The sequence below is a fragment of the Mycobacterium angelicum genome, assembly GCF_002086155.1.
Taxonomy (GTDB): Bacteria; Actinomycetota; Actinomycetes; order Mycobacteriales; family Mycobacteriaceae; genus Mycobacterium; species Mycobacterium angelicum.
This window is the reverse complement of sequence record NZ_MVHE01000001.1, coordinates 1-56,922: the sequence shown is the minus strand read 5'-3', so window position 1 is coordinate 56,922 and position 56,922 is coordinate 1. Positions and strand designations below refer to the sequence as shown.

Here is a 56,922-nt window from a genome sequence, read left to right as displayed (position 1 = left end):
CAAACCATCCCGGTATCTGGCACCGCGCTCGGGGACGTCTTCGTGAGCAGCACTCCGCATCGGATCGAGGAGTTCGAGCTGGACGGCCTGGACAACCTCGGCGCGGCGTTACTGCTGCCGCTGCGGGCCACCGACACCGTCGCGGGCGTGGTCGTCGTGCTGCGCCAGGGCGGTCCGGGAGCATTCACCGACGAACAGCTCAAGATGATGGCCGCGTTTGCCGATCAAGCCGCGCTCGCCTGGCAGCTGGCCACCTCGCAGCACCGGATGCGGGAACTCGACGTGCTGACTGACCGCGACCGCATCGCGCGTGATCTGCACGACCACGTGATCCAGCGGCTGTTCGCCGTTGGTCTGGCGTTACAGGGCACCGTAGCGCGGTCCCGGGATAACCGAGTGCAGCAACGGCTTTCCGAAGCCATCGACGAGCTGCAGGGCGTCATTCAGGAAATCCGGACCACCATCTTCGATTTGCACGGAGCGTCTCAGGGCATCACTCGGCTTCGGCAGCGAATCGACACGGCCGTAGCCCAATTCGCCGGTTCGGGGTTGCGCACCAGCGTCCAATTCGCCGGTCCCCTGTCGGTGGTCGACGGCACGCTGGCCGACCACGCCGAGGCGGTGGTCCGCGAAGCCGTCAGCAACGCGGTCCGTCATGCCGAGGCCAGCACGGTGACGGTGCGAGTCTCGGTCGACGACGACCTGCGCATCGAGGTGACCGACGACGGTCGGGGAATGCCGGAGGAGTTCACCGGCAGCGGACTGACGAATCTGCGCCGGCGCGCCGAAGAGGCCGGCGGTGAATTCATGGTCGGCACGGTGCCGGACACGGGTGGGACACGACTGCGCTGGTCAGCGCCCTTATTGCAGTAGCGGTTATGTCCACTCGACCAGCCGGACGAGTCTGCGCCGCGGTGTCGATGGCAGCGGATCGGCGTTGATCGGAGCCCAGCCGACCCGCAGCAGCATCTGCGGGTAGCCACTGGTGCCGAAGACGTCGGCGCGCACCGCGTCGCGAGTTTCGGGTATCTCCAAGGGTTCGGTGATCGGGCAACAGGCCAGACCCATCGCCGTCGCCGTCAGCAGGACGACGCTGGTGGCCTCACCCGCGCGCAACCGGGCCAACCGATCGTCGTCCTCGGTGCCAAGCGCCAGTATCGCGGCACTGTCGTCGGCAGCCGAGACACCTGACGGCTGAGCCAGGTTCGGCCCGGCGAGAAAGCGCCCGGGAATCGGGGCGCTGGGTTGCGACGGTGGCGTGTTGCGGGCCGGGACACCGGCGACCGAGCCGTAGCGTCCGGTCCATGCGGTGAGCTCGCGCATGTACTCCTCATTGCCGATGTGATCGCGAACGGCTTGCGTCACAATACGTTTCATCTGTGCCACCGAGTCGACCTGACGTAGCATGACCCCGCAGCGGGCCGCCCGGGCGGCCATCATGGCGATGTCGCCGCCCGGCACCGGCCAGGAGCTGTAGGCCCGGCGGTCGGTCCGCCGCCGCGGTATCGCCGCCGCCAGCGCGATGTCGGCCTGTTCGGGGCGGTGCGGCTGGACCTCGATGGTCGCCAGGTGGTTCGGGTCTTCGGGATCGGGCAGTCGATTCACCTTGGCCTGCCAGCCCATTGCCGCCAATGCGACGACGCAGTGATTCAACGCGACACCGCAGCTGACGATCAACTCCCGCCCGTCCGGATCGGTGTTGTGCAGCTGCAGATCGGGTTCGCCGAACAGGTCCAAACTCGTAGGGCCGACCCGCCACCGCCAGGGTTGCGTGTTGTGGATGGAGGGGGCGCGAGTCGCGAGAGTGAAGACCGTTCGCAGGGTGCCCTCGTCCGGGAATTGGGCGTTCATGACTGCCTTTCCGGTCGCGCAAGCACCCCTGTCTATCACTTTGGTCACGTTTCAAGGATTGTCCGAGGTCACCCGCGGCGGCAGGGCACGAAGCCCTTGGCAGCGAGGGACCTTTGGCCCTGCCGCGCCCCGTCCCGGTGACGGATAGTGGTACTACGAGTTGCAGATACTTGGGAGGGTCGCACACCATGAACCACCTGACGACGCTGGATGCCGGGTTCCTCAAGGCAGAAGATGCCGATCAGCGGGTGAGCTTGGCGATCGGTGGCCTGGCGGTTATCGACGGCCGTGCGCCTGACCAGGAATCCCTGGTGTCGACATTCGCGCAACGTATCCGCGGCTGTCCCCGGTTCGGGCAGCGGTTGCGGCTGCGCCCGTTCGACCTGGGTGCTCCCGAATGGGTGGACGATCCGGACTTCGACATCGACCGGCATGTGCGCCGCGTCGCGCTGCCGCAACCAGGCGACGACCGCGAGCTGTACCGGTTGATCGCCGACGTGATGGCCCGGCGGCTGGACCGGGACCTGCCGCTGTGGGAGATCTGGGTCATCGAGGGCCTCAGTGACGACCGCTGGGCCATGCTGATCAAGCTTCATCACTGCATGGCCGATGGGATCGCGGCCAGCCACATCCTCGCCGGGCTGTGCGATGACGGACTTCGGGGCAGCTCCACGCACCACCGCGGCGCTACGCCGCCGGCGCCGGCGGCCAGTCAGGTGAGCCTGCTGGGCGGCTTGTGGAATGCCTCGACGGCCGTCGTGGCCAGTGCGGCGCGTGCCGCCCAGGGCGCCGCCGAGATCGCGATCGGTCTGATGCGCCCGCCCACGTCGCCGCTCAACGGGCCCCTCGGGGGGCAGCGTCGCTACGGCGGGGCGCGGGTCACGCTGGCCGACATCGATCAGGTGTGCCAGACGTTCGGCGTCACCGTCAATGACGTTGCGTTGTCGGCTATTACCGAAAGCTACCGCAATGCCCTGATCAAGCGCGGCGCCCGGCCGGCACCCGATTCGCTGCGCACCCTGGTGCCGGTCTCGACGCGCTCCGCCGACGCGTTCGCCGAGTCCGACAACCGGGTTTCGCTGATGCTCCCATACCTGCCGGTGGATGAGGAAAACCCGGTCCAGCGGTTGCGGAGCGTGCACGAGCGGTTGGACCGGGCGAAATCGGGTGGACAGCGTGAGGCCGGCAACGCCTTTGTCGCCCTTGCCAATCGGGTTCCGTTCGCATTCACCGCGTGGGCGCTGGGGCTGCTCGCCCGGTTGCCCCAGCGTGGCATTGTGACCGTCGCAACCAACGTGCCCGGTCCGCGGCGGCCGCTGCGGGTGATGGGCCGCCGGGTGCTCGGCGTATATCCGGTCCCGCCGCTTGCCATGCATCTGCGCACCGGTGTGGCGATGCTCAGCTACGCCGACGATCTGTTCTTCGGGATCCTCACCGACTACGACGCGCTGACCGATGCCGACGAACTGGCCCGCGGGATCGAGATCGCGGTCGCACGGCTGGTGGCGGTCAGCAAGCGGCGCAAGGCTTCTCGTACGCGTGGGCCGCTGACGCTGGTGGTCTGATGGTGGTCTGATGAGTAGAGCTACGAAGCGTCAGGCGAAGCTCTCGGTGCGGTCCGGCTCAGGACCGAACCTGAAGTGGCGGCCGGTGATGTCCGTCGGCATCACCCGGACGTAGTGGAACTTCAAGGTCGGGGTCCACGGCATCACTTGTGCGCGTTCGGCTTCGGTGATCTCGGCATCGGTACGAAGTAGCTTTGCGCGGCCTCTGACGATCACACTCCAGCCTTCGGCGACGGTGTGGTCGTCGGCCTCGAACAAGACGGTGTGGTGCGAGACGGCAGAAAACAACTTCGTGCCCTCCGCGGTACGGAACAGCACGCTGCGGTTCTGCACGACATAGTTGACCGGAAAAATCTCGGGCTCACCGGCGAAGGTGGTAACCAGCCTGCCCAGCGCCACGGTGGCCAACCGGGTCCAACTTTCGTCTTCGGACAAGACTGTGATCGGGTCATCGGTCATGGGCTCAACCTTCCTAGGTCGTCTCACGAATCTCAAGGACGCTCGCCAGCGCCCGCCGCGGTGTCGGGGCGGGGGTGTCTTCGATGGGCGGAATTATGCCGACGCGGACCAACACCTGCGGCTCGCCACGCCCGCCGATGAGCTCGCGAACTATCGCGCGGCTCGCGGGCGATTCGATCAGATGGGTCAGCGTGCAGGTCGCCATTCCGGCCATGGTGCACTCCAACAGGACCGTCGACAGCACTTCGCCGCAGCGCAGCACATCGGCCCGAGTGTCCTCAGGTGTCGACAGCACAAGGATTTTCGAGCAGTCGGCATTCATTTCCGCACGCCGATCCTGATGGGTGCGGACCGGGAACTCGCGGGCGACGTCAACCCGGCGGCGTTCGATATCAGATGCCAGAGTCTCTGGTGGCACGCCTTCGGCCAACGCGAACGGCGAAGTCCACCATGCGAGTTCGGCGTGGTAGGTGGCGTCGTCGCGCCGAAGGGCCTCGCTGAGCTGTGACGCCTCCACCAGTCGTGGCCGCTGCTCATCGGAGAGGACATCGAGCGTGGCGACATCATCGCCGATCTGGCTGCGCAGCACGGGTTCGAACAGGTGCCAAAAGGTGGGCTGGTAAAACGGCAGCCGATCGGTCCGGCGCTCCAGTATCGCCTCGGCACGGCTGCGCTGGACCGGGGTGACAAAGCCGGCCGGGCTGAATTCGATCGTCGCCAGGTGGTCGGGATTGTTCGGATTGGGGAAGCGGCTGATGTTCGCGTGCCACCCGGCGGCCCACACGGCGATGCGGAAATGGTCAAGCACCGCACCACAACTCGCGAGTGTTTCGCGGCCGGAAGGATCCGTGGCGGGTACGGCGCGGTGCCGGTCGACGAAGAGCTGAAGACGGTCGCCTTCAGCGACCCAGCGCCACGGCTGGCTGTTATGCACCGAGGGTGCCCGGCAGGCCAGCAGGACTGCGTTCTCGAGCACCTTAAGGTCCACGCTGCTAACCGTATAGAGGCATTCGGCGGACGAGTAGAGTCGTTGGTCCTCTCGACCAAATCACCTGTGGGGTGGCGGTTTCGGCCGATTCTCGTCGGAGCGTCGCCACCGCCGCGCTAGCCCGGGCGGCGAGCGGCCGTGGGTAGCGCAACGTCGTCGGCCACCGGCCACCTCCCCGGGTGCGGTCCCAACTCCGACAATTGCTCCAATTGCCTACGGCACCAAGGAGATATCGGCGTGATCACGCCGGCGTTGACGTCGGAAACGAACTCTTCCCAGCCAATCCAGCGGACCGCGCCCACCTCGTCGGAATTCGGTCGCGGTTCATGGTCGACCTGGACTCGGTAGACCGGGCATATCTCGTTTTCCACCGTGCCGTCGGCCATGGTGGCCCGGTAGCGGAACCCGGGCAGGATCAGATCGACCGAATTCGCTGTCAGGCCGAGTTCGCCGGCCAGCCGTCGGCTGATGGCGTCGGGGAGGGATTCGCCAGGCAACGGGTGCCCGCAGCAGCTGTTGGTCCATACTCCGGGCCAGGTCAGCTTCGTATCGGCGCGCTGCGTGATGAGCACCCGATCAGCGGCGTCGAACACGTAGCTGGAGAAGGCGAGATGCAGTGGGGTGTCGCAAGTGTGCACGGTGGCCTTGTCGGCGATGCCTATTGGGCTGCCGCATTCGTCGACGAGAACCACCTGCTCGACGGAGTTCAGCATGACGGTGCGCGGGTCGCTTGGCGTTTGCGGTTGGCCATCATTTCGTGGAGTACCGACATAAATTCGTCGGCGCCGTCGAGGTCGTCATGCATCCGCGCAGCCAGGCGTTCGGCGGCGCGCTGAACGGGCGCGGTTCTGACCAGTTCGATGGCGTCGGCGATAACGCCCGCGCTTAACGCCGGTCGTGGCACCAGCTCACCGACACCCAGGCGACGAAGTGTCAACCCCCAGAAATACTGATCGAATCCGTGGCTACACACCACAGACGGCTTGCCGCTTGCGGCGGCAGTCGCGACGGTTCCCGCGCCGCCGTGGTGCACCAGCGCAGTGCAGTACGGGAACAGAGCGGCGTGATCGACCTCTGGCTCGAGCCAGATCCGATTCGATTGCGCTGCAATCGGGTTCGCCGCCGACCAACCGGTCGCTACCACCGCTCGGTAGCCGCGCACGGCGCAGATCCCGTCGAATTCGGCTATCAGCCGGCCGAGTTCGGGCACGGGCATGCTGCCGAATCCGAGATAGATCAACGGCTTGTCATCCTCGCCGATCCAGCGTGCCAGGTCGGCGGAAAGGGCAGACACGTGCTGGGCCGCAGGACGGATAAAGCCGATCCGCCGGCAGGCGGGGTCGGCGCGCTTGTTGAGCGGAACTAACGCGGTACCGAACGTCTCGACGATGAGGTGATCACTGCGGCGAAACGCAGTCGACGGGCGCAGCATCCGATGCGGGTACCCGATTCGTCGTGCCAAGCTACGCATGTTCGGCAAAGTGCTGACATCCACACCCAAATCCAGCAGGTAATAGGTGAGCTTGGAAAGCGGATACCGAAGCCGCTGCGGACCCGGACCGACAAGTGGGTTCGCCACCGCCGCATCCGGCGAACACGGGAAGGTGTGCACCGAAACGACGGGTGTGCCGGTGCCGGCGGTGATGATGGCCACCTTCTCCTGCAGCACTCGCCCGACGATCACGCAGTCGGCACCGCGACAGAGTGCGATCAAGCCGGAGTCGACGTCTGCGCTGAATCGGTCATAAAGGCCGCCCAAGGTCCGCAACTGAGCGACGGTGCCGCCTTCGAAGAAGGATCGGCGGCCCTCTTCGGAGCTGAGGAACTCCTTGATGTCCAGCGACGTGTAGACGATCGGATCGAATCCGCAGCGCTGCACCACCGACGCCACATCCGGATTGCACCCGAAAGCCACCTCGTGGCCCGCGTCCCGCAGTCGCCGCGCGATCTCGACGAGCGGCAAGGCGTCCCCGCGTGAGCCGAGGCAAGCGATTGCGACCCGCACTTCGCTCCTGTCCTCGACTCGGCCAAACTGCGGAAAGCATAAGCCAATGGCCGAGCCGGTCTGGCATTCTGAACGAATGGCAGGCAAGGAAATTGATCGGGTCCGGGCGGCGAGTGCGCTCGAGGTGATCAAGCAGCACCCACTGCTGGTGCTGTTCGCGCTCTCGCCGGCGATCGCGGCATTCGGTGTCATCTGGTGGCTCGCCGGTGCCGGCTGGGCTATCGCGGCGGCATTGGTGTTGCTGGTCGCCGGTGGAGCCCTCGTCGTTCTCAAACGCTGACACCCTGACATGCGTTCGTGGTGGGGTTGGGGCACAGTCGAAGACGCGCTTTCCGAACAGGAGACGCGAGACCTGGAGTCACGCCTGGCCGCGATGTTGCCCGGCCACGACCTGACCGACCATCGGCCTCCCAACCCGAAAGACCTCGGACTCTCGTCCCCGCGGATCACCGCGCCGCCGTCGCTGGCGGCGATCTGCTCGGCCGACCCGGTGGACCGGGCCGGGCATGCGCGCGGCAAGGCGTTTCGTGACGTCGCACGCAACCTGCAGGGCCGCCTCGAGCACGTGCCCGATCTGATCCTGCGGCCGCGTCGCGAACAGGACGTGGTGGACGTGCTCGATTGGTGCACCCGCCGAGAAATTCCGGCGATTCCCTACGGCGGCGGCAGCTCGGTGGTCGGCGGCGTCGAGCCGCGCTTCGACGGCCCGGCGGTCACGGTGGATGTCTCGGTGATGAGCGCCGTGCTCGAAATCGACGAGATCAGCCGCGCCGCGCGCATCCAGGCCGGCGCGCTGGGGCCCTGGATCGAACAGCAGTTGCGCCCGCACGGCCTGACCCTGCGGCACTTCCCGCAATCCTTCGGGTTCTCCAGTCTCGGCGGCTGGCTGGCCACCCGCGCCGGCGGCCACTTCGCCACCCTCTACACCCACATCGACGACCTGACCGAATCGCTGCGAGTGGTCACCCCGGCCGGGGTCAGCGAGTCGCGGCGGCTGCCCGGATCCGGCGCCGGGCCGTCCTCGGACCGGCTGTTCCTGGGTTCCGAGGGCGCGCTCGGCATCATCACCGAGGCGTGGATGCGGTTGCAGGACCGGCCGCGGTGGCAGGTGACCGCGTCGGTGGCATTCGACGACTGGGCCCAAGCCGTCGCCGCGACCCGAACCGTCGCGCAGGCCGGCCTCTACCCGGCGAACTGCCGGCTGCTGGACCCGGCCGAGGCGTTCCTCAACGCCGGCACGGCGGTCAGCGGCGGCCTGCTGGTGCTGGCTTTCGAATCGGCTGACCACGCCATCGATCCGTGGCTGGACCGGGCGGTGCAGATCGCCGGCGAGCACGGCGGCTCCGTGATCGCACGCCGCAGCCGCGAAACCGGAAGCGACACAACAGAAGACGATGCCCCGGATGCGTCCAAGACCTGGCGGTCGGCCTTCCTTCGAATGCCTTATCAGCGAGACGCGTTGGCGCGCCGCTCGATCATCGCCGAGACCTTTGAAACCGCTTGCACTTGGGACGGATTCGACACGCTGCACGCCGCGGTCACCGACGCCGCCCGGCAGGCGATCGAGCGGGTGTGTGGAACCGGGGTGGTCACCTGCCGCTTCACCCACGTCTATCCCGACGGTCCCGCCCCCTACTACGGCATCTACGCCGGCGGTCGCTGGGGTTCGCTCGACGCGCAGTGGGATGAGATCAAGGGCGCCGTCTCCGAAGCGATCAGCACGACCGGGGGCACCATCACCCACCACCACGCGGTCGGTCGCGACCACCGTCCCTGGTACGACCGGCAGCGTCCGGACCCCTTCGCGGCCGCGCTGCGCGCCACGAAGTCCGCACTGGACCCAGCCGGGATCCTCAACCCCGGGGTGCTGATCGACCCCTGATCGACTGGCCAGATCCGTCGCGACCGCTGAGTCAGCTGTGCCCGACGCGTAACAGTTCGGTCAGGTTCGGCAGCTTCACGCGGGGGCGCCCGTGTGGCTCGCCGGCCGCACGCTCGAACTGGTCGATCGCCTTCCAGTGCGCCGACGTGACCACCTTCGGCTGACGTGAGGTCAGCCATTCGGCCAGCTTGTCGGTGTGGTCGTCGGGGAAGTCCGCCAAGTCGGCGCCGGCCAGGTCGTTGATCAGGGTGTCGACGGTGTCCTGCGAGTCCTTCTTGTTGGTGCCGATCACTCCCGTCGGTCCACGTTTGATCCATCCGACGACGTACTCGTTGCGGCTGCCTTCGATCCGGCCGTCGGTGTTGGGGATGGTGCCGCGCTTCTCGTCGAACGGCAGTCCGGGGGTGGGCACACCGCGGTAGCCGACCGAGCGTACGACCAGCTGAACCGGCAGCTCTTCGCGGTCGCCGGTGTCCTTGGCCGACACCCACCCGCTGTCGTCGGTGACCAGTTCGTTGCGGCCCAGCACGATGTGCTCGACTTTCTCGTCGCCCCTGATCTCGATCGGAGAAGTCAAGAACCGGAACACGATTCGGCGATGCCCTGGACGCGGAGCGCGGTCGGCGTACCCGCGCAATACCTTGACGTTGGTCTTGGTCGTCTTGCCTGCCGCCTCGGCGTCTTCGTCGGTGATGCCCTCGAACTGCGCGGGGTCGACGATCACGTCGACTCCTTCGAGCTCGCCGAGCTCACGCAACTCCAGGGTCGTGAACGCCGTCTGCAGCGGTCCGCGCCGGCCGATGATCACCACTTCTTCCACACCGCACGGACGCAAGCTGTCCAGCGCGTGATCGGCGATGTCGGTCTGGGCCAGCACGTCGGGGTCGGTGACCAGAATGCGTGCGACGTCGATGGCGACATTGCCGTTGCCGACAACGACCGCGCGGGCGCCCGACAGATTCGGTGTCTTGTCTTCGAAGTGTGGGTGCGCGTTGTACCAGCCCACGAAATCGACCGCGGAGATACTTCCGGGCAGGTCTTCACCGGCAATGTTCAGCGCCTTGTCCGACTGCGCTCCGACGGCGTAGATCACCGCGTCGTAGTGTTCGGCGAGTTCGGCCGCCTCGACGTGTTCGCCCACCACCACGTTGCCGTAGAACCGGAAGCGGGGATCGTCGGCGGTCTTCTCGAATTGTTTGCTGATCGATTTGATCTTGGGGTGGTCGGGCGCCACCCCCGAGCGCACCAACCCCCACGGCGTCGGCAGCATCTCCAGCATGTCGACGGCCACGTCGATCTCGTCGGAAGTGTCGGCGGCCTTCAGCAAAGACGCGGCGGCGAAGAATCCGGAGGGTCCGGAGCCGACGATCGCAACGTGATATGGGCGCATGGGCGAGCCTTCTGTTCGTGTCCGGCTGCGCCGCTAGTGGGCCCGCTGGTGGGCTGGTGGGCTGAGCGTCGCAGTCGCGCGGTGCACTGATGGTGATCTGATGCTAATCGCTGATCACGGTAACGTGGGCGCCTGTGGAACCTGACCGTCAAGCCGACATCGCCGCCCTTGACTCCACGCTGACCACGGTGGAGCGGGTGCTCGACGTCGAGGGTCTCAAGGGCCGCATCGAAAAGCTCGAGCACGAGGCGTCCGACCCCAAACTGTGGGACGACCAGACCCGCGCGCAGCGGGTGACCAGTGAGTTGTCCCATACACAGGGGGAGTTGCGGCGCATCGAGGAGTTGCGCCGCCGCCTCGACGACCTGCCGGTGCTCTACGAACTCGCCGCCGAGGAGCAGGGCGCCGCGGCCGCCGAAGCCCTCGCCGAGGCCGACGCCGAGCTCAAGGCGCTGCGCGCCGACATCGAAGCAACCGAGGTGCGCACGCTGCTGTCCGGCGAATACGACGAGCGTGAGGCATTGGTCACAATCCGGTCCGGCGCGGGTGGCGTCGACGCCGCCGACTGGGCCGAGATGCTGATGCGGATGTATATCCGCTGGGCCGAGCAGCACAAGTACGGGGTCGAGGTGTTCGACACCTCCTACGCCGAAGAAGCGGGTATCAAGAGCGCCACCTTTGCCGTGCACGCGCCGTTCGCATACGGCACGTTGTCGGTGGAACAGGGCACTCACCGGCTGGTGCGAATCAGCCCGTTCGACAACCAGAGCCGGCGTCAGACGTCCTTTGCCGAAGTCGAGGTGCTTCCTGTGGTGGAGACCACGGATCACATCGACATCCCGGAGGGCGATATCCGGGTTGACGTCTACCGTTCCAGCGGGCCGGGCGGTCAATCCGTCAACACCACCGACTCCGCGGTTCGTTTAACCCACATCCCGACGGGTATTGTCGTGACTTGTCAGAATGAGAAGTCGCAACTGCAGAACAAAGTGGCGGCGATGCGGGTGCTTCAGGCAAAGTTGTTGGAGCGCAAGCGTTTAGAAGAACGCGCCGAGCTTGATGCCTTGAAAGGTGACGGCGGCAGTTCTTGGGGTAACCAGATGCGGTCCTACGTATTGCACCCCTATCAGATGGTCAAGGATCTGCGCACCGAATACGAGGTGGGCAATCCGGCGGCCGTTTTGGACGGAGACATCGACGGGTTCCTAGAAGCGGGAATCCGGTGGCGCAACCGAAAAGATGACGACTAACACCACGGTTCTAGCGGTATCTGCGATGCGGCGCTGGCATGACTTCTGGCGCGGCGAAATCGGTGAGTGGATCATCACCAGGGGTCTGCGAATCGTCATGCTGCTGATCGCAGCGGTGCTGGCTGCCCGCCTGGTCAACTGGGTGGCACAACGGATTACAAAACAGCTCGACGAGGGCTTCGCCGAGAGCGACGCCTTGGTGCGCTCGGAGGCAACGAAGCACCGCCAGGCCGTCGCGTCGGTGATCTCCTGGGTGTCGATCGTGCTCATCGCCATCGTGGTGGCGATGCAGATCGCCAGCGTTCTGCAACTTTCGGTGGGTGGCCTGATCGCGCCGGCGACGGTGGTCGGCGCGGCGCTGGGCTTCGGCGCTCAGCAGCTGGTCAAAGACCTGCTCGCCGGCTTCTTCATCATCGCCGAGCGCCAGTACGGCTTCGGTGACCTGGTCCGGCTCACCATCGTGGGGTCGCCGACGGATGCGAGCGGCACCGTCGAGAACGTGACGTTGCGAGTGACCAGGCTGCGTTCTGCCGACGGCGAGGTGTTCACCGTTCCCAACGGCCAAATCGTCAAATCGGTCAATCTCTCCAAGGACTGGGCACGCGCGGTCGTCGACATCCCGGTGTCGACCAGCGCCGACCTCAACCGTGTCAACGACGTCTTGCACCAGGAGTGTGAGCGCGCGCTCGACGACGCGGTGCTGGGGGAGTTGCTGTTGGATTCGCCCACCGTGATGGGTGTGGAGAGCATCGAAATCGACACGGTCACCCTGCGGCTGGTAGCTCGCACGCTGCCGGGTAAGCAATTCGAGGCGGGCCGGCAGTTACGGGTGCTCGTCATCCGGGCGCTCGCCCGCGCCGGAATCGTGACCGCCGCCGACGCGACCGTCGGTGTCGTCGACGCCGCCGCCGTCCCTCAGGGTGAGGCGGGCGAGGAGAAAACCCCGGATACGGTGAAGCAGCAGTGAATCTGATGAGCCTCATCAGGGGGCGCCCCGAAGATGGGGAACGCCGCTGGCCTAGCCACGTCTTCGGCGGCCGGGTCCGCACTTCGACGCTGGTGCTGATCCTGGCGTTCCTGGCCGTGTGGTGGACCTACGACACGTACAAGCCGCATGAACCGGCGCGTCCGGGCACGCCGCCTCAGGTGGTACCGCCCGGTTTCGTCCCCGACCCGAACTACACCTGGGTGCCGCGCACCCGGGTGGAGCAGCCGGCGCCTCCGGTCACCAGAATTCCGACGCCCACGCCCACCACCACGGTGACCACACCCAGCCCGACGACCACCACGACCACGGCGCCCCCGGGACCGCCGTGTCTGTTGCCGCCGCCGTTCTGCCCGCCATCGACCACCCCGGCGCCGACCCCCTCGCCCGCTCAGCCGCCGCTGCCCGGGCCGGGCCCATCGCCCACTCCGACGCCCCCGGCCAGCTGAATTTCGCTGGACCCCGAAACTCACCGCTAAACTGGCGCTCCGTGATGATCACCCTGGACCATGTCACCAAGCAGTACAAATCGTCGGCACGTCCGGCGCTGGATGACGTCAACGTCAAGATCGACAAGGGTGAGTTCGTCTTTTTGATCGGCCCGTCCGGTTCGGGCAAGTCGACGTTCATGCGGCTGCTGCTGGCCGCGGAAACCCCGACCACCGGCGAAATCCGGGTCTCGAAGTTTCATGTCAACAAGCTGCGTAGCCGCAACGTGCCGAAGCTGCGCCAGGTGATCGGCTGCGTTTTCCAGGACTTCCGGCTACTGCAGCAAAAGACGGTGTACGACAATGTGGCCTTCGCGCTCGAGGTCATCGGCAAACGCACCGAAGCGATCAATCGCGTGGTGCCCGAAGTGCTCGAGACGGTCGGTCTGTCCGGCAAGGCCAACCGGTTGCCCAACGAGCTGTCCGGCGGCGAGCAGCAGCGCGTCGCGATCGCCCGCGCCTTTGTCAACCGGCCGCTGGTACTGCTGGCCGACGAGCCCACCGGCAACCTCGACCCAGATACCAGTAAGGACATCATGGATTTGTTGGAGCGGATCAACCGCACCGGAACGACGGTGTTGATGGCCACACACGACCACCACATCGTCGACTCGATGCGGCAGCGAGTGGTCGAACTCTCCCTGGGCAGGCTGGTTCGCGACGAACAGCGCGGCGTCTACGGGATGGATCGCTAAGTGCGCTTCGGATTCCTGCTCAACGAGGTCCTCACCGGCTTTCGTCGCAATGTCACCATGACGATCGCGATGATTCTGACCACTGCGATCTCGATCGGCCTGTTCGGGGGCGGCCTGCTGGTGGTGCTGTTGGCCGACCACTCCCGCGCCATCTACCTCGACCGCGTCGAGACGCAGGTGTTCCTCACCGACGACGTGTCGGCCAACGACCCGTCCTGCGACACCAACCCGTGCAAGGCGCTACGGGAGAAGATCGAGAAGCGAACCGACGTCAAATCGGTGCGGTTCCTCAACCGTCAACAGGCCTATGACGACGCCATCCGCAAATTCCCGCAATATAAAGACGTCGCCGGCAAAGATTCCTTTCCCGCGTCGTTCATCGTCAAGCTGGACAACCCCGAACAGCACAAGGATTTCGACTCGGCCATGCAGGGCCAGCCGGGTGTCCTTTCGGTGCTCAATCAGAAGGATCTGATCGACCGGCTGTTCGCCGTGCTGGACGGGTTGAGCAAAGCCGCGTTCGCCGTCGCGCTGGTCCAGGCCATCGGGGCCATTCTGTTGATCGCGAACATGGTCCAGGTGGCCGCTTATACGCGGCGCACCGAGATAGGCATCATGCGTCTGGTCGGAGCCAGCCGCTGGTATACGCAATTGCCGTTCCTGGTGGAGGCGACGCTGGCGGCCACGATCGGCGTCGCCATCGCCATCGGCGGCTTGGCATTGGTGCGCGCGCTGTTCCTGGACAACGCGCTGAACCAGTTCTATCAAGCCAATCTGATCGCCCGCGTCGACTATGCCGACATCCTGTACATCTCGCCGTTCCTGCTGTTGGTGGGTGTGGCGATGGCCGGGGTGACCGCATACGTGACGTTGCGCCTCTACGTGCGGCGGTAGCGGTGGCCAAGAAGGCGCTCGGTGGCCGGCAGGTCGTCGCCAGCAATCGCAAAGCCCGGCACAACTACTCGATCATCGAGGTGTACGAGGCCGGTGTCGCGCTGCAGGGCACCGAGGTGAAAAGCCTGCGGGAGGGGCACGCCTCCCTCGTCGACGCATTCGCCACGGTCGATGACGGCGAAATATGGCTGCGCAACCTGCACATCCCGGAGTACCAGCACGGCAGTTGGACCAACCACGAACCGCGGCGCAACCGCAAGTTGCTGTTGCACCGCCGTCAGATCGACACCCTGATCGGCAAGATCCGCGAGGGCAACTTCGCGCTGGTGCCGTTGTCGCTGTATTTCACCGAGGGCAAGGTCAAGGTCGAACTCGCGTTGGCGCGCGGTAAGCAAGCCCACGACAAGCGCCAGGACATGGCCCGCCGCGACGCGCAGCGCGAAGTGCTGCGCGAGCTGGGCCGTCGCGCGAAGGGCATGTGACGCGGGCCTACTATTTCGACCATGGCCGAGCGTCCCGTCACCAAACTCGACAAATCCGACGTGCTCGATGGGCTTTTCGCCGTGTGGGATTCACTGGATGAGTTGTTGGACGGTCTGCCAGAGGCGGACTGGCAGGCGGCGAGTGCGCTGCCCGGCTGGGACGTCAAGGCGGTGGTGTCGCACATGATCGGGACCGAGTCGTTCCTGGCCGGCATCGCGCCCCCGCAACCGGACATTGACGTCAAGACGCTCGAGCACGTGCGCAACGATATCGGAGCGATGAACGAGTGCTGGGTCCGTCATCTCAGTGGCGAATCGGGCGCCGACGTGCTGCAGCGGTTCCGCGACGTGACGAGTAGCCGCCGAGAGGTACTGCGGGCCCTGTCCGACGACGAATGGAACGCCGTGACGCCCACGCCCGCGGGCCCGGACAGCTACGGCCGGTTCATGCGGGTGCGCGCCTTCGATTGTTGGATGCACGAGCAGGACATCAGGGTGGGGCTGGGGCGGCCGTCGTCTGATGCGCAACTCGAAGGCGCCGCATCGAGGCTGGCCCTTGATGAGGTCGCGTCCACCATCGGCTTCGTCGTCGGTAAGCGGGCCGGAGCGCCCGAGGGTTCGCGCGTGCTGTTCTCCCTGACCGGCCCGTTGGCCCGCGATATCCGCGTTTCGGTACACGGTCGTGCGCAGCTGGTCGACGACTTCGGCGCGCTGGGGCCGACGGCGACGATCCGGGTGGACGCTTTGCAGTTCAGCAGGCTTGCCGGCGGGCGGCCGTTATGCCCCGCACGCGGCCAGTCTGTCGAGCTGGAGGGCGACAAGGACCTTGCTGGTCAGATCGTCGAACGGCTCAACTTCGTTATCTAAGTAACTATTTCGGTCCGGGCCGGCCGACCGGGGGGAGATGGGTCACCCTCAACCCGGCGATGTTGATTTTCCGGCGGCTATGGGTAGCCGTGATGTCATGGGGCGCGCCTCGCGCCGAATCACCACCGACTGCAAGGAGGTCAACTAGTTATGACCGCACCCGATGTGACCAGGTTGCTTGCGCAACTGCGGACTCTGCTCGACCTGACCAATACCGAAATCCAGATCGCGGAAACCCGCATCGTTCAAGCCCGCACTGAGGCGGTGCGCCGCGAACTTTCACAAAATGCGAAGAACGGCCGCGAGCGCGCGGAAGCCATCGAGGGCGCGATCCGCGATCTGGGTGGCTATCCCGACGTGATCGGCCCGTTCCTGGGCCGCGCCGCCGCGGCGGTTAAGGCGCTGACCGAACAGGCCGAGCCGTTCGACGAGGCGCTGCTCGGTGACCTGGCCCTCGAAGACCAGTTGCTGGACCGAGCGCGCTACGCCAAGGCGCTGGCCGTGGCGGCGAAGCAGACGGACATCGTGAACCTGGCGGATCGCCTGATCACGGCGCACGCGGCAACCGTGGACTGGTTGACGACCGTGCTCGCCGAGGATGCGCTCGGCGGCCCGGCGGCGCTGCGACGCACCCCGCTGCAGATGGCGGCCGGCACTGCCGTGAAATTGGTCAACCTGCCGGTCTCATGGTCGGTTCGCGGGCTTGACCGCGCCGTGGAAACGCTGCGGTCCACCGGCCCGGCGTTTAACGACCTGGTGCAACGCGGCGGCAATGCCACCGAGATTGCCGCGAAGGCGCTTGCTGCTTCACGCGATGCGGCCCTCGAGGCGGCGGAGAAAGTCACCCGCAGCGAGGGGGCCGACCGGACCGCCAATGTGTTGCACTCCGGTCGAGCCGCTGCCGGCGTGCTGGACGCGTCGGAACTGCCCATCGAGGGATACGACGAGCTCAACGTGGCCGACGCGGTGGCTGCCGTCAAGGACCTCAGTGCTCCTGAGGATTTGCGGACGGTCATCGCTTACGAAGAGGCGCACAAGGCCCGGCAGCGCATCATTTCGGCGGCACAAACGCGCGTCGCCGCGATCGCCCAAGAGGTGGTCGGCATCGGCTAGTAACCAGCCGAGCCCCGTGACACGGGGTACCCCTGACGTCGCAAGATCGGGGGTATCCGGTGTCTTGGTCGCCGCGGGTGGGGAAGTTAATTGCGTTGCCGGTTGTTGATAGCGGCGTACGATGGGTTGTCCTGCCGAGATTCGGCGGGGGGATGCGCAATATTGCAGACAAGGGGCTGAACGGTTTCGACTTCGCGCATCGAATCAAGGGAAGCGTGCCGGTGCAGGCAAGAGACCACCGTAAGCGTCGTTGCAACCAATTAAGCGCCGAGAACACTCAGCGCGACTTCGCTCTCGCTGCCTAAGCGACAGCAGGTCCGTCAGACCGGGAAAGCCCTCGACCCGGACCCTGGCGTCATCTAGAGGGATCCACCGATGAGTTCGGTCGCGGGACTCATCGGGACACCAACAGCGACTGGGATCGTCATCCTGGCTAGTTCGCGTGACCAGGAGATCCGAGTAGAGACATAGCGAACTGCGCACGGAGAAGCCTTGAGGGAATGCCGTAGGACCCGGGTTCGATTCCCGGCAGCTCCACTGAGAAAGATGCGGGTAAAGGCGGTCAATCGGTTATCGAGTTGTCAGACCCGCATTCCTCTGCCACGCGAATCCTCGTCGACCCTGTTTAGCGTGAACCACGCTCGAGCGCCAGAGTCGGCGGTCGAGGATGGCCCTCTACGCCTGTCTTGAGACCACCCGTCGGCAAGACGACCGGTGACCATCTGCCAATGTGGTGAGCATGACTGCAAAGCCCGAGATCGATTTCCCCGGCGGAGAGCCGCCCACCGACCTGGTCATCACTGACGTCATCGAGGGCGACGGCGCGGAGGCTACCGCCGGTAACACGGTGGTCGTGCACTACGTCGGCGTGGCCCATTCCACCGGCGAGGAGTTCGACGCTTCCTATAACCGCGGTGACCCGTTGACGTTCCAACTCGGCGTCGGCCAGGTCATCCAGGGCTGGGACCAGGGCGTGCAGGGCATGAAGGTCGGCGGTCGCCGGCAGCTGCTCATCCCCGCCCACCTCGCCTACGGCGAGCGTGGCGCCGGTGGCGTCATCAAGCCCGGCGAGTCGCTGATCTTCGTGGTGGACCTGCTCGACGTCAGGTAGCCACGACCAGGCCTATGAGCTAGGTGGCGTCGGAAACGACGCGAGGTACGCGATCCGCTCGGTCAGTGGCCACCGGGCCTGCGGCTGACTAGACCGTCATCGAGCATCTGTTGGAAGTGCTCGATAACAGTCTCCTCGACCGGCCGATACGTCAGTCCGAGCTCGTCTCGGCTGCGGCGGTTGTCGAATGCCAGCGGGTGACCCACGTTGCGGTCGACGAACTTTCGCGTCAGCCCCACAACGGGTGCGATGGCCTTCACTATCACCTTGGGTATCGTCGTCCTCGGGAACGGATAGAGCGGGCCGTACCGGCGGCGCAGCATCTTGCCGATCTCTAGCAGAGTGAGCGAATCCGCGTTGACGATGTAGCGGCCGTGGGCCTCGGGGGTCAACCCGGCACGCAGGTGAGCATCGGCGACATCACGCACGTCCACCACGCCCATGCTCAATGCTGGAGCTCCGGTGAGCAGGGTGCCGTCGGTGAACTGCTTCATTGTGCTCAGGCTGGCCGAGTCGCTGGCGCTGGTCAGGGCAGGGCCGAGGACCAGGCCGGGGTGGATGGTGACCATCTCCCAGCGCTGCTGCGCCTTCTGGTAACTCCAGGCCTCCTGCTCGGCCACCGTCTTGGAGTACGGATACGGCTGGTGGTCAACGCTGCTGGTGGTGTTCCAGTGCTCGTCGGTGAAGATGCCGCCGGGGACGTCGCGAGACTCACGGGCGTCGCCGTAGATCGCCACCACGCTGCTGGTCAGCACCACGCGCTTGACGGATTGCGTGCGGTTGACCGAGTCCAGAACGTTGCGGGTGCCCTCCAGCGCCGGGCGCACCAGCGCTTCCTGCGCGTCCTTGAACCCGGTGAGCAGAAATGGCGATGCGGTGTGCATGACGAGTTCGCATCCGTCCATGGCCTCGTCGAAGCTGGCGGGTTCGAGCAGGTCGGCCTTGAACAGTCGGAGCCGACCTGGGTGATCGTCTGAAAGCTTGTGCAGATGTTCCAGACCGGAAGTCTTCTGCGGGTTGCGTACCGTGCCGTGCACCGTGCGTCCTGCTTCGAGGAGTACTCGGACGATCCAGCTGCCGATGTAGCCGCTGGCGCCCGTGACAAGCACCGGCGCTTCCGGGTCGATCGCCGTCGATGATGTGTTCATCTGGGCGCTCCTCTCTGGTGGTCCTTGCCGCCATAGCGTATTGCCTGCGCGATCTCCCGAGCTGCACGGATACCGGACGCGTGAGTTGCAGCCCTGCTCCGGGACAGGGCACTGCAGCGATAGATCGCTACTCGTGGGCGAGAATGTGAGTTCGCGTCAGACCGCTCGACTGGCGGGGACGACTACCAGCTCTACCAGGTAGGCCTCATCGACGACGCCGCCCGGAAATATGTCCAGCAACGACGTTCGTTCGTTGGCAATGAGCCGGCTCAAGATGTCCGATGGAAGCGCCGCGAGATTGGAACCACTGGTCAGACAGGCTATATGAGCCTCAATAGGCACCGACCGGCTCCAGTGAATGCGACGTACGGCCGGGAGCGTATTGGGAAGGCAACGCCGCACGACATCGACGACAGTGACGCCCGGGCGAACATAACCGGGGTGCGCTCCGGGAAACGTCGGAATCGGGGCATAGCGCAGTAGGCGCCGTTCCTGCTCGGCGACCCACTCGATCTCACGGTCGGGGAGGTTCCAGAACAACACCAATGCACCGCCCGGGCGCAATACCCGCATTGCCTCGGCTGTCGAGCGCGTTGGGTCCGTCCAGTGCCAGGATTGGGCGTAGGTGACGATGTCGGCGCTAGCGGCTTTCAGGGGTAAAGCTTCGCCGATTGCTCGTATCAACGGCACCTCGGGCAACAACCGCCGAAGTTGGGTAGCCATGGCCGCGCCTGGTTCTACCGCGACCACCCGGGCGCACCGCTCTTTGAGGAGTCCGGTCGCGATCCCTGTTCCGGCGCCCACGTCGATCACTTCGGCGGCACGGAGCGGGCGGGCAGTCATTTCCTCGATCGATTCGAACAGAGTCGGTGGGTAGCCCGGTCGGTACGCGGCATAAATGTCGGCGATCGATTCGAATGCCGCTATCCCGTCTTGATCAACAACCATGACCTCCAGTGTCTCGAATAGGCCCCGCCGAGTATGCTGCCAGATCAGCAAGAATCCACCATAAAGGAAAGAAAAGCATAAGGCCGCCATGCCGTCCGTGCTGACCGTCACCGCCTGCTTGGTAACCGCGGGACTGCTGGTTCGAATGGTCATTGCCGGGTTTATCACTCGCAATGGAATCTTTTCTTGGCCGATGTTTACGGATCCTTCTTACTGCTTTTGGGAGTTGGTTGCTGAAACGCCGACTGGTCCAGAAAAAGTCAACTTTTGGGATTACACGGTCACCGTTGCCGAAATCGATCTGACCCGGGATAGGGGACAGCAGTTCCTGGATTTTCTGCGCGAAGTGAAATCGATGCATGTCCATGGGCGGCTGGTCATCCTCGACGCTGAGGGATTGCACGAGATGAGAGTGGTCGATGGGTATTTGGTGGATTGATGCTGTCCGAGCGGCGTTCGATATGCGGGTGCCGGCTTTGCCGAGCAATCTTTTCCGTGTCGGTATCGCGATCGCGGTTCTGTGGAAATTCACTTCCGATCAAATTTGCGGCGCATGGCACTTCCTCGACGAGGGTAGCTTTGCGCGGTATCGCTACCTGAGCGCTCATCCGCATGGGCTATTTCGCACTGTCGCGGTATATCGGGCGGCCTACCTGGCGAAATGGGTCGCCGCCGCAGGCCTTATCCTCGACATCGGGCCACAGATCTGCGCACTGGTGCTGGCGGGTTGGTTCGCCTTGGAGGCCGGCTATGACCGGAGATTCCACATCATCTTTTTAATGCTGGCTTGCATTATTGTCAGTGTCGATTCGGGTTGCGGCAACATTTTGCGACCTGACCAGATATCGTGCCTGGTCAACGCCGACTGTCGACATAATCTGGTCAACACCGCCACCACCTGGGTGTGGCCGAAATGGATAACCTTGCTGCTCGTGATCCAGGTTTACTGGGCCAGCGCCTATGCAAAGGTGCGTTCGTTGCAGTTCCGGTCGAGCGATGTACTGGTCGCAACGAGTCGGTTCCTCTATATGAACCGGCCGTATTTGCGGCACTGGGAATTTTACTACCCGAAGATTATGGTGAAATACCTCATCGAGGCGCCAGCCGACGTGTGCCGACGCCGATGGGCGCCGGCGACGTGGGGAACCATTGTCGCCGAGGCATTACTGCCGTTCGGACTGGCGACCCCTGTTCCCGCAATCTTCTGGGCCGCTTTCATTGTCGGTGTCATCATGCACGTGGGGTTCACCACGTTGCTTCCCCGCAGACTGGTGCCTTTCACCGTCGCGTGCTTTGCCGCGTACCTGATGATTATCCCGATCTGGGTATGACAGAAATCCGTCGCGACCAAAATGATTGCTTGTAATGCCTTTGTCGCCGTTCGCGGAATTGGCTAAAACCTGCAGTTGGGGTCACATGCTGTGTGCAGGCCCCGCCCGCCTAGCTTATCTACCGAGGTAGACAAGCTGTTTTCATTCGACCACGAGTACATTGGCCGAATACGATGTCTCCTCATCGAGGAATAACACATCGTAGGACACTTGCTCACCTCCTTCCTGTTCCGTCCTGGATTTGAACCCATGCCGGTATAGGGCAAAGCATTTATGTCTAGCGGTGGCCAATAGATGCTAAAGCCGATACTTCAACGCTGTCCAGCTAGATCGTGTCTAAAGTTTCTCGCCATCGAGCCCTACGAGCAGAAGTCGCATGAATCCTCTTTCACCGGAGGCGGATTGTCTCCGTCCCACACATCGCTTGGTAGCTGGCCCTGGTAGGGCACGTTGCCGGCCGAGTGCTGTACCCAGTACCACGTGTGGCAGACATTCATGTCCCATTGGTAGGCGACCCCCGGTCCGGACGACATGTCGTAGCGCGAGTACACCATTTAATTGCCCGGGCACCACGTATGCGGTGGTAGGGGTCGGGCTTGTGCAGGAGCCGCCAGGCCCAACCCACAGCTAGCCAACACAGCGGATACCAGTGCTGCGATTCGGTTGTTCATGTTCTGATCTTTCTGTCGGTTGGTAACCACAGCGTGCGCCTGATCGCTTGGACAACTCTTGCGTCGGCCGGTCATCCGGTCCCGGCGCGATAGATTGCCACTCGTGAGTGAAGACAGAGTCCGGGTGCGGATCGCCGACAATGGCGTGGCAACGGCAACCATGGTGCGCGCCGACAAGCACAATGCGCTCGATCAAGCAATGTTCGACGGCTTGGTGGCTGCCGCAGAGCAGCTGGCAGGTGATACATCGGTCCGCGCGGTCGTTCTGCACGGTGAGGGCAAGAGCTTCTGCTCTGGTTTGGACGTGGCAAGTTTCATGGGCGACGAGCGTGGCACGGGCGTTCTGTTGTCCCGAGATGAGGACCGGACGGCGAACCTCGCGCAGCGCGTGAGCTACGACTGGTCGTTGGTACCGGCGCCAGTCATTGCCGCGATCCATGGCAACTGCTTTGGCGGCGGTCTGCAGATTGCACTCGGCGCAGACATCCGGATCGCCGCGCCGGACGCGAAGCTGAGCATCATGGAGATCAAGTGGGGACTCGTTCCCGACATGGGCATCACGCAGACACTGCCGAGACTTTTACCGATCGACGTCGCGAAAGAGTTGACGTTCACTGGCCGAATCGTCTCCGGCAGCGAGGGTTCCGAGCTCGGCTTGATCACTCGGACGGCCGCGGATCCGCTATCAGCGGCGTTGACACTCGCGGGCGAGATCGCAGGGAAGTCACCGGATGCCATCCGTGCGGCGAAGCGCCTGTACGACGAAACCTGGATCAGCAACGACCCCGCAGCCGCTCTTGCGCTCGAATCAGTAGTGCAGACCGGGCTAATCGGTACGCCCAACCAGATCGCCGCCGTGGTCGCTGGGATGTCCGGGGAGCAACCGGTTTTCGCCAACCCCGCTTAGCCCGCTGACATTGCGCATTACGCGCCCGCTAAACGTTCCCGACGAGTAGCTTCATCCCCATCCAGAGCGCATCAGCCGAGGGGGTGCGGACCGTGAAAGCGCCATTTGTCGCGGCAGCCATTGCAGCGGCTGCATTGGGCGCGGTCCCACTTGCCAGCGCAGATGTCGTTCCCAATATGACTAACGGTGTGAACGAAGGACAGCCCTGCGGTAGCCCCACAGGGAAGTTCATCTTCGGGCGTGACCCTGGCGGTGCCGCTTTGATTTGCGGAGGAACCGGAAAACCCAACGTCTGGGTAGCGGCTGCGTACCCGGTGGTTGGCGTTCGACAAATTGGTGGCACGGGGTGTGTGGAGGAGATTCATAGCCGTACTGCAAGTGGGGCTTTTGCACAGTCGCCAGATGGTGACGCGTTGATATGCGCGTACCCAACTGACACCTGGGTAGTACGCCCGGCTCCGAGTTAGGCCGACGGTCGGTGAATCCGATCCGGGGTCGATTGGCGCGCCCGCGGCGGAAGGGCACTCGGCCAGGACGGGGTCTCCGGATTGTTGTCCTAGCAAAAGGGCGGGCGCGCGGCCCGCTTCATTCCGGACGTCGAGGCCGGCGCACCCGCATCCAACTACGTCGTCGGCCCCGGAGTGCGGGAGTTGAGCGCGCGTTTCTTTTCCGCTGTTGCGTCCCATAGACGGACGGCGCTCGCATTCAAGACGATGTTTTCGACAAGACCGCGCCACGGGCCGCGCCGCTTCGTAGAGTCAGCGGTATGCGCACGGTGGGTTGTCAGGAGGTGCACCCGTGACGACCGACGCGGTCCGCCGGCTGCAAGCGGACCTCACCCGATTCGGCTACCTCGCCGACGACGGGCTGGCCACCGCCATTCATCTCGCCGCGCGGCTGCGGCGCCCATTGCTGCTTGAAGGCGAGGCCGGGGCCGGTAAGACCGAGGTTGCCAAAACGCTGGCACGCATGTCCGGCGCCAAGTTGTTACGGCTGCAGTGCTACGAGGGCATCGACGTGGCGCAGGCGGTCTATGAATGGGATTATGCCCGCCAGCTGCTGCACCTGAAGGCTGCGGAAACCGTTGGCGCAGAGGCTATGTCAGCTGCTGAAGACGAACTCTTCTCAGAGCGGTTCCTCGTTCGGCGACCACTCCTGCAAGCCCTCGACAACCGCGATGGCCCCCCGCCGGTACTGCTCATCGACGAAATCGACCGTGCCGATGACGAATTCGAGGCTTTCCTGCTGGAGATATTGTCTGATTTCGCGGTGACGGTGCCGGAACTGGGAACGTTCGTGGCCGAAATGCCGCCGCTGGTGATCCTGACCTCCAATCGCACCCGAGACCTGCACGACGCACTCAAACGGCGCTGCCTCTATCACTGGGTGGACCATCCCGGCATCGACAGAGAAGTGGCCATCGTGCGGCTGCGCGTGCCTGAGGCAAGCGAACGGCTGGCGCGGCGGGTCGCCGCCGCCGTCGAGGCGTTGCGGGGACTCGACCTCTATAAACCCCCGGGAGTGGCAGAAACCATCGACTGGACCCGAGCGCTGGCTGAACTGGGTGAGGCGGAATTGGCTGGCACCGACATCGAGCACACCCTCGGCTGGGTGCTGAAGTATCGCGAAGACATCGAAAAGGCAAGGGCCGCAGGGCTCGACATACTGGTGCGGGTCGCCGACGACGATGTCTGACAGCGCGAACCGGCTGGCGGTGCTGTTCGCCCGTTGCCTGCGCGCCGAGGGCATCGCCGTTCCCACCGGATCGGTCGCGCTCTTCGTGTCGGCGCTGAGCGAGCTTGACCCGGCCGATCGTGACAGCCTGTACTGGGCGGGGCGCGCCGTTCTGGTCAAGCGCCCGGAGGACATCGATACCTTCGATCGCGTATTCCGTTCAGTCTGGCTCGGCCAACCGTCGGACGCCGCTGTCGCCGCGATAGCTCCAGCGGAAATGGCGGGCATCGACGACCCAAATCCGGAGACCGAAGACGATGCCGAGCACCCGAGCCAAGCACCCACGACGGCGGTGCGGTATAGCCCGGTAGAAGTGCTCCGCAGCAAGGACTTTGGCCAATACACCGCAACAGATTTTGCCGACGCGCAGCGGTTGATGGCCAATCTTCGTGCGGCAGCGGCGATGCGACGCAGCAGGCGGCGGCGACCCGTCAAGTGGCGCCGAAACCGGCAGCCTGACATCCGCGCCACTGTGCGTGGATCGCTGCGCACCGGTGGAGAGCCCATCCGCCGAGCCTGGTACGCGCCGACCCTGCAGCCCCGCAGGCTTGTCTTCTTATGTGACGTCAGCGGCTCGATGGACAGCTACTCCCGAGCGCTGCTGCGGTTCATGCACGCGGCCGTGGCCGGCCGCCGCCGGGTGGAAGCCTTCACCCTGGGAACACGCCTGACCCGGCTGACGCGGGAGCTGGTGTCCCACGACCCCGATCAAGCGCTGCGCCGGGCAAGCGCGGTGGTGCCCGATTGGTCTGGCGGCACGCGACTCGGACATACGTTGCGCGACTACAACGACGAGTGGGGAATGCGGGGCATGTCTCGCGGCGCCGTCGTGGTGATCCTCTCCGATGGCTGGGAGCGCGGTGATCCGAGCGTGATCGCCGATCAAATGGCGCGGCTGTCGCGGGTGGCTCACAAGGTGGTGTGGGTCAACCCACTCAAAGCGACGGCCGGTTACGCCCCGCTGGCCCGCGGTATGGCCGCAGCACTGCCGTACATCGATGACTTCGTCGAGGGCCACAACCTGAACGCATTGGACGACCTGCTCGAGGTCATCTCGAAATGAGGTTGCCCGCCTGGGCGGCCTGGCAGTGCGAACGAATCTCTTGATGCGCCAACGTGTTTGAGCGTCGATGCGCCGCCGGCACTGATCGGCCTAGTTGTTGACTGGCGGTGGTTGGGGTTGGAAGGGTTCGTACCACCACCAGTCCGCGCGCTCGCCGGTAGGCCCGGGGCAGGGCGCCACCGCGGGCGGGGGTTGAGTTGGTGGCCGCGCGAGTGACCCCGGGCTCAGTATTCGACCGTCGTCGTCGGTGACGACCAGAGCGCTTGGGGACCCGGTGATGGTGATGACGCCACGATGGTGCAACCGGTGGTGATAAGGGCACAGCAGCACCAGGTTGGCCAACTCGGTTGGGCCGCCGTCTTCCCAGTGCCGGATGTGATGGGCGTGCAGACCACGGGTGGCGCTGCAGCCAGGAACGGCGCACATGGGCTGGCGGTGCTCGAGCGCGCGGCGAAGCCGGCGGCTGATCATGCGGCTCGCCCGGCCGGCACCAATGACCTCGCCGTGGCGTTCGAACCAGACTTCACAGGTGGCATCACAGGTTAGATACCGACGTTCGGCCTCGCTGAGCAGCGGACCCAGATGCAGCGCCGCAGCCCGCTGCTCAACGTCGACGTGCACCACCACGGTGGTGTGCTGCCCGTGGGGCCGGCGGGCCGCCTCGGCATCCCAGCCGGCTTCGACCAGGCGCATAAACGCCTCGGCGGTGGTGGGCAACGGGGGCCGCTGATCTGAAGCGCTCTTGCCATTGCCGTGATCGGCCTTCCACTCCGCCATCAACGCATCACGATGAGACTGCAGGGCGGCATCGAACTTTGCGGCGTCGTGGTGGTCAAGCCTGATGCGGTAGCAGCTGCCCTGCTCGTCGGTGGTGGTAGTGATCGAGCGTTCGCGCTCGCGCTCGCGCTCGGGCTCGGGCCGCGGACGGGGCTCGGGTCGTGGTTCCAGCTTGAGTGCGGTGCGCAGCTGATTGACCGTGGCAAAGCGTGCCAATTCCGCGTAATGCTCATCAGATCCCTCACCCGCCCGCGCCGCGATGACGCCGACCTGATCCAGCGACAGCCGGCCCTCCCGCATGCCTTGGGCGCAGCGTGGGAACTCCGTCAGCCGGCTCGCAATGGTGGTAATCGTGTGGGCGTTTGCCGACGAACAGCCGGTCTTCCAGGCCACCAACGCCGGCACCGACCGCGCGCCGGTGGCGCCGCACAACTGGTCGCGATCTATCTCGGCGACGATCTCGACGATGCGCCCATCGATCGCGTTGCGCTGACCGTTCAGCTCCGCCAGCTCCTCGAACAGCACCTCAAGACGCTCGCTAGGGCTCGTCACCACGGCGTCGGCGGATGCGGTCGAAGGCATGTGTTCATCATCGCAGGGGGGTACGACAATTTTCGGCCGCCGATTCTGCGCCGAGGCATAACCCGAAAAGGTGGCCGAATTATCGGTCGGTGCGTTCGGGGATGACGCCCGCGAGCTCGAGAACCCTGGTCGGCGGGAGGTGCTGTTCGGTGATCCGGACGTCGAGGTCGGCGAGGGCGTCCTCCACCGCATTGGTGATCGCCGCCGGTGCGCCGATCATGCCCCCTTCGCCGACGCCTCGATAGTTGAAGGCGATGTCCGTCGGCGTCTCCACATGGTGGATCTCGATTTCCGGGATCTCCATCGTGGTCGGGATCAGGTAGTCCATGAACGTCCCCGACCGGGGCTGCCCGTCCTCCCCGTAGGTGGTCTTCTCGTAGAACACGGCACCCACCCCCTGCGCGACGCCACCCCGGATCTGGCCTTCGACGATGGCCGGGTTGATCATCTCGCCGCAGTCCTCCACCACCGCGTAGCGGGGAATCTTCACCTCACCGGTTTCGAGATCGACCTCCACCCAGCACACGTGCGTGGCGTGCGCCCACCCCCCTTGGCCGCCGTCCCAGTCCCGGTGCACCCGGATCGCCTCACCAGGGCCCTTTTGACGGCCCGGTCGGTCGTTGCCGACCACGCCGCCGGTCACGCCCCGCCGCATCGCCTCCTTGGCGACCTCGCGGAAGGTCCGCGACAGTGTGGGGACGCCCGCGACGTGAATCTCGCCGTCTTCGATGACGATGTCGGCCGGCGCTGCCTCCAACAGGTCCGCGGCGATGTCGACGATCTGCTCGCGCAGCGTGTGCGCGGCCAACGCGACCGCGCCGCCCGCCATCGCCGCCGACAGGCTGCCGCCGGTGCCGGAGATGCCGAACGGCGCAAAGTTGGTGTCGCCGTATCTGACTCGGACGGCCTCCACCGCAACGCCGAGTTCGTCGGCGGCCACCTGCGCGAGCGTCGTCTCGTGGCCTTGGCCATGGGGCACCTGCCGGGTGTGCAGCGTGACGCTGCCGTCGGCTTCGAGGACCGCGTGGATCGGCTCGGAGCCGGCGAACGCGGACATGCCCGGCATGACCGCGTCCATGAACCCGGGCGGCCCCGGAGCCGCTTCGATGTAGGTCGCAATCCCGAGGCCGAGGCGACGGCCCTGCTCCCGGGCCGCAGCCTGATGCTCGGTCCAATGCTCGAAGTCGGCGACATCGAGAGCCCTTTGCAGGGTGGTCTTGGCCGACATGCGCACATCGAGGGCCGGACCGGTGACCATCGTCGTCGGCAGCATGTCGGGGCCGACGATGTTGCGCAGCCGGATCTCGGCGCGGCTGATCCCCAACTCGCGGGCTATGACATCGAATAACCGTTCGCGGACCCAGGTCTCAACGGCCCACGGGCCCCGGTAGGCGACATACGTCGGCTTGTTGGACGCGACGATCTCGGTGTCGAACTGCATGGCGTCGAACCGGTACGGACCGGGGAACATCGTCTGGATGAAGCGGCAGAACATGGGCGCCCCATACGGAAGAGCCGGATAGGCGCCCCCATCCATCGTGAGCTTGGCGCGCAGGCCTCGCACCCTCCCGTCGTTCATCACCGCAGCCTCGACGGCGACCTGTTCGTCACGGGCCTGGGCGCCGAGCACAAGGTGCTCGTTGCGGTCCTCGATCCACTTGATCGATCGGCCGAGACGCAGTGCGGCAGCGCACAGGGCGATCTCCTCACGCAGCACCGAAATCTTCGCCCCGAACGCGCCGCCGATGTCGCCCGTCACGACGCGCGGGAGGCGCTCCCTGGGCGTTGCCATCAATCCGAGGAGCGCCCGGTTGAGGTGCACCATCCGCATTGGATCTTTGGCGATCTGGCGCAGCATGATCGGCACCATCGGCCGCGTGTCCGCCAACATCGTCGGGTGGGCGCGAACGAAGTCGCGGACCCCGGCGAAGATGGCCTTCATCTGTTCGCGCTGGCGGAACATGTCGCGCACCGACATCCACACCGGCTGCCGTGCCAGGCACATCGCCATGACCCACTTGAGGACGTGCGCGGCCTGATGGGCCGCGTGCAGCGTCAGATGGCCGCCGGCGTCGATCTCGGCCACCATGCCTCTGGTCTCCATCGGTTGGTTGGCGTGCCGGTGCTGGCGGAAGGTCTCGCGGATCACTCGATCAGCCCCGGCGAACGCCGCATCGACGTCGCCGAACGACTCCGACGCCGCCCAGATGACGTTGCCGTTGGCCTTCGGCCAGATCGCCGGCCGGCTGGGATCGTGGGCGTGCGCCAACGTCGCGATCGGCTCCAGCTCCTCGTAGTCCACCTCGACCAGCTCGGCCGCGTCCTCGGCCACCGCGCGTGACGTGGCTACCACGATGGCAACCGGATCTCCGACCAGACGAACACGGTCGACGGCCAGCGCCCAGTGCCATGGGTCGTACAGGCCCGGCAAGGCGAGCATCCCGATCAGCGGGTTGGTGACCGCAGCGATGTCAGGACCGGTCAAGATCGCGTGCACCCCGGGAACGCCTGCGGCGCGGGTGGTGTCGATACCGCGGATCAGGGCGTGGGGCCATGGGCTCCGGACGAACGCCGCGTGCGCCATGTCCGGGACGACGACGTCGTCGACGTATTGACCGCGCCCGCGGAGCAGACGGCGGTCCTCGACCCGCCGGACGCGGGCGCCGACGAATCGCCCCATGATCTGCTCACGCATCGTTGCCACCTCCGGTGGTCGGCGCCAACTTGGCCACAGCTTCGGCGACGCCCTGGAGGATCGACGCGTATCCCGTGCACCGACACAAGTTTCCGGAGAGCTCTTCTTTGATCTGCGCCGCCGTCGGCGTCGGGTTGTCGGCCAGCAGGCATCGCACCGTCATGAGGAATCCCGGTGCGCAGAAAGCACATTGGAACGCGTGGCGCTCCCACATCGCCTGCTGGATGAGCCCGAGTTCATCACCGTCGCCCAGCGACTCGACAGTCTCGACCACCGCGCCCTCCGCCTGCATCGCCAGCATCAGGCAGGAACGGACGGGCTGACCGTCGACCGCCACTGTGCACGCGCCACAGATACCGTGCTCGCATCCCAGATGCGTGCCGGTGAGCCCAAGGTGGTCGCGAAGCAATTCGGCCAGGGTGGTGCGACCCTCGACCACCGCGCGCTCGTCCCGACCGTTGACCCTGAGGGTGATCTCGCGCATCAGACGCCCACCCGCTGCGTGGCCCGTGCGGCGGCTCGTTTCGTGGCTTCGGCGAGCCCGCGGCGAGTGAGTACGCCCGCAACGTGCGCCCGGTACTCCGACGATGCGTGGTCGTCACCGGGGGGCTCCAATGCACCCGACACAGCCCTCGCTGCCTCCGCAAAGAGCGCGGGGTCGGGCGGGCTGCCATCGAGCAACTGTTCGGCTTCGGCGACACGCACCGGCGTGCTGGCTACCCCGAAGAACGACAACGCCGGTCGCCGCAGCAGCCCGGCGTCATCGATCTCGAGCGTCGTCACCAGCCCGGCCAACGCGAAGTCCCCGTGTCGCCTGCTCACCTCCAGCACCGACCATCCCGCGCGAGGGGCCCACGGCGGGAAGCGCACTCCGACGAGCAACTCGTCCTCGTTCAATGCGGATGACAGGTATCCCTCGAAGAAGTCATCCGCCGCCATCGTCCGCTGTCCTGCTGGGGACCGCACGATCATCTTCGCGCCGACCGCCAGGGCAACTGCCGGCAGCTCGGCCGCCGGATCGGCGTGGGCCAAGCTCCCGCACACCGTCCCCCGACTCCGGATTGCCCGATGACCGACGTACGGCATGGCACCGACGACCGCGGGCGCAGCGGCGGCCAGCACATCTGACCTCTCGACCCGTGCGTGTGTCACGGTGGCGCCGACCGTGACCGCGCCGTCGTCGTCCACCTCGATCGACTGCAAGCCGTGCACCCGGCCGATGTCGATGAGATGCCCGAGGTGGGTCAGCCGAAGGGCGAGAATCGGAAGAAGGCTTTGCCCACCGGCGAGCACCTTGCCGTCCCCGCCGTACGTTTCGAGCAGTGCGACCGCCTGATCGACCGTGTCGGGCCGGTGGTAGTCGAAAGGCGACATCTTCACGGGGAGTCTCCCTTCGACGGCCCTTGGATTTTACGCGTTGTGGGGCGGCAAATCCTCAGATCAGCCCAGGTATCAGGGCTTTGCGCGCGGCGGGGTAATCGGGGAACTTCTCGCGGTACCACTTGTGGGTGGCGAAAGCCCGTGGCACCAGATTTCCTGCCGTGATCAGCAGGATCACAACCCCGGCGAGCGACCAGGTCAGTAGGGCAAATCCGGCCCACGCGATCAGCTCACCCAGGTACGCCGGGCTGGTGACGAACCGGAAGCCGCCGCCGTACGGGATCTTGTAGTCGGTGGCGCCCGGGTTTTTCTTGTCGCGCAGGTTGCGCACGACCGACTCCGACGAGATCAGCAGGAGGAATCCGGCGAGATACACGACCGCGCCGACGAGAAACCGCGGATCGGTCAGCCAACCGATGCCGTACTGATGTTTGTAGTCGTGGCTGAAGAACGAGCCATTGAGGTAGCCGTGCATCGTGGTGACCAGCATTCCGAGGGCGAGCACCACGATGTTGAAGCTGTTGCGTTTGCCCGGAACCTGTCTGATCGACAGTGGGAAGAACCAGCCTCGGTTGCCGTAATGCAGCAGCCAGATGGCCGCAAGCACGAGCGGCACGGCGTCGAATCGACGCGGCCCGGTGAGGTAGCAGACGGCGAACACCACGGTTGCGGGGATCTCCATCAGCCACCAGCCCAGCTTGGGGTTGAGATTCACCCCGCGCGCCGTGGAGCCGAATCGCCCGTAGGGAGTCGCCCGGAACAAGCCGCCGATGATCACGAATCCTGCGAAGGCCAGGGCGAACGTCAAGACACTGTCATAGGTGGTGTTGCCGGTGTACCAGTTCATCGAGCTCCCTTCGCGGTAGAACACCTTCTACCATCACGCGGTCAGCACAGCGAGTAGTTCTTGCAAAACCACAACCTGACGCCCCGGCGTGGGCATAGGCTCCGGGCTGTCCGGCGATCGGTTGGGGCTGGGCAACTCGCAAGATTGCCCTGAGGTAGTGGGAGCGGCGCGGTGTCGTATGTTGTTGCGTTGCCAGAGCTGATGTCCGCGGCGGCCACGGATGTGACTTCGATCGGTTCGATGCTCACAACGGCAAGCCGGGACGCAGCGGGCGCCACGTCTGGGGTATTGGCTGCGGCCCAGGACGAGGTGTCGGTGGCGATCGCTGAGTTGTTCTCCGCTCACGGCAAGGCGTATCACGCTCTCAGCTTGCAGGCGGCGGCCTTTCATGAGCAGTTTGTGCAGACGTTGACTGGCGCGGCGAGTTCATACGCCGCCGCCGAGGCGGCCAACGCTTCGCCATTGGCGGCCTTGGAGCAGGCGGTATTCGGCGTTCAGCAGGAAATTCAGCACATCCCTACGACGCTGGCGACCGGCTTCGATTTTCTGCTTTCGCAACCAGGGTCGCCACTGTTGGCCCAACTCACCGGCGACAACCCGCTGCTGTCGATCGGGCTCAGTAACTCGCCGCCGCGATTGCTGACGTCGCTGCTGGGAGAAACGGTCCAGTACAACACTTATGACGGGATGCGCGTCGTACAGATCACGCCGGCGCATCCCACCGGTGAGTACGTGGTTGCCCTGCACGGTGGCGCCTTCATCTTCGGGCCGTCGATCTTCCACTGGCTCAACTACTCGGTGTCGGCCTACCAGACCGGCGCGACCTACGAAGTGCCGATTTACCCCTTGCTGCAGCAGGGCGGCACAGCCGGAACGGTCGTACCCCAAATGGCCGGCTTCATCTCCTCACAAATCGCTCAGCACGGGTTGCAGAACGTCAGCGTGATCGGCGACTCCGCCGGCGGCAACCTCGCACTCGCGGCCGTCCAGTACATGGTGCAGAACCCCGCGCTCGGCCCCGTCCCCTCATCGATGGTGCTGCTTTCACCCTGGCTGGACCTAACGCATTCCGGTGGACAGATCGGCAAGGTTTGGGCGGGCAATCTTGCCGTGAACGACTATCTGGTCAGCCCGCTTTACGGGTCGCTGACCGGACTTCCGCCGACGTATGTCTACTCGGGCTCGCTGGACGCGCTCGCAACAGAGGCGGCTGCCCTTCAGCAAGCCGCCATAGCCCAGGGGGCCCAGATGAGCTTCGTACTGGGCAACGGCGGAATTCACGACTGGGTTCTGCTCACCCCGGTAGGCCCCCTCTATTGGCCGCAGATCGACCGGGAACTCGGTATCGCGGCCTGACGGATCACAAGCCCGGGCACAAGGGAACCGATCGTGTGCCCTTACCCGACCGCCTGCAGCGTGATGTCGGAGAGTTGCGTGCGGCTCTCGCCGTTGGTGGTGCCCAGGGTAGAGATCCACACCAGCACATTGGACGTCTTGGTGTCGTTGTGCACGGCTATGCGGTTGTGACCCGGCTGCAGTGACGTCGTCGGCGTCAGCTCGGTGGTGTCGGACAATTTCGCTGGAGTTTCGGTCGGCGACGAGCGGATCTGAACTTTGGTTCCGGTGCTGGGCACGTCTAGCGTCACGACGCTCAAGGCCGTCGGCGCGGACAGGTGCAGCAGAAGACCCATTCCCTGAATGAATTTCGGGAAGGGGACGGCGTCGGTGTAGGTGACGGTAGACCATCCCGTGTTCGGGTTGCCGTCGATTGCCAACCGGGCGTCCTGCGGGTTGTCGGGGGCGCCGTCGGGTGAAAACACCGTTGCGCTCACCGGTTTGATCATTGGGCCTGGGCGCGACTGTTGACGGAAGCTGTCGGTAAACCACAGCACCGCGGCGGCGGTCAACGCGATAGCGCCGACGGCGGCCAGGACTGCGATGATCCAGCCCTTTCGGCGTTTCGGCGCCTTGGCTGGCGCCGTTTTAGCAGGTGCTCGGCGGCGCTTCGGCTGAGGTTCAACCGAAAAGTTGATGATCTTGTCGGCATCGAGAGTGTCGCCATCCCAGGCGCCGCTGACCTCGATCTCATCCCCGTCCGCGAGCTGATCCGCTACCAGATCGGTTGGCATTTCTACCGGCACGCGAGCCTGCCCGTTGCCCAGTGGCTCATAGGGGACCACCTGGAACGACAGGATCCCGGCCTCGCCTTGAGCACCGACCGTGCTTTGCTGCACGCCGCGTGCGATCCCGTTGACGACCAGCCGCTCAAGGCGCTGGGTAACCGGACGTTCGTCTGCGCTGAGCTCCCGGGGAGGCTGCTGCGCGAGTGCTCGGGCGAAGTCGGCGCAAGTCGGGTACCGCTGCCTCGGGTCTTTGGCAAGCGCCCTGGCCAGCACGGCATCCAGGTGGGCGAGTTCAGGTCGGCGCTGCGATATCCGCGGGGGTCGCGTATTGAGATGGTGGCTGAGCACGACAGCGCGATTTGGATCTTGAAAAGGTGGTGCACCGGTTAGTAGGTAGAAGGTTGTGGCAGCCAGTGCGTACTGGTCGGCTCGGCCGTCAAGCGGTTTGCCCAACAATTGCTCGGGGGCCACGTAACTGATCGTTCCGATGGCGACGTTGGCCTCGGTGAGGTTGCTGACGTCATCGATTTTGCGGGCGATGCCGAAGTCGGTTAACAAAACCCTGCGGCGGTGGCCGTCGGCCGCGGTCACCAGGATGTTCTCGGGCTTGACGTCGCGATGCAGCAGCCGGCGCTCATGACCGAAGTCCAGCGCATCAGCCACCGCCGTCACGATTTCAGCGACGTCTTGTTCTGCCATGCCGCGGGGATACCGCTCGCGAACCAACCGGCCCGCATCAGTGCCGTCCACGTATTCCATGGAGATCCAGAGCCGGCCGTTGAACTCGCCACGATCGAGCACGCTGACGATATGTGGGTGCCACAGCGTCGCCGCCAATTCGGCTTCGCGATTGAATCGCGCGCGAAACTCCTCGTCGGCTGTTGAGTCCAACGACAAGATCTTCAGTGCGTCGTGGCGAGGCAGACGAGGATGCTGGGCGAGGTAGACCTCACCCGTACCGCCAGTGCCCAGCAGGCGCTCAATGACGTAGCCAGCGAAGACCTCGCCGTTGTTGAACGGCATGCCCGAAAGCCTACAAACCGGCACGGCCGGGTTGCGAATCCGCCGAAGGGGCGCAGCGGTCCCGCCCTTGCCCAACAAACATACAGTATGTATCTTCAGACATACGGTATGTATGTTACGAAGGGTGGATTGACTGCAATGAGTTCCGCGATCAAGGCGATTGAAGTAGGCCGCAAGGACGTCCTGGCACTGTGCGCGAACATGCCCGATGCGCTCTGGGCGCAGGAAAGCGGGTGCCCGGGCTGGTCGGTGCAGGACCTCGTGTCGCACATGGCGTGCAGCTTCTGGTTGGCCGTCGACTCGACCAAGCTGCCCGATCCGGGCGGAATGCCAGCCGAACGCGCAGCAGATCTCTACGTCGCATCCCGCCGCTCGATGACTCCCGAAGAGGTTGTGGCCGACTATGAATCGGTGAGTTTGCGCGGTCTCGAGTTGCTAGCCGCGGTCGAGGGGCAGGACTTCGAAATTCCCCTCGGCGATGTGGGCACCTATCCGGCCTCGCTGTTGCCGACGGCCTTCGCCTTCGAGATTTTCGTCCATGTTCGGTACGATTTGTTCAAGCCGAACGGGCCGCTCACCGCAGAGCCCCCGCCTTGTGACGAGCTGCGGCTTGCCCCGACGCTCGACTGGATTGAGGCGGCACTGCCACAGCAGAATGCGAGCCTGATCGAGGGGATCGCAGACACGGTCGAGATCAACCTCGACGGATTGTGCGCGCGCAAACTGCGCATCGGCAACGGCGCCGACGTCGCCGTTCAAATCACCTCCGATTCCTTGGCTGCCGTGTGGTGGGTGACACAACGCGGCACCTGGGACGAACTCGCAGTCAAGGCCGAAGGGGATCCGTCGGCGCTGGAGGCCGTTCGCAAGTTCAGCGTGTTCTGACAAAACGCGTCGTTGGCCGCTGTTGCCAGTGCCGGTGGGTCGATACCGCATCGGATCGCCGGCAGGTGATGATTGGGCAATGCCGGGCAAGCGCCGCACGCAGGCCGAACGCGCAGCCGAAACACGTGAGGCGCTGATCGCCGCCGCCCGGCCGCTATTCGCATCGCCGGGCTTCGCCGACGTCGCGCTGGAAACGATCGTGCGCGACGCCGGGGTGACGCGTGGCGCGCTCTATCACCATTTCGCCGACAAAACGGAGTTGTTCGCTGCGGTACTGGAAAAGGTCGAAGGGGAGATGGCGACGCGGATGGGCGAGACGATCGCCGCCGCCGGAGAGACCGATCCAGTCGAGATCATGCGGCTGGGCTCGACGTTTTGGCTCGACGCCTGCGCCGACCCTGAGGTGCAGCGCATTGCGTTGATGGACGCGCCCGCGGTACTCGGGTGGGAACGCTGGAGCGAGATCGGCCAGCGCTACAACATTGGGCTGATCACGGGCCTGCTCACCGCTGCGATCGAGTCCGGCAAGATCCCACCGCAGCCGGTAGCGGCCACGGCCTTGACGATGCTGGGCGCATTGCGCGAGGCGACCCTTTACATCGCCCGTGCCGACGATTTCCAGCAAGCGCGCAAAGACGCCGGCGCCGTGATCGACCGGCTGATCGATTCACTGCGCGCCGCCTGAAAGTGCGCGATTCGTAGCCCGGCTTTGGGCGTAGTGAAACGAATGCCGTCCCCCCGCCGATAACAGAAATGTCACGGATTGATACCGCCTTGGCATGGCAACGTCAGGCAGGGGATTAGATGAACGCCACAGTTACCAAAGGGCTTGTCGCGGCCGTTGCCGTGAGCAGCGTGCTCTCGCTTGGAGCCGCGACGGCGACGGGACCCGGCCACGCGGATACCGGAACAAACCCGACCACGGGCCGCACCAGCGACCACAACCCGCTCAGCGGTTACGAGGGCTACTGCACCTGGGGCGCCCAAGAACAGATACACGTGCACGCCGGCTACTACGTCAATGCGCTCAGCGGAAACGCCGAAAACTGGGCTAACCAGGCCAGGGCGGCCGGCTGGACGGTGGTCGACGAAGCCCAGCCCCGCTCGATCGTCGTCTACAGCAGCTCGCTCGTAGGCGGCGTCGGACACGTCGCCTGGGTCGACGCTGTCAACGGTCAGGACATAACGATCACCGAAATGAATTTCGGGCCCGGGGCCACCGCCGCGAACGGCTTCCGCACCACGGGCTTCAACCAATTCGACACGCGCATCGTCAGAGATGTCCCGGGGACGAGCTACATCTTGATCCCCTAAGCGGCAGCAACGTGACGGGCAATCGCACCCGCTGAACCGGCGACCCCGTGAAATTATGGTTTGGGTGATCCTCTCCGTAGACCTGGGCAAGACGTCGTGTCGGGCCGCCCTGGGCGGACGAAGGGTAGTAGGGGCGGGCGCGCCGGGGCTCGCGGCGCCGGGCGGAGTTCGCGCTGCGCAGACGGCAATCTTGTTTGTTGCCAAGCAGTTCGGGCCGGTCGAGGAAGTAATCGTGGGCGCCGCCGGCGCATTGAACGCGCCGGAGGCCGCGCGTGCGCTGGGCGAGGCATTGCTGGCTTCGCTGCGGCTGCAGCGGGTCACGGTGACCAGTGACGCCGTGATCGCTCACGCGGGCGCACTGGACGGAAAGCCGGGCGTCGCGCTGATCGTTGGCACCGGCGTCATAGCGCTTGCGATCGACGCGGACGGCGCGCTGCGTACCGCCGACGGCTGGGGTCCATCGCTGGGTGACGAGGGCGGCGGCTCGTGGATCGGCGCGGCCGGGCTGCGCGCGGCATTGCGGGCTGTCGACGGCCGGGGCGCGCCCACTGCATTGCTGGATGCCGCCCGCACCCGATTTGGCCCGCCGCAAACCTGGCCGGCGCAGCTCACCGATCCGGCCGCGCTCGCGTCGTTCGCGCCCGACGTCCTCGCGGCCTCGGACGACCCCGTGGCAATGGGGATCGTCAACAGTGCGGCCGATTCGCTGGCCGCGACCGCCCGTGCGGTGGGGAACGGCCCGGTGGCGATGGTCGGCGGCCTGGCCGGGGTGAAGGCGCTGCGCGAGCGGATCGACGTCGTTGCGCCCGTCGGCGACGCGCTCGACGGGACGCTGCGGCTCGGCGCCATCCACGAGCCGCACGTGATCCGGTTGAGTGCTCACTCCGATTCCCTAGCCCCACCGAACAGCCTCGACGCGCTTGCCACCGAGGCCGTCCGGCCAGACTTGCATGACCTCGATGCGCGGCCTATCGCAGACGTCGTCGCGCTGCTCGTCGCCGCCGAAGGGGAGGCACACCACGCCGTGGTGGCCGCACTGCCGCAGATCGCGGCGGCGGCCGAAGCGATCGCCGCGCGACTCGAGCGCGGCGGCCGGCTGATCTATGCCGGGGCTGGAACACCCGGCCGGCTCGGTGTGCTCGATGCGGCCGAGTGCGGGCCGACGTTCAGGACCGACATTGTGCGTGGTGTGATCGCCGGCGGCCCGGCGGCGCTGACCGAGGCCATCGAAGGTGCCGAAGACTCTTTCACCCCAACAGATTTCGCCGACCTTACCGCAGCCGACGTGTTAGTCGGGATCACGGCGTCGGGTCGCACGCCCTACGTGCTGGGGGCGCTGCGGCATGCGCGCGCGACTGGTGCGTTGACCGTCGCGATCGTCAACAACTTCGGCAGCGAGGCGCCCGCCGACGTAGTGATCGAGTTGCTCACCGGACCAGAGGTGCTCGCCGGCTCTACGCGGCTGACCGCGGGGACGTCGCAGAAGGTGGTGCTGAACGCGCTCTCGACGAGTGTGATGATCGCGCTCGGCAAGGCCTACGGACCGCGCATGGTCGACGTGCGCGCGACCAACGCCAAGCTGCGCCGCCGCGCGGTGCGGATCGTCCGCGACGCGGCCGGCGTCGACGAGGATGCCGCCACCGCTGCCCTTGCCGCCGCGGGCGGTCACGCCAAGACCGCGATTGTCGCGTTGCTTGCGGGCGTTGACGTCGCCGAGGCGTCCGGCCGGCTCGATCGGGCCCGGGGACGCGTACGGGACGCGCTGGTTAGGCGGACGTGATGATGCGCAGGTGCGTTGCCGTAGGAGCTGTCCTGCTGGCGTGCTGTGTGGCTTGCTCGCATGGCGAGGCGGCGCACACGACCATCGGCGAGACAGCGCCGACGCTTGTCGAAACACCAAGCACCACAACTGTTTCCGAGCCGGCAGAGGAACCCACGCCGCCTGCCTTCGCGGCCGTGTCCAAGCTGATCAACGACGCGATCGCGGCAGAAAAGCTGCCGGGTGCGGTGGTGTTGGTCGGGCATGACGGCGAGATCGCCTTCCATCACGCTTATGGCTCGCGCAGGTTGGCGAGTGAACCGGGGCTAGACGGTTTGCCCGCACCTGCCGAGCCGATGACCGAGGACACGATCTTCGACTTGGCCTCGTTGACGAAGTGCCTCGCCACGGCGACGGCCGTCATGCAGCTTTACGAACAAGGCAAGGTGCGGTTCGACGATCCCGTCCAGCAGTACCTGCCCGACTTCAACATTGCGAATGATCCGCGGCGGGCAAAGGTGACCGTTCGCATGCTGCTTACCCATACTTCGGGCGAGACGGGCGACGTCGAGCTCAGAGACCCGTGGGGACTTGCCCAAGCCGATAGAGCGCAAGGAATTCGTCGTGCGCTTACGACGCCGCTGGAGTCGGGTCCTGGTGAGGTTTTCCGCTACTCCGACATCAACTTCATCCTGCTCGGGGTGCTCGTCGAGAGACTGACCGGCCAAGCCGAGGATGTCTACGTTGCCCAGCATGTGTTCGCGCCGCTTGGCATGGCCGATACCCGCTTCCTTCCGCTGGCGAAAGCCTGTGGGCCGCATGCGGTTAGAGGGGTTGCGATCGGTTGGGTTGCGGCGCCGCGAGGCGGCGTGCCGGCCCCTTGTGCTGAGGGTATGTGGAGCACGGATCTTCTGTCGCGCATCGCCCCGACAGCGCGTGACGAAGAGAACAGAGCCGATCCGAGCAAGAATCCCGACTTCGATCGCCTGCTGCGGGGGACCGTGCACGACATGACGGCGCGACGGATGGGTGGCGTGGCCGGGCATGCCGGCGTGTTCTCGACAGCGCACGATGTCGGTATCTTTGCGCAGGCCCTTCTTGACCGGCTTGCCGGCCGCCCGAGCGAATTTCCGCTGCTGCAAACAACTTTGGCGATGATGACGAGTCCACAGCAGCCGGGGTGCACGGATCGACAAGTGGAAGCAGCGAACAATGCCAGCCGAGATGCGATCGCGAAGAGACTGAATACCTGGGATCCGTTGCTCGCTGCGCGGTATCCCGCGATCGCGGGCCAGAACCTGCGCGGCTTCGGTTGGGATATCGACACCGGCCAGTCCGCCACGCGTGGCATGGTTTTTCCGATCGGCAGTTTCGGACACACCGGCTTCACTGGAACCTCGATTTGGATTGATCCGGGCTCGGATACCTACCTAGTTCTGCTCTCGAACTCGATTCACACGCGGGGCAGTCCACCGATGTCGATTTTGCGCGGCGAGGTTGCGACGGCGACGGCCCGAGCTCTGGGTCTCTAGCGCGGCTCAGGGGCGCTCGAAATGTTGGTAGTCGGGAGTTGTCCAGTAGCCACCCCATTGCCAGCCGTTGTCGGTGAAGGCGTGCTCGGCCGGGTCGCCGGCGTGGATGAGTCCCGGATCGGTGCGGCTGCGGTCCAGGTAGTCCGCGGCGTTATGCGGCTCGAAATACCCTGTGGCATAAAGGCATGGGTTTAGCAGCGTGTTGATATCGATGGCCCGACCGTAGGCGTGTTGGGACCATTCGTTGGTTCCGGGGATGAGGCGGCAGTTGAAGGATGACGTGTTGTTGTCCTCCATGGACAGCTCGTCGTCAGCGTCCGGGTAGTGGTCGACCGTGCGGATCTTGTCGATGGGATACCCCACTCGGCGCAGCTGCTGAAAGATCGCGATGACCTGCGGGGCCAAGTCTTCGTGCACGATCAGATCGCCGCGGTGGGCCTGGCCGTCGAAACCGAGGTAGTCAACATCGACCCGTCGCAGTTGCTCTGGCGGTACCGGACAACCGGGCCGCCAGCTCGGACCGAGTTCGGCGGCGGTCACCGGCTGCACGGTCGCGGCCGCGGGTTGCGGCGGCGCGCTGACTGACGAGGTCGTGGCGGCCGGCGGTGCCGAAGATGGTGTGGCCGCAGGAGGTGGCGGCGCGGACGTGCACTGCACTAGTACAGCGCCCGCTGCGAGCAGTCCCGCCAGCACGGCACCCCGCTGCTTGAAGGACGTCAACTGTGATGAGTCCTCACCGCTTGCTTCCTGCCAGACCGCTGCGATGAGCGGCTTCGCTAGCCAAATCCGTCGCCGACGCTACCGCAGGAAGACTTGGACCCGCTCTGGCGGGAGTCCTGGCCGGCTTGGGTGAAGGGCGCGGTGGCGCCAACCGGGCTAGGCTTGCCCGCGCTGTGCCGCCGATCAGAAAAAGGGGAGCCGTCGTGGCCGATGATTTAGCAGTCGATCTGGCTGCGTTGCACGTGGGCAGTAACCACGTGCTCGACGGGGTCGGCGAGGCGGCTGTGGAGTTCGTTCGTCATGAGGATGGGCTGGCGGATGCGGCGTCGGGTTGGGTTGGGTCCTCGCAGCGGGCGTTAGCGCATCTTGCGGCTCGGTGGGAGGCCCGGCACGGCCAGCACAAGCTTGCGGTGGGCGGGTTGGGGCTGCATGTGGCCGAGGCGATGGTCGAGTACCGCAGCAATGAGGGCGCCTCGTGCGGGGTGCTCGGGTCGGTAGCGGGGTAACCGGTGGGGTCGTTATGGGTGCGTTGAGTCCTGCTGACGTCAAGGGCTGGGGTCTGAGCGCGATCCATTCGGTGTTCCAGACGGCCAGCGGGCGCGCGAGTACGTTGCAGCGGTTGGGAGACAGCCTGGATCAGGCCCACAATGTTCTGGCCGGCTGGCAAGGGGAAGCGGGGGATGCGTTTCGCGCCGGTGTGGGCAAGATTCGTCGTGATGTCGAGTCAGACGGCACGGAATCGCAGCGGGTGGCGACGGCGGTGTCGCATGCCGAGGCCGACGTGCGCGCCTGCAAGCGCGAGCTGGACGATATCGAACGGGCCGCCAGTGCGAAGGGCTGGGCCGTCACGGCGGCCTGGCGAATCGATGTGGGCGACACCTGGGTTGGGCGCGACGCGCTGGAGTTTGCTGCTGAACAGCAGGTATTGCAGGACAGACTCATCGTGTGTGAGGCGCACGCTCACTCCGCCGACCATGAGCTTGCTACCGCCATCGACGCCGCCGTCGGCGACGTCTCGCTAGGTCCGCCTGCGCCAGTTGGTGGGCCGGCCCCGCAAGGCCGTGTGCCCAGGGGTAAGCCCGGGACGTGGCAGGACATGTTGTTACCCGGCGCTCCCGCAGGCGCTAAGCCCGGCGATGCCACGCCGGTGCCCCCAGGCGCCGGTGAGCAACCTTCGCTACGAGACCTTTTGTTGCCTGCCGGTGAGAGTGGTGATCAACTACCTTCCCCTGAGAAGCTGCCGGACCTGTTGAGCTGGTTGGGTCAATCCGCGGTTGCGGGCGCACTGCGGCGTCACTTGAGTGCCGCCGACGTCGAAAGTTTCAAGGCGATGGTTCGCCCCGCCATGATCCGCGACGGTGTGCCCGGGGATCAGATAGAAGCGCGACTCAATGACATCGTGGCCCGCACCCAGCAGTGGATCGACAATGGAATGCCGAACTATGTTCCACCCACACCGGCGCGCCCGCCCGCGCCGGGATTCGCTGAAGGATTCGGTGACCGCTGGTTTGCTACCGAACAGGGCATCAAGAATCTGTTCGGGCAAGGGGGCCCGGGAGCGCCGGGGGTGTTGCAGTCCTGGGAGCAGATGCTCAAGGGCACCGTTGAAGTTGCGCAGAACCCGGCGGGTATGGCGGTCGGGGAAATCAAGGATGCTTTGGAATCGCCGAACCCGGCCTACTACGCGGGCGCCAAGGCCTCCGACGGGGCCTTTGCCTTGCCGGGGATGTTGTTCGGTGGAGAAGGGGCCGGCATCGCACGCGCAGGCGCGTTGGGCGACATTGATGCCGCCGCTGGTCTGTCACCTGACCTGCCGAGCGGACACCTCCCCATAGGTGCGGGCGACCATCCGCCCATTGGACTGGACAATCACCACAATCCGGAGCCCGCTGACCCTCCCGTTCCGGATGGGAACACAAGTCTTGGCCGGTACGCAGTCGACAACGCGGGTCACTATCTGCCGGGGAGCTTGCCGTCTTATGAGCAGCTTCAGGTGATCACTCCGACAGAGCCAAATAGCGCGTACTACTGGTCAGGACGAAACGCGGCGGGCGTTGGAGTTGGTCCTGATGGCTCAGGGATTGCGGAACTTATTGCTCATGGTTCCGGGGGAAGAACATTGGAAATGACACTCGCGGAACACGGGGTTGACCCGCTTCCTGCCTGGAATCGCCATGATCCGGTATCAATAAATTTTTGGGAGGACGCATCGGCAGCATACGCGGAGAATGCGCGCGGTGAAGTTACCGCAATTGTTGGCTCCAGCCTGCGGCCAGGCAATGTTTGGCAGAATATTGAGATACCTCGCTTGATGGAGAATCCAAATGTGACTCGCATCGTGCAGATCGATCCAGATACCGGGCAATCGGTCGTAATTTTTGAGAGAGGTAAATGACGAAATGAGCTATCATGCCCAATAGTGACTTCAGTCTTAGCAATGCCATCGCACTGTACCTGAAGGGTTATCCGGGAAAGAACGATGAAGAATTCCACTTATTCTACGGTTCAGCGAGTGCGGATGCGCAAGAACTGGTGCGGCGAATCCTCAATGAGGCAATGCAAGTCGAACCAGACTGGAATCGCCTTTCTTTGAATGAGGCCGGAGACTACGTCGAATCCGTGATGCATGAACGGCATCCTGAACTTACGGAGGAGGCGCTGGAGGCAATTGGTAATTACTATACCTATCTGATGCGCTGAGGTTCTGACGTCCAAGGTTTGGAAATCGCGATGAAAGCGATAGGACTCTGAATACTAATTTCGCGGAACTTCAAACCGAGATAGATTGGTTGTCGGAACGGCTTGACTTGCCTCCTATGGAGGTCGGATTGCGAACAATAGGTGGCTTGGGCTTTAAGAGAGAGGTCAGCTCGGCTTCGGTCAGAAAGAATGCCTCGATGACCTTATCTACTGGTATACAGAAGGTGTAGTTACAAGATAAGCGGCGAAATGGCTGGGGGATCGCGCACAGCGCTTCCGGTGCGAATATCAGCTATTGAGTAGCTTCAATATTGAGTGGGCGAAGGGGCGAGTGTGTGAACTCACCGCTATTTTTCGAAACGGTCAGCCGCAGGGCATCGCCCTACCCCCCGATATTGGTGAGGCGCTCTGACGGTCAACAACATGGCTACATCGGCGAAGCGCGCGGCAATTGGCGATCCGACCTGGGAAGCTATCGTCCAGGGAAGCTAGGCCGGCCAGAAGCCAAAAGCGTAGCGTGGCAAGTCAATGAACAATTCCTCCGCGGCCAAATGGAAAGCCATGTTGGACGGATTGAATACGTCCTCGACCACAGCGAGCACTCCTGCCTAGAAGACCTGGCGGCGGACGGCCCGATGTCGTTCTCTGCGATGGAAATAAACTTTCTTAACAACAATGCTGCGGCATATGGATACGAACGAGTCGGAGACGCATGGGTTTATGCGAAAGGTGGAAAAGGATGACTTTCAATTTTTCTGCACACGTTGAAACGACACTGGGGCCACTACTAGCAGAACTCGGTTTCACCCTGGACGAGGTCGACGATAACCCGGATGAAGGCGGGATTGAAAGGCATATCATCTACTACAGATCGGCTGATTGCAAAATACAGATATTTGACTTTCCCCGCGAAGGCGAAGTGAACTGCATGATTGCTCCGCTAGATGCGTCAAACGAATTCGGATTGACGAGCAAGCAATGGCATTGTATCAGTAAATTCCCGAAACGGCCAAACGTCACGCCGCAAGAGCGCCTCAGGATTGCGATAGCAGAAGCTAATGCATACGAAGATCCCCTGCAATGGGTGAAGGATCGCGTCGTTAAGCATTATGAGACAGCGCGTGCCGGCATTCTCGAAATGTACGGCAACTGATAGTGGACGTTGAGGCCATGCCCGGTTGGCAAGTCAATGAACACTTACGCTATGAATAATGACGACATCTTGGATGCTAAGTCCGCGGAACTGCAAGCCAAGATAGATCGATTGTCGGAGCAGCTCGACGTGCCTTCTGTGCAGGTCGGATTGCGAACGAGAGACGGCTTGAACATCTATGTCACGGAGAACGGCTCCTATCACTTCACTTTCTACGAGCGAGGAAAGCTCGGCTTCGACCAAGTGGGTAGCCTCGACGACGTTCTCTACTGGTACTGCGAAGGTGTGGTGTCTAGTCAAGCTGCCAAATGGGTGGGAGATCGCGCGGAACGCTTCAAGTATGAGTATCAGGTACTGAGCTACTTTAATGTCGAGTGGGCAAAACGAAATGTGCGGGAGACTGCGGCGCTGTTCCGCGATGGTCAGCCGGAGGACATCGCCCTGCTTCCCGACATTGGTGAGGCTCTGTGACGCTGGGTATGCGACGAGTACCGGCGCGGTCACAACGCGCTCGGCGCAGCGGCGTCGAGGCCCGGCAGATTGGCTGCCGACGAAACGCTTGCTCCATGCTGTTGGGGCGGTACGTTCGGAAATAGGGCTGCTCAAGAACTGATCGAGGGGGACCAGTAATGAGCTTTTCGGTGTGGCCGCCTGAGGTCAATTCGGTGCTCTTGCTCGATGGGCCTGGGCCGGGATCGATGTTGGAGGCGGCGGCGGCCTGGGAGGGGATCGGCGGTCAATTGAGCTCAGCCGCAACCGAATTCAACTCCATAACCTCTGATCTGGCTGGCCAGGCGTGGCAAGGCCGGTCTTCGACGTCCATGACCACCGCGGCGGCGCGGTACGTGGACTGGCTGGGAGGCGCAGCCGCTCAAGCCGAACAGTCAGCAGCGCAAGCTCGGGCGGCGGCCATCGCGTTCGAGGAAGCACTGGCAACAATCGTGCACCCCGCACTCATTGCCGCCAATCGTGGCGAGGTGGTGTCGCTGGTGATGTCGAACCTGTTCGGCCAAAACGCCCCGGCAATCGCGGCCGCCGAAGCCGTCTATGAGGAGATGTGGGCGCACGATGTCGCCACGATGGTCGGGTATTACACCAGCGCGTCGGCAACGGTTGCGCAATTGGGCCCGTGGGCGCAGGCGCTGGAGAATTTGCCCGCACTCCCAGGCGGAGTCGCCAACGAATTCACCCGAGTGGGCGAGACACTGTTCGCCAGCATCTTCGGAGCCCAGGCCGCTCCGCCTTTCGCAGCAAACCAACCGGGGACCTTCACCGGCACGCCGTCACTGCTAACCAGATTCGAAGAAGCTGCGCTGTGGCCGGTAAAGCCACTCCTGAATTTGTCCGGGATGGAAACTCAACTGTCCATGCCCAGTAGCCCACTATTGGCGCTGTTCGCCAGTGACATCCCGCCATTGTCCTGGTTCCTCGGTAACTCCCCGCCGCCGTTTTTGAACTTGCTGCTGGGAGAAACCGTGCAGCACACCACCTATAACGGGATGAGCGTTGTGCAAATCTCGCCGGCTCATCCAACCGGTGACTATGTGGTTGCCATTCACGGCGGCGCGTTCATCTTCCCGCCGTCGTTCCTGCACTGGATCAACTACTCGGTGACGGCCTACCAAACCGGCGCCACGATTGAAGTGCCGATCTACCCGTTGCTGCAGCAAGGGGGCACCGCCGCGACGGTGGTACCCCAGATGGCCGGTTTCATTTCCTCCCAGCTGACTCAACACGGACCGACACACGTCAGCGTGATCGGTGACTCCGCCGGTGGCAATCTGGCATTAGCGTCCGTCGAATACATAAAGGCGATGGATTCGAGTGCCCCACTACCGGCGTCGATGGTTCTGCTGTCGCCTTGGCTTGATCTTGGGATGACCAATCCGAATATTGCGTTAGTCCAAGACCCGCTGCTGCCGTTTGGGCCCGCGCAACAGATCGGCAAGGTTTGGGCGGGCAACCTTTCGTTGACCGACCCCATGGTGAGTCCGCTGTACGGGGATTTGAGCGTACTGCCGCCGACATATGTCTACTCGGGCAACTTGGACATACTTTCTGCTGACGCATTAGTCCTTCAGCAAAAGGCTGTACAGCAACTGGCCCCCATCAGCTTCGTACTGGCCAATGGCCAAATTCACGACTGGGTGCTGCTGACCCTGGACGGTCCGCAGTACCTCCCGCAGATCAACTACGAACTCGGCATCGCGGCCTGATTATGCCCACCTGTGCGCGACAACCTGTGACCTGCAGCGCAAGCGTCGGTTGTCGCTGAAGCGCCTGCCGGGATCCCAACAGCGGCCTGCGCAAACAAAATAGTCGCTACGAGGCGAGCAAAGGTGGGTCGACCCGGAGCGGCGTTAGTCGTCCTGCCCAACCTCCAGCAGCCGTAGCGGATGCAGGCCATCGACGGCGCCGACGAACGGCGGGTGGATGCTGTAGCCCAGCATGCGGCGAATATCGGCGGAGACCGTTCGAGCGATGTCGCGCGAGACCGACAAGGTGAAGGCCTCCATGGGGCGCAGCCACGGTTGGCAGTACTGGGCGGTGACGGCCAGACGGTCGGTCGCGCTCGTGTTCGCGCCTCCGCCATGCCAAAGGGTGCCGACGAAGAAGACGCACGACCCGGCGGGCATGACGACTGGCAGCGACTGATCCTCTGGGCTGGGCCGGCGCTTGCCCCAGCGGTGGCTGCCGGGTATCACCACCGTTGCGCCGTTGTCGGCGGTGAAGTCGTCGATGGCCCAGATCGTTGCCGCGGCCAACGGTGCCCGCGGTCGTGGAATCGGGTAAAACCCGTCGTCATGGTGGGCCAGTTGCGCGGTCTCGCCAGGCTGAATGTTGATGGCCTGCAACGCCGAAAGCAGGTAGTTGGGCATCAGCAACCGGTCGAGCAGCGCCAGCACCCGCGGATTGTCGACCAGTCGGTCGCACACGCGCGTCCTGCTCAGCACGCTGTAGACGCGTTGGGTGCGCCGGCCTTCGAACGAGTTGCGTCCGGTGTGCGCCAGCCAGGGGCCCACGACCTGATGGATTTCCCGGCACTGCTCGGCGCCGAGCAGGTTTTCCCATATGACGTAGCCGTCACGGTCGAGGGCCGCCAAATCGGCCTCGACGACGGCTGGATCGACGAAGCCCCCACCTGTCGGCTCCCGCTTGTAGCGCTGCGCCAGATCGCCCTTGAGGTCCTCGAGGGTTGTGACGGACTCGTCGTCGATATTCATCGACTACCAGCATGGCACCGTGGGAGGCCTTATGTGGCAGGCAATAAGGCCTTGTGTCGCGGGCAGTAGGCGTCGATGCTGGCGCCGACGAAGAATCCGGAATGATAGGCCGGCATATTGCTGCTATTGAGCACGTCATTGGCCACATCATTGGGTGACATGCCATTGTCGAGCTTCACGCATACGAAATGTCCGGCTTCGATCGCGTGAGCGGTGGATACGTGGTCGATGATGCCCTCGGCCCGCAGCTGAGCCAAGAATTTGTCGTCGGTCGTGTCGGCATGAGCGGTCGCTACCGCCAGCGGGCCGAGCGACGCAAGCAGCGCCGCAACTGCCAAGAGGCGCGAATACATAAAGCTGCTCCCGCGAGAGATGACTTGATGTCGCCGAAGCCGAGCTACGAACGTTGGAGCGTTGGCTTCCGAATAATCCAATTTTCGCGGCTTGTACTCCACAGTTCTAGGTTCGCGGATACTTGTACATTGTCTGTTTGCCTGGTGGCTACTTTCATGAACTGGTCGCGATGCCACCGGCCGTTAATGTTCGGTGCACCAAAGCTGCAGTAGGGTGTCAAACCCTGCCGTCGAAGGTCGAAGAATCAAAGGAACTAAATTGCCCCGCAACCGATTTAGTGCCTTGTTATGCCTCGTCTCCGCTATCGCGCTGCTCTCGTCGGCGTGTGGTAATGACCAAAAGGCAAGTGCGCCAAGTGCATCGACAGCCAACGTGAGTTGCGGCGGAAAGCGGGTAATTAAGGCCAGCGGGTCGACGGCGCAGGCCAACGCGATGACCAGGTTCGTGAAGGCGTTCGAACGGGCCTGTTCGGGCCAGACGCTGAACTACACCGCCAACGGCTCGGGGGCAGGAATCCGCGAATTCACCTCCGGACAAACCGATTTTGGCGGATCGGACTCGCCACTGAAACCAGCCGAATACGCCGCTGCCCAGCAACACTGCGGCTCGCCGGCATGGAACCTACCGGTGGTCTTCGGGCCGATCGCCATCACCTACAACCTCAACGGAGTCACTTCACTGACTCTTGACGCTGCCACCGCAGCCAAGATCTTCAACGGCGCCATCACCACCTGGAACGACCCCGCGATCGCCGCGTTAAACACCGGTGTGACGCTTCCTACTCAGCCGATTCACGTCGTTTTCCGCAGCGACGAATCCGGCACGTCGGAGAACTTTCAGCGATACCTCGATACCGCCTCCGATGGCGCCTGGGGCAAGGGTGCCGGGAGGGAGTTCCTGGGCGGTGTCGGGGTGGGAGCCATGGGCAACGACGGCACGTCGGCAACCGTCAAGCGCACCGAGGGCGCCATCAGCTACAACGAATGGTCGTTCGCCCAGGCACAGCAACTGGGCATGGCCAAGATCATCACGTCGGCAGGCGCGGATCCGGTAGCGCTCAGCGCGGATTCGGTGGCGAAGACGATTGCCTCGGCCGGCATTGTCGACCAGATCAACCAGAACAACGACCTCGTTCTCGACACGATCTCCTTCTACCGTCCGGCCCAGCCCGGCAGTTACCCGATCGTGCTGGCGACCTACGAGATCGTCTGCTCGAAGTATCCCGACGCTCAAGTCGGTATTGCCGTCAAGGCCTTCCTGCAGAGCACCATCGGAGGCGGCCAGAATGGCTTGTCCGACAACGGATATGTCCCCATTCCGGACGCGTTCAAGTCGCGGTTGTCCACCGCCGTCAATGCCATTTCGTGACCCGGTGCGGGCCGAGGGCTAGCCGGCAGGCAGCGGGCGGGCCATCACGGTGGGTTTGAATCCATATCGGGGCCCCGCGCCCGCCCCGCGGGCGTTACCGCCACCGACCACCGGCATGCCACTGAGTACGTTTCCAGTCCCGGCTTCGCCGATGGTCATCGGCTCACTGATCATCTGCACAGCAGGGCGCACGGCCGGCGGAGCCGTCGACGCCCCGGGCCACGACGCCGGAACGGCCAGGTGCCCAACGTGGGCTCCGGCGCCCAAACCGGCGGCCACCTGGCCCCCGGGGCCGAGCGCCGCGGCTACCGGGGGCGCCGGGACGGCAGGCAGCGCCGGCGCCGCGCCGCCGATCCAGCCCGCCGATTTGGCAATCTGCACACCGAAGTTGCCCATGCCAACGCTGAAGTACGGCAGACCTTCGGTGTTGTAGAAGAAGCTCGCGTAGTTGGAGTAGCCCTGCATGAAGGTGCCCAGATTGTTGGGCAGCGTTGTCTGACCGGTTAGCAGGAACCAGATTTCGGTCAATACGGGGAAGCTGGTCTCGAGCTGCGACACCAACTGCTGGGTCCCGCTGGGCGTGGCGAGCAGTCCCAACCGGCCGGTGATCTGGTTGAAGAAGCTTTGCAGCGATTCCTGGATCGAGGCCGCCGGGCTGGCTTGGGCGGCGGCCACCGCCTTGGCCTGACTGGTGGTACCCGCCGGATTGACAATCGTCGGCGCTTGGGTGAAGGTGCTGAATTTGCTGGCCGCCGCAGCAGAGGCGGCATAGTTGTACATGGCCGAGGCGTCTTGAGCCCACATTTCCGCGTATTGGGCTTCCAGAGCGGCGATCACGCCGTTGTTCAGTCCAAAGATGTTGGTCTGCAACGCTTGGGTGAGCTCGGCGCGGTTGGCTCCGATCAGCGGTGGGGGTACCACCGAGGCGAACGCGGCCTCGAATGCTGCTGCGGCCGAACGGGATTGGGTGGCGGCGTGCTCGGCTAGGGCGGCCGTACTCATCATCCAGGCCACATAGGGCTGGGCGGAATCAGCCATCGCCGCTGACGCCGGCCCCATCCACTCGTCGCCGGCCAGCCGGGTAAGCACGGTCTCGTAGCTCTGAGCTGTCGATGTCAGCTCTGCGGCCAGGGCATTCCACGCCGAAGCCGCGGCCACGAACGATGCCGCCCCTGGGCCGGAGTACATCATCGCCGAGGTGACGTCGGGCGGTAGTAGACCGAAATCGATTGCCATGTCATGCTCCTTAGCCGGCCGCGGCCGCGGGGGCCGCCTGGTGAATTGCCGCAGCCTGAGCGCTGACGGCCGGGTACAACTGGGCATTCGCGGGCAACCGGCCCGCGCGCCGAATCATTGCTTCAGACATGGATTTATCCTCCGGAAGGTGGTCGGGTGAGGACGGCGTAGCGGAGTCCGTACCGGATTCCCCCGTTGCCCGCGCGTGTAGCGCCGCGCGATCCGGCCGGCAACCCGGGCAGCGCGGCGTTGATTCCCGTCGCCGGGTTCGTCGCGCTGGCCGAGTGGACGAACTCGGCGCCCATCACCTTCGCGGCAGCGCCGGGTGCGCCGGCCCAACTCGCCGGCACCGAAAGCCCGCCGATCTTGCTGGACGACGAAATGCTTGCCGTCAGGCCGGCTCCGCCGTGGAAATGCCAACCACCGGCGCCCAGCGCCGCGAATTGGGGTGTCGGATACCAGGCGCCGCCCGAGCCTGCCGTCGTACCCAGGCCGTTGAACAACTGCTGGCCGATCGACCAGCCGAAGTTGGCTACGCCAATCCCGAAATAGGCCTGCAATGTTTGTCTGATCGCGGTGTACATACCGGGGTACAGCCCCGCCCAGTTGTTATCCGGCGTCGGCAACCCGTACTTGAAGAAGTCGACAATCGTATTCCAAATGAAGTTCGGTTGGGCGGTGGGCGCGGAGGCGAGCAGCTGCGGAATCGTGGCTGCTGTGTCTTGTGCGTTCTCGGCGGCCACCGCGCCGGCGGCGTGGGCAACCCCGGCGGCCTCACCGCCCGCGGCGTTGGGATTGGTCGTAATCGGCGGTGACGAGAACCGGCTCAACTCCGTGGCGAGCGCCGAGGACGCCGCATACCCGTACATTGCGGTGGCGTCCTGCGCCCACATCTCCAGGTAGTTAGCTTCGGCCGCGGCGATCGCAGGGGTGTTCTGCCCGAAGAAGTTGGTAGCTATCAGCGACAACGACAAGACCCGGTTGGCGGCGATCACCGGCGGGGGGACCGTCAAGGTGAATGCGGTCTCGTAAGCGGCGACGGCTGCCCGGGCCTGAGTGGCGGCCTCCTCGGCCTGGCCGGACGCTGCGCTGAGCCAGCTCACGTAGGGCACGACCGCGGAAACCATTGCGCGCGAGGCCGGCCCGACCCACGGGGCGCTGGTTAGCTCGGTAATGACTGCGTTGTAACTGGTTGCAGCAGAGCGTAATTCAGCTGCCACTGCATCCCAGGCCGAGGCCGCCGCCAACATCGGTCCCGAGCCCGGGCCGGAGTAGATGCGGCCGGAATTCAGCTCCGGCGGCAGGGCCGCGAAATCAAACAACTCACCTGCCCGTGCTCTCTGCCTCGATGTCCCATCAGTCCTTAACGTCTGCGAGAAGGTCTGCGAGCGACCTTTTTGGGCCGAACCGCTGACATATGAAACTTAAAGGCGGAGTTCGAGGTTCGGACCCGGCGACGCCAATTATTCATTTCGCGCCGACATTTGTTAATCCACAATTAAGTTCTGCGACGCACATGGTGCTCTTCGCGGATCGAGTAGCTTCAACGGATGAGCACTCCGGGTAGCGGCCAGGCAAGTGCCTTTTATCTACCCCGGCTCGAATACGCATCGCTTCCGCTGGCCGAAGATCGTGGGATTGGATGGCGGACGCTGCGCGAAGCGGGACCCGTGGTTTTTATGGATGGCGCCTATTACCTCACCCGTCGCGAGGACGTGCTGGCCGCGTTGCGAAATCCCAAGGCCTTCTCGTCGCGAATGCTGCAGCCGCCGACCAATCCGCTGCCGGTGGTTCCACTGGCATTCGACCCACCGGAGCACACCCGTTACCGAAAAATTCTGCAACCGTACTTCAGCCCGCAGGCGCTGGTTAAGTCCCGGCCGATACTGGAGTGCCATGCGGCCGAAATGATTGCCAAGGTTGCCGCTGGGGGCGAATGTGAAGTGATGGGCGATTTCGCGCGCCGGTATCCCTTTCAGGTGTTCCTCGAACTCTTCGGGCTGCCGCTGCAGGATCGCGACCGCGTGATCGCCTGGAAAGACGCCATCGTCGGCGATAAGCCCTTCCTCACTGTGGCCGAGGTGGAGGCGGGGCAGATCGCGCTGTTGGAATACCTCACGAATGCGATCCAAGAGCGGCGACGAAACCCGGGCTCGGACATGTTGTCTCAGGTGATGACCGGCCCCGGCGACTTGACCGATCTCGAGCTGCTGGGCATGACCCACCTCTTGATCCTGGCGGGTCTCGACACGGTGACGGCCGCGATCGGATTCTCCCTGTTTGAATTGGCGCGCAGACCGCGGCTGCGCGCGGAACTCCTCGACAACCTCGAGAAGGACTCCAGGCAAGTCAGGGTTTTCGTCGAAGAGATCGTCCGACTGGAGCCGTCGGCGCCGGTGGCGCCCCGAGTCACCACCGAATTCGTCAACGTCGGCGGCATGACGCTACCGCCGGGCTCGCAGGTGCGGTTGTGCATGGCCGCGGTCAACCGCGACGGCAGTGACCCGACCTCCACCGACGAGTTGGTCATGGATGGAAAAGTGCACCGGCACTGGGGATTCGGTGGTGGTCCACACCGTTGCCTCGGCTCGCACCTGGCGCGGCTGGAACTGACCGTGATCGTCGCGGAATGGCTCAAACAGATACCGGACTTCACGCTTCATCCCGGATACCTACCGGAAATCCCTTTTCCGTCAAAGACATTCGCGGTCAAGTCATTGCCGCTGCGCTGGGGGTCCCATGGCTGATTTCTTGCTCGACGCCAACGAGCGCCGCGAGCTCTGCGACCTTCTCGATGAGCTTGGCCCGGCTGTTCCCACTCTTCTTGAGGGCTGAAACGCCCATGACCTGCGTACGCCGAGCCAATGGCTATGGACCTCGTAGCCTCACCCCGGAAATGCCGCCTTGTGGCGAAACGTGTGCCGCAGCGGCCGTTATCTGAGCCGGCGGCGGCATGGTTACGGGCTCGAAATCGCCTGGGCCACAATCGATAACCGAATGCCAATTCATCCAGGTGAACCGGCGGCCCGCCGGTGCGCCTCGCCGGGCGACCCCCTGCTCTTCGTTTTCGGGCGCCAAGGCGCTGCGCGGGTCGAGGTGAGCGGGCCGGAGGAGGCGGTTGAAGCGGTTCATCGCACGCAGTTCGGCATGTGAGTCCGTCAACTCGAAGACACCTTCGCCGAATTGCAGTCAGATCGACCGCTGTGGCCCTACTCTCTACCCGTCGGGGTTCGGCGAACTTTCGGGTGCTCGCGTCAGTCTGTTACGCACCGTGTGGGGAGTGACTGCGCGATGAACTTTTTGATGATGCCGCCTGAGCTGAACTCGATCTTGATGTACACCGGCGCAGGATCGGCCCCGATGCTGCAAGCCGCCTCGGCGTGGGACGGCTTGGCCGCCGAGCTGGGCGCCGCGGCGTCGTCGTTTTCCTCGGTGACCTCGGGGTTATCCAGTCAGGCATGGCAGGGTGCCGCCGGGCAGGCGATGGCGGCAGCGGCCGTTCCGTACGCGGGGTATCTCAGCGCCGCGGCGGCTCACGCGGGCGGCGCGGCCCAGCAGGCCCGCGCGGTGGCGAGCGTCTTCGAGACGGCACAGGCGGCGGTGGTGCATCCGCTGGCGGTCGAAGCCAACCGCAACGGCTTCGTGCGCTTGGTCATGTCCAACTTCTTCGGCCAGAACGCCCCTGCGATCGCGGCGGCCGAATCCGTGTACGAGCAGATGTGGGCTAAAGACGTCGACGCGATGGTCGGTTACCACGCCGGGGCGGCGCAGGCTGCGGCGGCCCTGACGCCGCTGGAGGGTGTCGTGGCGGGCAGACGGGATCCGTTGGGCGCGCTTGGCAAACTGTTCGTCCGAATCGTCAAAGATGTTGTCAAAGAGGGAGCCAAAGAAGCCGACAAGGCACGAATCGCGGCCGAGCAGGCCAGGCAGGCGGCGCAAAAGACCGAAGCTGTAGTCGAAAAGGCCGAAACGGACTTGGTTCGCCTACGGTTCCGGCAGGCTATTCGCGACCTCCGGCCGCTTATCCCAACCGTTGCTCCGCTACCGGGCCCTGCCATCCGGAGGTAGTACGGGCGACGCGGTCACTGCGACTGCTGTCGCTTGGGTTCCCGAGCGACATCGGCGGCCTGCCGGAAAAGCCGGCCCCAGTCGGGCATTCGGCCGCGAGCCGCCAGTAGCGGCGCCGGGGCGCCCTCTACTTCGGGCAGATCGACGACCAGCCACGCCCCGAACTGATGGGGTTGTACCCGCAATTGCAGCGTTTGGAGTTCGTCCTCGAGCACAACCGGAACTTTGATGAACTCGCCCGGCTGCGCTTGGTCAAGCCGTCGGCGCACTGCCTCCAGGTCAACATCGGCAGCGAGGCGCCATCGAAGTTCTTGGCCGATTCGCTGGCTCGACGAATAGAGCACAAGGTATTTCGCCACAAGTCCCTCCTTCGGGTGCTGCTTCAGTCGTGGCGGTGCAGGAAGCCGTGCAGGCTCGCCTGGACGAGTTCATCAATGATGGCCTCTCGCGACGGCTGATCGGTACCGAAGAACGTCGAACGCAGCGCCACCATGCCGACGATCATCGCCACCGTCGAGTGCGCGGGCAGGTCCGGCTGGCTGGACCGCAGTCCGCGCAAGCGCATGCCCTCCGCGCTGATCTCACCGAGCACCGCGATCGCCCGCCTGATGTCGGAGATGCCGGCATCGGCAATTTCGTTCTCGCTGAATGCCTCCGATGCCGCGAGTGTCAGTAGCAGGCCGCGGTGTTCGACGATCACGTCGTAGAGCTGCCCGACGAAATGCCGGGCCAGTTCCTCCTCGTCGGTCTCCTCGGGAACGACCGATCGCCACGTCCGGCCAAATTCGTCGACGAAGCTGGTGAAGGGCAGGACCAGCGCTTCCCGGAAGAGTCCGGCTTTGGAGCCGAAGTGACGAAAGAGCAGATATTCGCTGACCCCGGCGGCCTCGGCGATCTCGCGTGTCGTGGTGCTGCGATAGTCCTTGCGGGCGAACAGTTCTCGCGCGGCATCGAGCAGTAGCCTGCGCGGTTCGCCCCGGGGCCGGCGGACCGCCGGGCCCGACCTGTCTGCCACCGTTTCACGATAGCGTCCTTGACCATCCGTTTAGAATAGTGTCCACTATTAACGTGGGTGCGGTCATCATGCTGGGCACGCTGTTTGGACTGATCGTCCTCATCTTCGCCGCGGTCTACTTCTTCGATCCCGAAGCGCGTGGCCGGTGAGCGGCGAACTCACGCCGTTGCTCACCGGGGCCGTCATCTTCGGCTGGGGGAGCGGCATCGCGTTCACCGCGGCCGGCGTGTATCTCAGCGTTCGCCGCCGTCGCCTCCACCCGCTCCTGCTGCTCTGTATCTCGGCGATCTCCTTCTCCTGGATCGAGGCGCCCTACGACTGGGCGATGTACGCGCAATTC

General features: G+C 64.5%; 56 protein-coding genes, 1 other RNA gene and 2 pseudogenes (1 of these 59 only partly in view). 37 read left to right on the top strand and 22 right to left on the bottom strand.

Annotated features, from left to right (window positions below; genetic code table 11):
* Positions 1-873: the 3' portion of a GAF domain-containing sensor histidine kinase gene (locus BST12_RS00300; RefSeq protein WP_083110997.1), read on the top strand. The gene continues 846 nt to the left of window position 1, outside the view; 873 of the gene's 1,719 nt are visible here — the last part of the coding sequence; the start codon falls outside the window, past its left edge; it ends in the stop codon at positions 871-873.
* Between the two features lie 3 nt (positions 874-876).
* Here the strand turns inward: BST12_RS00300 and BST12_RS00295 are convergent, their stop codons facing one another.
* Positions 877-1,851: an Acg family FMN-binding oxidoreductase gene (locus tag BST12_RS00295; protein ID WP_083110996.1), complete on the bottom strand. Its 975-nt coding sequence runs from the start codon at positions 1,849-1,851 to the stop codon at positions 877-879.
* Between the two features lie 188 nt (positions 1,852-2,039).
* Between BST12_RS00295 and BST12_RS00290 the strand changes: the two genes are divergently transcribed.
* Positions 2,040-3,416 carry a WS/DGAT/MGAT family O-acyltransferase gene (locus tag BST12_RS00290; RefSeq protein WP_083110995.1) on the top strand — a complete coding sequence of 459 codons (1,377 nt, stop codon included), beginning with the start codon at positions 2,040-2,042 and terminating at the stop codon, positions 3,414-3,416.
* Positions 3,417-3,446: 30 nt separating this feature from the next.
* Here BST12_RS00290 and BST12_RS00285 read toward each other — a convergent pair whose 3' ends face one another.
* The 4 genes from BST12_RS00285 to BST12_RS00270 form a co-directional block, all read right to left on the bottom strand.
* Positions 3,447-3,875, bottom strand: coding sequence for a pyridoxamine 5'-phosphate oxidase family protein (locus BST12_RS00285; RefSeq protein WP_083110994.1), 429 nt, complete (start codon positions 3,873-3,875; stop codon positions 3,447-3,449).
* 13 nt (positions 3,876-3,888) lie between these two features.
* Entirely contained in the window at positions 3,889-4,851 is a 963-nt protein-coding gene (locus tag BST12_RS00280) for an Acg family FMN-binding oxidoreductase (protein WP_083111209.1), read from the bottom strand.
* 128 nt (positions 4,852-4,979) lie between these two features.
* Positions 4,980-5,576 (bottom strand): isopentenyl-diphosphate Delta-isomerase, encoded by a 597-nt coding sequence (idi, locus tag BST12_RS00275; RefSeq protein ID WP_083110993.1) that lies wholly within the window; start codon positions 5,574-5,576, stop codon positions 4,980-4,982.
* Positions 5,570-6,868 (bottom strand): glycosyltransferase, encoded by a 1,299-nt coding sequence (locus BST12_RS00270; protein WP_083110992.1) that lies wholly within the window; start codon positions 6,866-6,868, stop codon positions 5,570-5,572. The genes idi and BST12_RS00270 overlap by 7 nt, the downstream gene beginning before the upstream one ends.
* A gap of 76 nt (positions 6,869-6,944) precedes the next feature.
* On the opposite strand from BST12_RS00270, the gene BST12_RS00265 reads away from it, so the two are divergent.
* Together BST12_RS00265 and BST12_RS00260 are read left to right on the top strand one after the other, a co-directional pair.
* On the top strand, positions 6,945-7,148 hold the full coding sequence (locus BST12_RS00265) for a hypothetical protein (RefSeq protein ID WP_083111208.1): 204 nt from the start codon (positions 6,945-6,947) through the stop codon (positions 7,146-7,148).
* Between the two features lie 9 nt (positions 7,149-7,157).
* Complete coding sequence (locus BST12_RS00260; RefSeq protein ID WP_083110991.1) at positions 7,158-8,750, top strand: FAD-binding oxidoreductase; 1,593 nt, start codon at positions 7,158-7,160, stop codon at positions 8,748-8,750.
* Between the two features lie 31 nt (positions 8,751-8,781).
* Here BST12_RS00260 and BST12_RS00255 read toward each other — a convergent pair whose 3' ends face one another.
* Complete coding sequence (locus BST12_RS00255) at positions 8,782-10,140, bottom strand: FAD-dependent oxidoreductase (RefSeq protein ID WP_083110990.1); 1,359 nt, start codon at positions 10,138-10,140, stop codon at positions 8,782-8,784.
* A gap of 134 nt (positions 10,141-10,274) precedes the next feature.
* On the opposite strand from BST12_RS00255, the gene prfB reads away from it, so the two are divergent.
* The 10 genes from prfB to BST12_RS00205 all read left to right on the top strand — a co-directional run bounded on the left by prfB (position 10,275) and on the right by BST12_RS00205 (position 18,025).
* Positions 10,275-11,390 (top strand): peptide chain release factor 2, encoded by a 1,116-nt coding sequence (prfB, locus tag BST12_RS00250; RefSeq protein ID WP_083110989.1) that lies wholly within the window; start codon positions 10,275-10,277, stop codon positions 11,388-11,390.
* A complete protein-coding gene (locus BST12_RS00245) occupies positions 11,380-12,357 on the top strand; it encodes a mechanosensitive ion channel family protein (RefSeq protein WP_083110988.1) in 978 nt (325 codons plus the stop codon). The genes prfB and BST12_RS00245 overlap by 11 nt, the downstream gene beginning before the upstream one ends.
* Positions 12,358-12,362: 5 nt before the next feature.
* Complete coding sequence (locus tag BST12_RS31825) at positions 12,363-12,824, top strand: Rv3103c family proline-rich protein (RefSeq protein ID WP_083111207.1); 462 nt, start codon at positions 12,363-12,365, stop codon at positions 12,822-12,824.
* 44 nt (positions 12,825-12,868) lie between these two features.
* Positions 12,869-13,558, top strand: a complete 690-nt coding sequence (gene ftsE / locus BST12_RS00235) for a cell division ATP-binding protein FtsE (protein WP_083111206.1) — start codon at positions 12,869-12,871, stop codon at positions 13,556-13,558.
* A complete protein-coding gene (gene ftsX / locus BST12_RS00230; protein ID WP_083110987.1) occupies positions 13,559-14,452 on the top strand; it encodes a permease-like cell division protein FtsX in 894 nt (297 codons plus the stop codon). It begins immediately after the preceding gene.
* A gap of 2 nt (positions 14,453-14,454) precedes the next feature.
* The gene (gene smpB / locus BST12_RS00225; protein ID WP_083110986.1) at positions 14,455-14,934 is read left to right on the top strand and encodes an SsrA-binding protein SmpB; all 480 of its coding nucleotides are present in this window, start codon (positions 14,455-14,457) and stop codon (positions 14,932-14,934) included.
* A 21-nt stretch (positions 14,935-14,955) separates the two neighbouring features.
* Complete coding sequence (locus tag BST12_RS00220; RefSeq protein WP_083110985.1) at positions 14,956-15,801, top strand: maleylpyruvate isomerase family mycothiol-dependent enzyme; 846 nt, start codon at positions 14,956-14,958, stop codon at positions 15,799-15,801.
* Between the two features lie 150 nt (positions 15,802-15,951).
* Positions 15,952-16,914, top strand: coding sequence for a hypothetical protein (locus BST12_RS00215; protein WP_083110984.1), 963 nt, complete (start codon positions 15,952-15,954; stop codon positions 16,912-16,914).
* A gap of 172 nt (positions 16,915-17,086) precedes the next feature.
* Positions 17,087-17,454: a transfer-messenger RNA gene (ssrA, locus tag BST12_RS00210) on the top strand.
* A gap of 199 nt (positions 17,455-17,653) precedes the next feature.
* Positions 17,654-18,025, top strand: coding sequence for an FKBP-type peptidyl-prolyl cis-trans isomerase (locus BST12_RS00205; protein WP_083111205.1), 372 nt, complete (start codon positions 17,654-17,656; stop codon positions 18,023-18,025).
* Between the two features lie 62 nt (positions 18,026-18,087).
* Here the strand turns inward: BST12_RS00205 and BST12_RS00200 are convergent, their stop codons facing one another.
* Both BST12_RS00200 and BST12_RS00195 read right to left on the bottom strand, forming a co-directional pair.
* Positions 18,088-19,173, bottom strand: a complete 1,086-nt coding sequence (locus tag BST12_RS00200) for an SDR family oxidoreductase (RefSeq protein ID WP_211281178.1) — start codon at positions 19,171-19,173, stop codon at positions 18,088-18,090.
* Positions 19,174-19,329: 156 nt separating this feature from the next.
* Entirely contained in the window at positions 19,330-20,121 is a 792-nt protein-coding gene (locus BST12_RS00195; RefSeq protein WP_083111203.1) for a class I SAM-dependent methyltransferase, read from the bottom strand.
* An 88-nt stretch (positions 20,122-20,209) separates the two neighbouring features.
* Here BST12_RS00195 and BST12_RS00190 point away from each other — a divergent pair, with 88 nt between their 5' ends.
* Positions 20,210-20,560, top strand: a complete 351-nt coding sequence (locus tag BST12_RS00190; protein ID WP_139801420.1) for a hypothetical protein — start codon at positions 20,210-20,212, stop codon at positions 20,558-20,560.
* A complete protein-coding gene (locus BST12_RS00185) occupies positions 20,541-21,452 on the top strand; it encodes a hypothetical protein (RefSeq protein WP_139801419.1) in 912 nt (303 codons plus the stop codon). Before BST12_RS00190 ends, BST12_RS00185 begins: the two co-directional genes overlap by 20 nt.
* A 359-nt stretch (positions 21,453-21,811) precedes the next feature.
* Here BST12_RS00185 and BST12_RS30535 read toward each other — a convergent pair whose 3' ends face one another.
* Positions 21,812-22,006, bottom strand: a complete 195-nt coding sequence (locus tag BST12_RS30535; RefSeq protein ID WP_139801418.1) for a hypothetical protein — start codon at positions 22,004-22,006, stop codon at positions 21,812-21,814.
* A 220-nt stretch (positions 22,007-22,226) separates the two neighbouring features.
* Here BST12_RS30535 and BST12_RS00175 point away from each other — a divergent pair, with 220 nt between their 5' ends.
* The 3 genes from BST12_RS00175 (at position 22,227) to BST12_RS00165 (ending at position 25,827) form a co-directional block, all read left to right on the top strand.
* Complete coding sequence (locus BST12_RS00175) at positions 22,227-23,030, top strand: crotonase/enoyl-CoA hydratase family protein (RefSeq protein ID WP_083110981.1); 804 nt, start codon at positions 22,227-22,229, stop codon at positions 23,028-23,030.
* 798 nt (positions 23,031-23,828) lie between these two features.
* Entirely contained in the window at positions 23,829-24,725 is an 897-nt protein-coding gene (locus BST12_RS00170; RefSeq protein ID WP_083110980.1) for an AAA family ATPase, read from the top strand.
* On the top strand, positions 24,718-25,827 hold the full coding sequence (locus tag BST12_RS00165) for a vWA domain-containing protein (RefSeq protein ID WP_083110979.1): 1,110 nt from the start codon (positions 24,718-24,720) through the stop codon (positions 25,825-25,827). The genes BST12_RS00170 and BST12_RS00165 overlap by 8 nt, the downstream gene beginning before the upstream one ends.
* 90 nt (positions 25,828-25,917) lie before the next feature.
* Here BST12_RS00165 and BST12_RS00160 read toward each other — a convergent pair whose 3' ends face one another.
* The 5 genes from BST12_RS00160 to BST12_RS00140 form a co-directional block, all read right to left on the bottom strand.
* Entirely contained in the window at positions 25,918-27,186 is a 1,269-nt protein-coding gene (locus tag BST12_RS00160; RefSeq protein WP_083110978.1) for an HNH endonuclease signature motif containing protein, read from the bottom strand.
* Between the two features lie 79 nt (positions 27,187-27,265).
* The gene (locus tag BST12_RS00155) at positions 27,266-29,881 is read right to left on the bottom strand and encodes a xanthine dehydrogenase family protein molybdopterin-binding subunit (RefSeq protein WP_083110977.1); all 2,616 of its coding nucleotides are present in this window, start codon (positions 29,879-29,881) and stop codon (positions 27,266-27,268) included.
* Positions 29,874-30,365, bottom strand: a complete 492-nt coding sequence (locus BST12_RS00150) for a (2Fe-2S)-binding protein (RefSeq protein WP_083110976.1) — start codon at positions 30,363-30,365, stop codon at positions 29,874-29,876. The genes BST12_RS00155 and BST12_RS00150 overlap by 8 nt, the downstream gene beginning before the upstream one ends.
* Positions 30,365-31,255, bottom strand: coding sequence for an FAD binding domain-containing protein (locus BST12_RS00145; RefSeq protein ID WP_083111202.1), 891 nt, complete (start codon positions 31,253-31,255; stop codon positions 30,365-30,367). The genes BST12_RS00150 and BST12_RS00145 overlap by 1 nt, the downstream gene beginning before the upstream one ends.
* Positions 31,256-31,316: 61 nt before the next feature.
* Positions 31,317-32,108: a methyltransferase gene (locus tag BST12_RS00140; protein ID WP_083111201.1), complete on the bottom strand. Its 792-nt coding sequence runs from the start codon at positions 32,106-32,108 to the stop codon at positions 31,317-31,319.
* 171 nt (positions 32,109-32,279) lie between these two features.
* Between BST12_RS00140 and lipY (BST12_RS00135) the strand changes: the two genes are divergently transcribed.
* Positions 32,280-33,464: a triacylglycerol lipase LipY gene (gene lipY / locus BST12_RS00135; protein WP_083110975.1), complete on the top strand. Its 1,185-nt coding sequence runs from the start codon at positions 32,280-32,282 to the stop codon at positions 33,462-33,464.
* A 41-nt stretch (positions 33,465-33,505) separates the two neighbouring features.
* On the opposite strand, the gene BST12_RS00130 is transcribed toward lipY (BST12_RS00135), so the two are convergent.
* Positions 33,506-35,254, bottom strand: a complete 1,749-nt coding sequence (locus tag BST12_RS00130; RefSeq protein ID WP_083110974.1) for a serine/threonine-protein kinase — start codon at positions 35,252-35,254, stop codon at positions 33,506-33,508.
* Between BST12_RS00130 and BST12_RS00125 the strand changes: the two genes are divergently transcribed.
* The 6 genes and pseudogenes from BST12_RS00125 (at position 35,162) to BST12_RS00105 (ending at position 40,744) form a co-directional block, all read left to right on the top strand.
* Positions 35,162-36,139 (top strand): maleylpyruvate isomerase family mycothiol-dependent enzyme, encoded by a 978-nt coding sequence (locus tag BST12_RS00125; RefSeq protein WP_245849981.1) that lies wholly within the window; start codon positions 35,162-35,164, stop codon positions 36,137-36,139. The genes BST12_RS00130 and BST12_RS00125 overlap by 93 nt on opposite strands.
* 79 nt (positions 36,140-36,218) lie before the next feature.
* Positions 36,219-36,824 (top strand): TetR/AcrR family transcriptional regulator, encoded by a 606-nt coding sequence (locus tag BST12_RS00120; RefSeq protein ID WP_083110972.1) that lies wholly within the window; start codon positions 36,219-36,221, stop codon positions 36,822-36,824.
* Positions 36,825-36,943: 119 nt separating this feature from the next.
* Positions 36,944-37,453, top strand: coding sequence for a CHAP domain-containing protein (locus BST12_RS00115; protein WP_083110971.1), 510 nt, complete (start codon positions 36,944-36,946; stop codon positions 37,451-37,453).
* A gap of 55 nt (positions 37,454-37,508) precedes the next feature.
* A pseudogene (locus BST12_RS34760) lies at positions 37,509-38,234 on the top strand (N-acetylglucosamine kinase); the annotation flags it as partial.
* Positions 38,235-38,324: 90 nt separating this feature from the next.
* Entirely contained in the window at positions 38,325-39,233 is a 909-nt protein-coding gene (gene murQ, locus BST12_RS34755) for an N-acetylmuramic acid 6-phosphate etherase (protein WP_211281183.1), read from the top strand.
* Positions 39,234-39,235: 2 nt separating this feature from the next.
* Positions 39,236-40,744, top strand: a complete 1,509-nt coding sequence (locus BST12_RS00105; RefSeq protein WP_083111199.1) for a serine hydrolase domain-containing protein — start codon at positions 39,236-39,238, stop codon at positions 40,742-40,744.
* A 6-nt stretch (positions 40,745-40,750) separates the two neighbouring features.
* On the opposite strand, the gene BST12_RS00100 is transcribed toward BST12_RS00105, so the two are convergent.
* Complete coding sequence (locus BST12_RS00100) at positions 40,751-41,464, bottom strand: M15 family metallopeptidase (protein ID WP_245849978.1); 714 nt, start codon at positions 41,462-41,464, stop codon at positions 40,751-40,753.
* Between the two features lie 203 nt (positions 41,465-41,667).
* Here BST12_RS00100 and BST12_RS00095 point away from each other — a divergent pair, with 203 nt between their 5' ends.
* The 7 genes from BST12_RS00095 (at position 41,668) to lipY (BST12_RS00060) (ending at position 47,533) form a co-directional block, all read left to right on the top strand.
* Positions 41,668-41,970, top strand: a complete 303-nt coding sequence (locus BST12_RS00095) for an RNA 2'-phosphotransferase (RefSeq protein WP_083110969.1) — start codon at positions 41,668-41,670, stop codon at positions 41,968-41,970.
* 14 nt (positions 41,971-41,984) lie between these two features.
* The gene (locus BST12_RS00090; protein WP_083110968.1) at positions 41,985-43,859 is read left to right on the top strand and encodes a hypothetical protein; all 1,875 of its coding nucleotides are present in this window, start codon (positions 41,985-41,987) and stop codon (positions 43,857-43,859) included.
* Positions 43,860-43,873: 14 nt separating this feature from the next.
* On the top strand, positions 43,874-44,164 hold the full coding sequence (locus BST12_RS00085; protein WP_083110967.1) for a hypothetical protein: 291 nt from the start codon (positions 43,874-43,876) through the stop codon (positions 44,162-44,164).
* A 335-nt stretch (positions 44,165-44,499) separates the two neighbouring features.
* Positions 44,500-44,907, top strand: coding sequence for a hypothetical protein (locus BST12_RS31815; RefSeq protein WP_170062025.1), 408 nt, complete (start codon positions 44,500-44,502; stop codon positions 44,905-44,907).
* Entirely contained in the window at positions 44,904-45,317 is a 414-nt protein-coding gene (locus BST12_RS00070; protein ID WP_083110965.1) for a hypothetical protein, read from the top strand. Before BST12_RS31815 ends, BST12_RS00070 begins: the two co-directional genes overlap by 4 nt.
* A 138-nt stretch (positions 45,318-45,455) precedes the next feature.
* Positions 45,456-45,788: a hypothetical protein gene (locus BST12_RS00065; protein WP_083111198.1), complete on the top strand. Its 333-nt coding sequence runs from the start codon at positions 45,456-45,458 to the stop codon at positions 45,786-45,788.
* 158 nt (positions 45,789-45,946) lie between these two features.
* Positions 45,947-47,533 carry a triacylglycerol lipase LipY gene (gene lipY / locus BST12_RS00060; protein WP_211281177.1) on the top strand — a complete coding sequence of 529 codons (1,587 nt, stop codon included), beginning with the start codon at positions 45,947-45,949 and terminating at the stop codon, positions 47,531-47,533.
* A gap of 144 nt (positions 47,534-47,677) precedes the next feature.
* On the opposite strand, the gene BST12_RS00055 is transcribed toward lipY (BST12_RS00060), so the two are convergent.
* Both BST12_RS00055 and BST12_RS00050 read right to left on the bottom strand, forming a co-directional pair.
* Positions 47,678-48,541, bottom strand: a complete 864-nt coding sequence (locus BST12_RS00055) for a phytanoyl-CoA dioxygenase family protein (RefSeq protein WP_083110964.1) — start codon at positions 48,539-48,541, stop codon at positions 47,678-47,680.
* Between the two features lie 29 nt (positions 48,542-48,570).
* A complete protein-coding gene (locus tag BST12_RS00050) occupies positions 48,571-48,894 on the bottom strand; it encodes a DUF732 domain-containing protein (protein ID WP_083110963.1) in 324 nt (107 codons plus the stop codon).
* Positions 48,895-49,153: 259 nt separating this feature from the next.
* On the opposite strand from BST12_RS00050, the gene pstS reads away from it, so the two are divergent.
* A complete protein-coding gene (pstS, locus tag BST12_RS00045; protein WP_139801417.1) occupies positions 49,154-50,263 on the top strand; it encodes a phosphate ABC transporter substrate-binding protein PstS in 1,110 nt (369 codons plus the stop codon).
* A gap of 18 nt (positions 50,264-50,281) precedes the next feature.
* On the opposite strand, the gene BST12_RS00040 is transcribed toward pstS, so the two are convergent.
* Together BST12_RS00040 and BST12_RS00035 are read right to left on the bottom strand one after the other, a co-directional pair.
* Entirely contained in the window at positions 50,282-51,493 is a 1,212-nt protein-coding gene (locus tag BST12_RS00040) for a PPE family protein (protein ID WP_139801433.1), read from the bottom strand.
* Between the two features lie 140 nt (positions 51,494-51,633).
* On the bottom strand, positions 51,634-52,821 hold the full coding sequence (locus BST12_RS00035; RefSeq protein ID WP_083110960.1) for a PPE family protein: 1,188 nt from the start codon (positions 52,819-52,821) through the stop codon (positions 51,634-51,636).
* Positions 52,822-53,049: 228 nt separating this feature from the next.
* On the opposite strand from BST12_RS00035, the gene BST12_RS00030 reads away from it, so the two are divergent.
* Together BST12_RS00030 and BST12_RS33150 are read left to right on the top strand one after the other, a co-directional pair.
* Positions 53,050-54,246 carry a cytochrome P450 gene (locus BST12_RS00030; protein WP_083110959.1) on the top strand — a complete coding sequence of 399 codons (1,197 nt, stop codon included), beginning with the start codon at positions 53,050-53,052 and terminating at the stop codon, positions 54,244-54,246.
* Between the two features lie 544 nt (positions 54,247-54,790).
* Positions 54,791-55,297: pseudogene (locus tag BST12_RS33150) on the top strand (PPE family protein); the annotation flags it as partial.
* A 284-nt stretch (positions 55,298-55,581) separates the two neighbouring features.
* Here the strand turns inward: BST12_RS33150 and BST12_RS00015 are convergent.
* Together BST12_RS00015 and BST12_RS00010 are read right to left on the bottom strand one after the other, a co-directional pair.
* Entirely contained in the window at positions 55,582-55,926 is a 345-nt protein-coding gene (locus tag BST12_RS00015; protein WP_083110957.1) for a hypothetical protein, read from the bottom strand.
* A gap of 23 nt (positions 55,927-55,949) precedes the next feature.
* Complete coding sequence (locus BST12_RS00010) at positions 55,950-56,582, bottom strand: TetR/AcrR family transcriptional regulator (RefSeq protein ID WP_083110956.1); 633 nt, start codon at positions 56,580-56,582, stop codon at positions 55,950-55,952.
* 145 nt (positions 56,583-56,727) lie between these two features.
* Here BST12_RS00010 and BST12_RS00005 point away from each other — a divergent pair.
* A partial coding sequence (locus BST12_RS00005) for a spirocyclase AveC family protein (RefSeq protein WP_139801416.1) occupies positions 56,728-56,922 on the top strand: 195 nt, incomplete at its 3' end.

Bases quoted from the DNA above. Each gene is read 5' to 3' on its own strand.
- BST12_RS00220 (WP_083110985.1), top strand. From the start codon at position 14,956: ATGGCCGAGCGTCCCGTCACCAAACTCGACAAATCCGACGTGCTCGAT.
- BST12_RS00160 (WP_083110978.1), bottom strand. From the start codon at position 27,186: ATGCCTTCGACCGCATCCGCCGACGCCGTGGTGACGAGCCCTAGCGAG.
- ftsE (WP_083111206.1), top strand. From the start codon at position 12,869: ATGATCACCCTGGACCATGTCACCAAGCAGTACAAATCGTCGGCACGT.
- BST12_RS00055 (WP_083110964.1), bottom strand. From the start codon at position 48,541: ATGAATATCGACGACGAGTCCGTCACAACCCTCGAGGACCTCAAGGGC.
- BST12_RS00295 (WP_083110996.1), bottom strand. From the start codon at position 1,851: ATGAACGCCCAATTCCCGGACGAGGGCACCCTGCGAACGGTCTTCACT.
- BST12_RS00265 (WP_083111208.1), top strand. From the start codon at position 6,945: ATGGCAGGCAAGGAAATTGATCGGGTCCGGGCGGCGAGTGCGCTCGAG.
- BST12_RS00140 (WP_083111201.1), bottom strand. From the start codon at position 32,108: ATGAACTGGTACACCGGCAACACCACCTATGACAGTGTCTTGACGTTC.
- BST12_RS00165 (WP_083110979.1), top strand. From the start codon at position 24,718: ATGTCTGACAGCGCGAACCGGCTGGCGGTGCTGTTCGCCCGTTGCCTG.
- BST12_RS00255 (WP_083110990.1), bottom strand. From the start codon at position 10,140: ATGCGCCCATATCACGTTGCGATCGTCGGCTCCGGACCCTCCGGATTC.
- BST12_RS00285 (WP_083110994.1), bottom strand. From the start codon at position 3,875: ATGACCGATGACCCGATCACAGTCTTGTCCGAAGACGAAAGTTGGACC.
- BST12_RS00290 (WP_083110995.1), top strand. From the start codon at position 2,040: ATGAACCACCTGACGACGCTGGATGCCGGGTTCCTCAAGGCAGAAGAT.
- idi (WP_083110993.1), bottom strand. From the start codon at position 5,576: ATGCTGAACTCCGTCGAGCAGGTGGTTCTCGTCGACGAATGCGGCAGC.
- BST12_RS00150 (WP_083110976.1), bottom strand. From the start codon at position 30,365: ATGCGCGAGATCACCCTCAGGGTCAACGGTCGGGACGAGCGCGCGGTG.
- BST12_RS00085 (WP_083110967.1), top strand. From the start codon at position 43,874: ATGCCCAATAGTGACTTCAGTCTTAGCAATGCCATCGCACTGTACCTG.
- BST12_RS30535 (WP_139801418.1), bottom strand. From the start codon at position 22,006: ATGGTGTACTCGCGCTACGACATGTCGTCCGGACCGGGGGTCGCCTAC.
- BST12_RS00120 (WP_083110972.1), top strand. From the start codon at position 36,219: ATGCCGGGCAAGCGCCGCACGCAGGCCGAACGCGCAGCCGAAACACGT.
- BST12_RS00195 (WP_083111203.1), bottom strand. From the start codon at position 20,121: ATGGTTGTTGATCAAGACGGGATAGCGGCATTCGAATCGATCGCCGAC.
- lipY (WP_211281177.1), top strand. From the start codon at position 45,947: ATGAGCTTTTCGGTGTGGCCGCCTGAGGTCAATTCGGTGCTCTTGCTC.
- BST12_RS00105 (WP_083111199.1), top strand. From the start codon at position 39,236: ATGCGCAGGTGCGTTGCCGTAGGAGCTGTCCTGCTGGCGTGCTGTGTG.
- BST12_RS00125 (WP_245849981.1), top strand. From the start codon at position 35,162: ATGCTGGGCGAGGTAGACCTCACCCGTACCGCCAGTGCCCAGCAGGCG.
- BST12_RS00200 (WP_211281178.1), bottom strand. From the start codon at position 19,173: ATGAACACATCATCGACGGCGATCGACCCGGAAGCGCCGGTGCTTGTC.
- BST12_RS00030 (WP_083110959.1), top strand. From the start codon at position 53,050: ATGAGCACTCCGGGTAGCGGCCAGGCAAGTGCCTTTTATCTACCCCGG.
- BST12_RS00050 (WP_083110963.1), bottom strand. From the start codon at position 48,894: ATGTATTCGCGCCTCTTGGCAGTTGCGGCGCTGCTTGCGTCGCTCGGC.
- BST12_RS00205 (WP_083111205.1), top strand. From the start codon at position 17,654: ATGACTGCAAAGCCCGAGATCGATTTCCCCGGCGGAGAGCCGCCCACC.
- BST12_RS00115 (WP_083110971.1), top strand. From the start codon at position 36,944: ATGAACGCCACAGTTACCAAAGGGCTTGTCGCGGCCGTTGCCGTGAGC.
- BST12_RS31825 (WP_083111207.1), top strand. From the start codon at position 12,363: ATGAGCCTCATCAGGGGGCGCCCCGAAGATGGGGAACGCCGCTGGCCT.
- BST12_RS00090 (WP_083110968.1), top strand. From the start codon at position 41,985: ATGGGTGCGTTGAGTCCTGCTGACGTCAAGGGCTGGGGTCTGAGCGCG.
- BST12_RS00185 (WP_139801419.1), top strand. From the start codon at position 20,541: ATGGGTATTTGGTGGATTGATGCTGTCCGAGCGGCGTTCGATATGCGG.
- BST12_RS00155 (WP_083110977.1), bottom strand. From the start codon at position 29,881: ATGCGTGAGCAGATCATGGGGCGATTCGTCGGCGCCCGCGTCCGGCGG.
- BST12_RS00190 (WP_139801420.1), top strand. From the start codon at position 20,210: ATGCCGTCCGTGCTGACCGTCACCGCCTGCTTGGTAACCGCGGGACTG.
- BST12_RS00145 (WP_083111202.1), bottom strand. From the start codon at position 31,255: ATGTCGCCTTTCGACTACCACCGGCCCGACACGGTCGATCAGGCGGTC.
- BST12_RS00070 (WP_083110965.1), top strand. From the start codon at position 44,904: ATGACTTTCAATTTTTCTGCACACGTTGAAACGACACTGGGGCCACTA.
- BST12_RS00215 (WP_083110984.1), top strand. From the start codon at position 15,952: ATGACCGCACCCGATGTGACCAGGTTGCTTGCGCAACTGCGGACTCTG.
- BST12_RS00130 (WP_083110974.1), bottom strand. From the start codon at position 35,254: ATGCCGTTCAACAACGGCGAGGTCTTCGCTGGCTACGTCATTGAGCGC.
- BST12_RS00260 (WP_083110991.1), top strand. From the start codon at position 7,158: ATGCGTTCGTGGTGGGGTTGGGGCACAGTCGAAGACGCGCTTTCCGAA.
- BST12_RS00245 (WP_083110988.1), top strand. From the start codon at position 11,380: ATGACGACTAACACCACGGTTCTAGCGGTATCTGCGATGCGGCGCTGG.